This is a genomic window from Paenibacillus sp. FJAT-26967 (genome assembly GCF_001541095.1).
Taxonomy (GTDB): domain Bacteria; phylum Bacillota; class Bacilli; order Paenibacillales; family NBRC-103111; genus Paenibacillus_F.
The window spans coordinates 749,906-807,318 of record NZ_LMXH01000001.1 but is presented as its reverse complement, the minus strand read 5'-3'; the positions used below and the strand labels follow the sequence as shown (position 1 = coordinate 807,318).

The window sequence follows — 57,413 nt, the reverse complement described above, 5'->3', positions numbered from 1 at the left end:
TACGGATGGTTGTCCCGCTGACAACTGCACCTGCGAGACCGCCGATAACCGGAACGATATCCACGTAGGTAACGGCAGACATTTTGTCGCTGTAATAGAAAGCCAGTCCGATCATAAGCGCTATGAACGCATAGCTCGGAAACCAGGTCGTTTTCATCAGCATATTTAGAATAAACCCGAGTCCAAAAAACAGCACGAACATCAGGACAATGACGATAACAAACTGGATCAAACTCGTCCACTCCTTTTCTATCCACATTCTTACTCTCTATTGTAGACAAATTCCCCTGTCCGGTAAAGTGTCTACATCTTGAACAATCGCCTGGTGACACGGTTTGTTCATTTGCCTTTTGCATAGCGAGTCGATACAATGAGAGGGATATGGCAGTACGTGAATTCCTGTATAGAAAAGGAGTGTTTTCATTTCCTATGAGTGAAGCCATCGAAACATTAGAAGGCTGGTACGCCTTACATGATTTCCGCCGCATAGATTGGAATGCATGGAAAGAAGCATCCCAAGATGAGCGTAAGCGGGCAGAGGACGAGCTGCACGATTTTATCGGGGAGTGGCAGTCAATTGAGAATAATAAGCAAGGAAGCACTGCGATGTACAGCATCGTCGGTCAGAAAGCCGATATCCTGTTTATGCAGCTTCGTGAAACTTTGGAAGAACTGAATGATCTCGAAACGGCATTCAACAAATCGACGCTTGCCAAATTTACGATCCCGGTCTACTCGTATGTATCGGTCGTTGAACTGAGCAGCTATATGGCCAAGCCGGGCTCCGATCCGATGGAAAATCCGGAAGTTGTTGCCCGCCTCAAACCGACGCTGCCCAAGGCGAAGCATATCTGCTTCTATCCGATGAACAAGCGGCGTGACGGCAGCGACAACTGGTACATGCTGGACCTGGATTCCCGCAAAGCTATGATGCGCAGCCACGGAATGATTGGACGCAGCTATGCGGGCAAGGTCAAACAGATCATCACCGGTTCTGTCGGTTTCGATCTGTGGGAGTGGGGCGTCACTCTGTTTGCAGACGACGCACTGCAGTTCAAGAAGCTCGTTTACGAGATGCGTTTTGACGAAGTCAGCGCACGCTTCGGCGAATTCGGCGATTTCTATGTCGGCAACCTGCTCGACAACGACCGCCTGGCGCGCCTGCTGCACGTTTAATACACAACAAGCCCAAAGGACCCCGGTTCCAGGAACCGGGGTCTTTTGCTGTGTACAGATCATTAAACTACGCCTTGCCTCCGCAAGCCCTGCGTATTAACCAAATCCGACGGTTCTCCCAAAGGCAATGAGAACAACACGGCAATCTTCTTCCTGCCGTTCGCGACAGAATATACCACCGACCGTTTCTAGTCTTCCTCTTCCTCATCCTGGATGCGCTTCATTTCGGCTTCCATCTCCGCTTTCCGGCGCAGATATTCTTCCGTATCCCGGTCACGCTGCCGGCTTCTCTCCTTGAGCCGCTCGATAGCAGGGAGAATCAGCACATCTATTTCCTTTTGCACGACGGCTACCAGATCATACCGCTTCTGCTCTTCCAGATAATGCCCGACTTCTATAAGCGCGTTATAACGCTCCAGCTCGCTGCGCGTCAGTCTACCGCGCACTTGAACGCTGCAATGCCTCATGTAAAATACCCCCGTTTCCTGTAATGAATACAAAAGGCCGGCACCGGCTCTCCTCTTCGGACGTCTGCCAGTAGCCGGCCTGCTTGTTCAATTCATCCGTTTATCGGATTTTGCCCTTGCGCACAACCAGTGGAAGACCGCCGATGGTGTACAAGTAGCGCATATCGATGACTTTCTTCATCAGAGCCGCAGTGCTGCCCTTCATCTTCTTCGTCCCGACGATGCCGATTGCTTCGCCCCGGCCCAGCGACGCTACCGTTCCGCGATTCACGAAGCTGAATTCTTTGAGCGAGCTGCCCCGGATAGAGGCAACGAGATTGTAGGCGCAGTTGTCTCCCTGCTGCGTCGCGATTTGAGCAGTCGGCGGATAAGGCCGGCCCTCCGGATTCATGACGAGCGAGCAGTCGCCCGTAACGAAGATGTTATCGTGACCGGGCGCGCGCAGGAACTCGTCCACCTTGATCCGTCCGCGCATCGTATCGAACCCGGCATCCTCCAGCAGGTGGTTGCCGCGGATTCCGCCGGTCCATATAACGGTACCGGCTTTAATGAATTCGTCCCCGGCGATCAGCACGCCCTCCGGCGTGCATTCTTTGATCGCCGTGGCAATTCTAAACGTAACGCCTTTATCGGTCAGCAGCTGCATCGCGTACTCCACCAGTTCGGGATCAAAACCCGGCAGAGCTGTCGGGGCCGCTTCTATGTTATAAATATTCACGAGATTCGGTTCGACGTCGAACTCTTTGCACAGTTCCGGAATCCGGTCGGCCAGCTCGCCGATAAATTCGATTCCGGAGAAACCGGCACCGCCGACAACAAACGTCAACAGCTCTTTGCGGTCCGGCTCCTGCTTGAAACGGGCAAACTGATATTCGATATGTTCACGGATATAACGAACACTATTAATACTACGGATCGTCATGGCATATTCTTTGAGACCGGGGATTCCGAATGTCTCCGGCTCGCCCCCAAGGCCGATCACGAGATAATCATAGGATAAAGTCCCGTCTTCGAGAATTACTTTCTTCTCATTGGGACGGATTTGTACAACGGTAGACTTAACAAAATCCACTTTGAACTCATCAATTAGCGAAGAAATATTGACACGTGCATTTTCTGGATTATCCGTTCCGGCAGCAGGCATATGCAGATGCGTGGTGATGTAGTGATAATCATGTTTATTTACAAGCGTTACGTCCGCTTCGTTGTAATTCAGCATTTTTTGAAGACGTAAAGATGTCACAACACCACCGTAGCCCGCGCCTAAAATAACAATTCTTGGCACTCTACTCATTGGTTTCTCTCACTTCCATCTTTTTATAAGGCCTCTGTTGTGATTGATTCACACTCTCTCCAGGCTTAAAACATTCCGATAAAATGATGCGGATTGGAGCCGCTTATGCAGGCGCTTTTCTTGGTATATCACGCCTATCTGGCAACAATCTCATGCAATCATATAATGTGCCCTATTAAATAGCAAGGGACATTTTCCCTAAAAAAAACGGGCTTTTTTCGTGAATTCCGACAAATTAGAAAGCTCTTTTTCTCCCTTCTCCCGAACCTTTTAATTAAGAGCGTTTTCATAATTTTCATAAGAATGAATCCGGGTCTTTTTCCTCCGGGTCAAATGGTTTCTTTCCTGAATACGGACGTTTATAATGAACAAAGTAAGGATAGCGTATAAAAGTGGAGGTGTCGGATAAGTGAAAGAAGCAGCACATACGGAACCTAATGAAAATCTTCAGGAGCAGGTAAGGGATCTGACGATCATCGGCGGAGGTCCCGCGGGCATGTTCGCGGCGTTCTACGGCGGTATGAGGCAGGCCTCGGTTACATTAATCGAGAGTATGCCGCAGCTCGGCGGTCAGTTAGCCGCCTTGTATCCTGAGAAACATATATATGATGTAGCCGGCTTCCCCAAAGTAACGGCTCAAGAGCTGGTGGATAACCTGGCCGTACAAATGAACCACTTCCCTATCCGGGTCTTCCTGGAAGAGAAGGTACTGAACGTAATCAAGAAAGAAGAGCGCTTGTTCGAAGTACTCACCGACAAAGGCTCACACCTTAGCCGCGCCGTCATTATTACCGGAGGCGTCGGGGCTTTCGAGCCGCGCAGAATTGATCTTCCGAACGTGGACCGGTATGAGCGGAACAACCTCCACTATTTCGTTAAAGACCTGAATTCTTTCGCCGGTCAAAAAGTGCTGATTACAGGCGGAGGCGATTCCGCTGTTGACTGGGCGCTGATGCTGGAACCGATCGCAGAGCAGGTCACGCTCGTTCACCGCAGAGACAAATTCCGCGCTCACGAGCACAGCGTAGAGAAATTGAATAATTCGAAGGTTGATGTAATAACTCCAACAGAAATTACCGGATTTGACGGTGGCGATTCCATCGAGAAAGTTACACTCACTCATGTCAAAACCGGCGAAGAAACAATTGTAGACGTAGACGCAGTTATCGTTAATTTCGGATTCGTGTCCTCTCTCGGACCGATCTCCGAATGGGGGCTACAAATTGAAGGCGGCTCTATTGTCGTCGATTCACGCATGGAAACGAATGTCCCGGGTATTTTCGCCGCAGGCGATATCACGACGTATCCCGGCAAACTTAAGCTCATTGCCGTCGGATTCGGCGAGGCTCCTACTGCCGTCAATAATGCCAAGGTCTATATGGATCCAACCGCCAAGCTGTCCCCGGGGCACAGCAGCAATATGAAATTCTGATCCATCAATGAAAATAAACTTCAAAGGGCATTCTAACCTTGCTGCCGTTTTACCGGCAGATCACCCAAGGAGGAATGCCCTTTGTCATCTTACTGCCCTGTCTGTAACGGAATGGAAACCTTAACCGCTATATGCCCTGGCTGTTCCGGTCCTGCTGCTGATTTTGGAAGGTACAATGATTACCTCGGGCCCTATGCCCCGTATCGTGAGATTGAAGAAATCGGGCTTTCTAACGGATATCCTGACGTGCTCAGCAACCGTTGTATGCATATTGTAGGCTGTGAAGGCTGCGGTCAGAACCGGGTTGTAGCAATCGAAGAAATAGCAAGCGGGGAGAAGTTAATATAGACGGGAACAAAAAAAAGAAGCTACGCAAGGGCAGCTTCTTCGCCATTGTAAGTTTCCAGCACGATATGTCTGCGGTTGATCTCACCTAATAACAAATCGACAAAATCTGACTCGAGTTCAAGGTCCAGTGCTTTGAAATAAGATTCAACAAGCGTCTCATCACTAATCTGTCTCATGCCAACCACCTTTCCCGTACAACTTGTTATTATATTACCATGGTCATTTTTCTAGAACAAGCGTTCCGTTATCCACACTCTCTTGTGCATATCTTGTGGGTAATTTGTGAATACCCTCTAAAAATGGCGAGTTTTGTAGGTGGATAATGTGGACAAAGTTATACACACCCTCCTTTTACAAAGAGCCGATAAAAACAAATAATCAAATATCTTCCTTCAATTAACATAATTCATAACAGCGCATTCCATAGGCTGATCACACCTTTTTGATACCATTTCCAAAATAGGGGAATAATCCGACTCATTTCGCATATTCTTTTACATAGCTATCGTATGGAGCAAACAATTTCACACGATAGACGATCTTTTTTAACATGAATTTAATACGGACTCGTTATAATGGGTTCAGAAGCGAAAGGAGAAGTGAATCATGATCGTGTACGACATCGTCGTTAACGGAGAAGTGAAAGAAACCATCCGGCCTCAAAAAGTACGGCTCAAAGAACTCTATACTTATATGCTCGAACAATCCAAAGCGATGAAGCAGAAGTACGGAGAAAACACCCGTGTTCTTAAGCGTATCCTCTATTAAAATTTCATTGATTCCCTATTGCCCGATCTGCTAGACTAGGAGGGGTAAAAAGGGAGGATGTCAATAAATGGATACTGTCAAAAAGAACAAAATCTTATCTGAATTCAAAAAATTTATCATGCGCGGCAATGTCGTAGACCTCGCGGTCGGCGTCATTATAGGTGCTGCTTTTAATAAAATCGTGACCTCGCTGGTCAATGATGTGCTTATGCCTCCTATCGGGCTGATGCTGGGCAAAATGGATTTTAAAAATCTGCACTTTGATCTGGCGACAGACGTGCGGATTAATTACGGCGCTTTTATTAATACGGTGATCGATTTCCTGATCGTATCCGCCGTTATCTTCTTGATGATCCGGCAGATGAACAGGCTCCGCCGCAAAGAAGAGCCGGAGAAAGAAGAGCCGGCTCCCGATCCTACTAAAGAGTGCCCTTACTGCATTTCACAAATTCCGATCAAAGCATCCCGCTGTCCGCAGTGCACATCCGTGCTGGGCGGGGAAGCTGTGCCGCAGCCGCAGGCTTAATGCGTGTAATTGGATAAGAAAACCAAAACCCTTCTCTGCGCCTTGTGCGGAGAAGGGTTTTTCAATCTGAGATTGATTCAATATCCTTCATCGTAAAATGCAAACAATCCGGACGTCTTAGCCCGGACTCCGCAAAACCAGCTTCGACAATCAATTGTTTGAATGTAAACATTGTTTCCCCCATGCAATATATTGCTCTCATAATTATACTATGTTCAAACGTTACGCTTACATCCATTCAAATTTATATAAAAAAACCTCCCAGTCCCGTGTAGTTTTAATACACAAGTCTGGAAGGCTCGTTCTCTTCTCCAAAAAAGAGAAATCATTAGAATATGCAAGTAAATCATTCACTCACAAACATACGATAATCTGATAAAACCTTTAATCCTCACACTTCTCCGCTTTGCCCTCTTCGCCCTTCACTTTGAACGAAGCGCCGCAGCCGCAGGATGCTACTGCATTCGGGTTATCGATCGTGAAGCCGCCGCCCATGCCCGCGTCTTTGTAGTCGATCTCTACGCCGTACAGATACTTCGCGCTGTCGGAATCGACGACTACTTTCAAACCGCTGAAATCCAGAATAGTATCGTCAGCCTTCTGGTCATCATCGAGTCCCATGCCGTAAGAAAATCCGCTGCAGCCGCCTTCTTTGACGCCTACGCGCAGGAACAGGCTCGGGTTTTCTTCCGCTTCGAGCATTTCCTTGATCTTATCTGTAGCTTCATCGCTGATCTTCAGTAAACTCATATAGGTAACCTCCTTGTACGGAGCGGCCTTAACAAATAGACCCGCTTCCTTAAGCAGTCATTTTAGTAATCCACTTATCATCTTATAGTATACCCCTATTTCTGCTTCGCCTCAAGAGGGACCACTGCCTGCTCCAATTTATAAAATTGCAGAAGCAGCTTATCTAAATCCCTGCTGTCCTGTTGAACAGATGGATGCAGAAATCCATATTGCATACCCTTCTCTACCAATTGGAACCTCAGTTGCTCAATGTCCTCAATGAGCCTTCTCCCGATATCCCGATCTAACGGCTGCTGCATATTTCCCTACCATCCCATCCGGCAAAAAGATACTTTATTAAGTGTACAACATAAACGGTTGGTTAATAAAGCACCTTTTTCCAAATTTACACTAAAAATGTGAAAATATTTTCCAACAACTTTGTACAAAATCCGACATCATCCAGGTTATGTCTCCTCTGGTCAAGGTTTATCCTTATTGCCCCCTGACCATGACAGGTTTATAATAGGAAGGATGAAATAAACGTGATGAATGATATAGACCGGAGCTTGTGAACAAATACACATAGGCACAATAGCTCACCTGTTGAACGGAAGCTTCTCAGAATTAAGGTCGGTTATACCGATGCAATTAAAAAATTACAAAGAACGGGATTCAAAAGATCCTTCAGGGAGGGTATACTAATGAATGTCATGATCGAAAGTCCTGACCGCCGCATGGCTGAAATTGCAGAAAAAGTCGAGCACGGAGAGCGTCTGACCCGGGAAGACGGCCTTTATCTGTACCAATCGGACGATTTGTTGACCATTGGTCAATTAGCTAACAAAGCCAACCTTCGGAAAAACGGCAAGCACATTTATTTTGTACAAAACATGAGTTTATATTTCACAAATGTATGCGAAGAGCACTGCGCATTCTGCCATTTCCGCAGAGACGAAGGCGAAGAGGGCTCCTACACGCTGTCATCTTCCGAAATGCTGTCCTATATCTCGGACAATTTCCATCCGGATATCCGTGAATTTCATATCAGCCAGGGACATAACCCTCACGTACCTTTTGAGTACTACGTGGATTCGCTGCGCACATTGAAACAGCATTATCCCGGGGTAGCGCTCAAAGCCCACACAGCTGCCGAAATTGATTTTTTTGCGCGGATCAGCGGTCTAAGTTACAAAGAAGTACTGCGCACTCTGATGGATGCCGGTCTCGATACGCTTCCTGGGGGCGGTGCCGAAATTTTGACGGAACGCTACCGGAAAAAGATGAGAGTCGAGAAAGCGGATACTGATCAGTGGCTGGATGTTCACCGTGAAGCCCATCTGCTCGGAATGAAAACTCACGCCACGATGCTCTACGGTTCCATTGAGACGCTCGAAGAAAGAATTGAGCATATGGCACTGCTGCGGGAGCTTCAAGATGAAACGAACGGATTCCACGTATTCATCCCGAACTCGATCCAACCGGCCAGCTCCAAAGCCGGCATTCGCCGCCGGGTACCTGCTGTGGATGAACTCAAGACCATCGCGATCAGCCGGCTGATGCTCGACAATTTTCCGCACATCAAAGCCTACTTCATTAATATGGGCGTCAAAGTAACTCAGCTCGCGTTCCAATTCGGCGCATCCGATGCTCATGGCACGATCGTCAAAGAACGTATCTCGCACGCGGCTGGAGCCCAATCACCTGACGGAATAACGAAAGAAGACCTTGTTTGGCTGATTAAAGGAGCCGGCAGGATTCCCGTAGAACGTGATACATTCTACAACGTGGTTCAAACCTACAACTAATTGGGGTAAGAACGACTAAGAGAAACTTCCAATGAGAGACAAACAGTAAAGTTGTACGAACAAAGCTACCGCAGAAGGGATTCATGTACCATGAATAAGTTTGTTATTCTGGGAGGCGGTTATGGCGGTATGACCATAGCCACAGAGCTTCTGGAAAAAGAAATACCTGATGATTGGACCGTTACCCTTGTCGACCGGTCACCTTTTCAAGGACTCAAGACAGAATACTACGCCCTAGCCGCAGGTACGGCCTCTGATACGGAGCTTCGTGTTCACTATCCGAACGATCCCAGGCTCAACCTGAAGTACGGAGAAGTAACCGGAATCGATATCGAGACCAGACAGGTTCTTTTTGCAGGCAAAGATCCTCTGGATTATGACTACCTCGTAATCGGCCTGGGCTGCGTGGATAACTTCCACGGCATCCCGGGTGCCGTAGAGTTCGCCAACGGCATTCAGACCTTCTCGCAGACCCGTATCACTTACCAGCGCGTCAATGACGTTGTTCCTTACGGGCAAGTCACCATTGTCGGAGGCGGTCTAAGCGGCGTAGAGGTCGCTGCGGAGCTGCGCGAGAGCCGGCCGGACATCAACATCCGGATTCTTGACCGCGGAGCGAGCATTCTCTCTTCCTTCCCTACCAAGGCGAAGGAATTCGTACGAGACTGGATGCTGGCGCATGACATCGAAATGCGTTCTCATGTAACGCTCAGACGCCTGGACGGAGGCGACCTGTACAACGAAGAAGAAATCATCCGCACCGACACTACCATCTGGACAGCCGGCATCAAGCCGAGTCCTCTCGTGGAGCAGCTTCAGGTGGAGAAGGATTCATCAGGACGCGTAGTCCTGAATGAATACCATCAGATTCCCGCCCACCCGAATGTGTTTGTCGTAGGCGACTGTGCCAGTCTGCCCTTCTCACCAAGTGCACAGGCTGCCGAATCGCAAGGCAAGCAGATCGTGGAAGTCATGCAGGCGCTTTGGAAGAATGAAACACCGCGTCTTGGTCAAATCAAGCTCAAAGGTGTTCTTGGCTCACTCGGCAAGAAAACCGGATTCGGCTTGATGGGCAAGAACAGAGTCATGACAGGCATGGTTCCACGTGTCCTCAAGAACGGTGTCCTATGGATGTCCAAGAACCATTTCGGCTGATTCCTGCTGCTTAACGAGCTGAACGAAGCGAATTCATAAGAAAAGCCCGGTGTGCCATCACGGAAGTGATGTGCACACCGGGCTTTCTTATTTAATCATCGAAAAGATCAAGCATCGCTTCGACTTCTTTGATCTTACGGATAATCTCGTTATACAGCAGTTCAGTCGTCTCGGCCGCTACCATTTCTCCATTCACCATAGCAAACGGGAACAAGTAGCACTCGCCGCAGTTACCAAGGCAGCCGTACTCGATGACGTCATAATCGGGATTCTCCTCCAGCTTCTCAAGCAGGTCATCCGTAGCAGGATTGCTGGCGCAGAATTCTATAATAGGTCTCATCTTAATCTCCACCTGTATGAATAGAGGCTAATAGTACTGTACTCCCTCTATTGTAACACATACAGCGCTTTTTAAGCAGCAGAACGCTCCCTGACTGTTGCGAAACCGCAGCAATGCTGGGCAGGTGCTCTTATCTTCCTCGTGTATACTCCGGTTTGAAATAAAAGCTTCTCATGATGTCCGTGATGGAATCACTCGTGTCGAACGCATCCGCTGTCACACCGCTTCCGCTGCAGCGTGCGCACGCTTTACGGCCGCTCCCTCCGCAATCCAGGCAAATCCCGCGGTTCCCCAGGTTTCCTTCACCTGTACAACTCGCACATTCCATTTCCCCTTCTCCGTAGCAATGACAGCAATCCCTTTGTTCACTCATGTTCATCCATCCCTTCTCTGTGTGCTTTGGTGGAGGCATACATCCCAATGTTATAATACAGTTATGCGAATTAGTTAATTGTATTATATAACATAATCCTGATTCTGCAACCCCCTTTTTCTTAATAGGCCATAAAACACAAGAACGGAACATTTTACACCAACCGCCTCTTTCCTTCAGGGGGATATTTTTTTTCATGAAAATGTACTATAATAGATGGAGAAAGGAGTTGATTTACGTGACAGAAAATACTCAAAGTGCAACCATCTATGATGAAGTACTGGAAGTTCTAGATAAGCTTCGCCCGTTCCTGCAGCGTGACGGCGGTGACGTTGAACTCGTTGATGTGGAGGACGGCATCGTTAAATTAAAGCTGATGGGAGCTTGCGGCAGCTGCCCGAGTTCCACGATTACGCTTAAAGCTGGTATTGAGCGTGCATTGGTTGAGGAAGTTGAAGGCATCACTGAGGTTGTTCAAGTATTCTAATCCGGAGCCGGCCCTGTGCCGGCTTTCGTATGTTATAGAGCGGGGAAGAGCTCTTCCGATCCTTGTATATCCCTTATAGAAAAATTATAAAGCCCTGTCACCGAAGACCTTCAGGTCTTGTGTGACAGGGCTTTATTCTATGAATGAATATGTACAGGCTGAGCCGCTTGGAGGGCTTCTGAACCATGCTCCAGCCTCTTACAGAGGACATACGCTGACGACTGCGCATGTCCCAGACCTAGAACGGACCTACGTCCCTTCCAACAGCTGGAAAGCAGCCTTGCTCGCTTCAGATTTCAGGCTCCATCCGCTGCCGCTGTTCCGCCGGTCATTTGGACTGCTTCAGCATAGGCAGCGTCTGAATGGGGTCCAGCCCCCCGTTAATTTCCATGATGTTGCCGGTGAGAAAATCCGACCGCGGGTCGCACAAGAAGGATATCACCCGGGACACATCTTCCCCGGTGCCTGGACGCCCGCGCGGCGTTTCGTCATCGGTCTGTCCCTCGACATCCTCGATCCGCTTCTCTTTGTTGGCGCCGCGGATGTCTCCGGGACAGATCATGTTCACGGTGATCCCATGGGCGGCTTCCTCCTCCGCCAGTGTCTTCGTGAACGACACCAGCCCTACCTTGGCCGCCGCATATACCGCCCGGTGCGGCCAAGCTCTCGCTTCGGCAGCATGGCCGAAGCCGAAGTGAATGATGCGGCCCCAACGCTTCTGCCGCATCTGAGGCAGCAGGGCGTGATCGAGCTGGATCACGCCAAGCAAGTTGCCGCGGATGAGATAGTCGATCTCATCGCTCGTATAATCCGCGAATAACCGGCGTTCGCGGATGAAAGGGCCCGCGTTGTTCACCAGCACATCGATCCCTCCAACCGTCTCGACGACGGTTTCTGCGATGCGCTGTATATCTTCACTGCGGGATATGTCCCCTTGGATTGCGGCCGCCCGTACACCCAGATTTTGAATATGGCGGACGAGCTCATGTGCTTCTTTCTCACTATGTACGTAATTGATGACAATATCATATCCGAGACCCGCGAGCGCCAGAGCCGTTGTTTTGCCCAGACCTTTCGCGCTTCCTGTAATGAGTGCTGTCCTGCGCGTTTCCGCCATGTTTCCCCTCCCCGTGTTCACCCGCAGCTTTACGGGAAATATATTGAAAGACCAAATCCATCGTTTCGCAGACCATCCCGTACCCCTTGGCAAGTTCCGCGAGATTCGTACGAAAGTTCTCCACCCCGATGCGGTCGCCAAAATACGAATGGTTCTGCATCAAGTCATCAAGCATATCCACATTTACATAATGAATCTCCATATTGCGTTGATTCCGGAGAATCTCAAGCGGCTGCTTTGTTTTCACTTTCAATTCGAACAGCTTCTGCTGAAGGGCCGGATGAACACCCGTCTCTCTCATTCTACGCAATACGGTAAAAAAGGAAAAGTGCGTTTTAATTACTTCCGTCTTCAATTCGAACAGATCGTTCAAGAAATAACCTAATTTGTCCAGGATAGAAAACAACCGGATTAGTGCATTTTTATAAAAATAAACATACCGCCTGTAATGATCCAGCTCCTCCGCGTTCATTTCATCCAGATAGGATTTGGTTATGTGTTGCGAGAACCGCACGGCACAATACTGGCTCTGTTCCAGCTCATCCAGGGCATCCAGGAAGCTTTGCGTCCATACATACAGTCTATGCAGCTTCTTGGGCTCGTAAGTATGTTCTGTGCGGCGATCCTTCTGAAGCTTGTTCAAATAATGCTTGATGGAGGTAAACGCCTGCTCCAATTGTTTATCGCAGCGGTCTACACGTCTCTTTTCATCAAAAATCATTCTCAGCACTCTCTTTCCCCCCTTACTTCATTTCCCTCAGTATGAGCCCCCTGTCTCTGAACCATACGCTTATACGCAAGCCTCGTCATACAAGGGTGCCGGACACTCCCTTATCTTACTTAACCAGCCGGCTGATCTTTGTAAAGAAAATTTTCTTCTTATCCAGTTAAAAAAGAGCCCATTTCCATCCAACGGAAACTCCCAAGGAGTTCCGCCGGGGCTTCCCGAAGGAAGTGAAATGAGCCCTGTAGGGACCGTGCATATGGAGGAATAATAAAGCTTTGTTTGAACGCTCAAATTTCTATTTACCCGCTGTACTCTTCTCAATCGGTTTCCTTGCACTAAGCATAACGACGCACAAGTAACTGATAAAACCGAACAAGGCACAAATCAATACGGCATGGATCATCGCAGTAAACAAGAATAAAGTTTCGTGACCCAGCGACCAGGTTACGAGCGCTCCACTGAATACTTGGGCGACAAGTAAAACCAGCACCCATTTCGTTCCATTATATACATTCGTCAGATGCCTGTAGTTTTTGCGGGCCATTATGAAGAGGATAATCCCGCAGATCAGAATTCCTGCAGCCGCCAAGCGGTGAAAGAACACAATACCGGATGCCCCGCTAAGGGTCGGTACGACTTCGCCATTGCACAGCGGCCAGCCTGTACAGCCGCCTGAAGATTCGGTATGGCGTACGAATGCCCCGACATAAACGACAATGTAGCAGTACACTGCAATAAACCAGACAAACTTGCGGAATCCCGGAGCGACGGGCGCACTGCCCGGCTGAACCATGGATTCACCGTGCCTTGCTTCACGTGCTACCGATACCGTGTAATCGCCCCACTTCGTAAACGTTAGCCACAACAGAAGCGTCATCGCGAAGGCTAGCAGTGAAAGTCCAAAGTGAAGCGCCAAGACTGCTGAAGATTGCGGCCAAACCACTGCAAAAGCTCCCATGGCTGCCTGAATAACAGTAAAGAGGGCGGCTCCTCCTACAAAGTACTTCGCATCCTTGCGCTCCACCGACTTAAACACAAGGATAAAGGTAGCCAGCATCAAAAAGCCGACCAGCCCGGTCACGGCACGATGACTGTATTCAATCATCGAGGAAATCGTATATGCCGGGACGAACTTACCGTTGCACAGCGGCCACTCATAGCCGCATCCCAAACCGGAATCCGTCTTCGTAACGAGAGCTCCCATCATAATGATCAGGAACATCCCGATCATCGTTGCCAAGGAGAACCGTCTAGCTAAAGTATACATAAATGCACCTACTTCTCTATATTCCTGATGCCATTTTACGGTAGTAATTGTCGAATGACGGCAGTAAAGCCTTCTAATTTATTATAGCTAGTATGAAGGTCCAATTCCATTCGCAAATGTTACAAAGCCTTGAAACAAGCAGGAGGCAGAAAATGGGGCGCATTTTTTTAAGAAAATCGGATTAAGCAGCAAATAGTTTATGCTTTTATCATGCCCTCATAAATGACCCGACCGTTCCATAAATTTGCATCGTATCCCCTTGATCCGGACTTTCATTAGAAAAAGCCATCCCGGATGGAATGGCTTCAGCCTTGCGGACTCTAAAGGGTACTAATTACTCAGGCAGTGCATTTCCCACTTCGATAGCACGGTCCAGGAATTGCTCGATTTCTTCCCGCGTCTTGCGGAGCTTGCTTACGAATCTGACCAGCTCTTTGCCGTTGCGGAAAGCAATAAAGCTCGGGATGCCGAGAATGTTAAGTTCTTCGCACAGGTCCGGCACTTCATCACGGTCCAGTTCAATAAAACGGATCCGTCCCGCATAAGTTTGTTCAAGGTCCGGCATGAAAGGTTCAATATAATGGCAGTCTTTGCACCAGGTTGTTTTAAAAACAGCGATCGTAACTCCTGACTCTTCAACCACGGCGCGGAAATCTTGTTCATTATGGATTTTTTCCATGCTGTTCACCTCAGATATGGAATCTGCCGGGTCTGATTCCCGACCGGCATCATCGGATTACTTACTTGTCTATCTTATAGCATGCTCAAAAGGCGGTGTCAATAATTCCATAGCGATGGAATACGGATATGGTAACAAAATGGTTTCCTTAACCAATTTACAATCAATGTAAAAAGTGATATCATATAAATATCAAAACGATATAATGAATTTAATTATCAAATCGAAGGAGACTGGTGCCATGAAAGAACGCAATGTATGGAAACTGAACGGTTTTGTAGGGGTGCTGGCGATGCTGGCTTTACTCGCGGCGGGAGCTTATCTCTTAGTCGCGGAAATGATTATTCCTGCTGTTATTCTGCTTGTTCTCGCTCTCGTCCCGGTTAGCGGTTTCACCGTGGTGCAGCCGAATCAGGGAATGATCGTTAATTTTTTCGGCCGTTACAGCGGAACAATCCGTGATAGCGGCTTCTGGATTACGATTCCTTTTACCGAACGCAAGAAAATCTCACTGCGGGTACGCAACTTTAACAGCGTTAAACTGAAGGTCAATGATGTAGACGGCAATCCGATTGAAATTGCTTCAGTCGTAGTATTCCGTGTAGTCGATACGGCAAAAGCCATGTTCGAAGTCGACAATTATCAGACATTCGTTGAGATTCAGAGCGAGACCGGACTCCGTCATGTCGCTTCCAAGTATCCGTACGATTCCTACAATGGTGAGGCCTACTCACTGAGAGCCAATACCGAAGAAATCGCGGAAGAGCTGACTCATGAACTGGAGCGCAGGCTGCAAGTAGCGGGGGTAGAGGTGCTGGAGTCAAGATTAACTCACCTTGCTTACTCGACCGAAATAGCCAGCGCGATGCTTCAGCGTCAGCAGGCATCTGCGATTATATCTGCCCGCGAGAAAATTGTTGAAGGTGCTGTGAGTATGGTGCAAATGGCCATCTCCCGTCTTCAGGCAGAAGGTGTTGTCGAACTGGATGAAGAGCGCAAGGCAGCCATGATCAACAACCTGCTCGTTGCCGTTGTCTCCGACCGTTCCGCCCAACCTGTAATCAATTCCGGTTCGATCTACTAAGCGGCCTCATGGGTGCCAAGAAAAACTTTGCGCTGCGTCTCGATCCTAAGCTGTACGAAGCTTTGGAACGCTGGGCGGGCGACGAATTCCGCAGCGTTAACGGACATATCGAATTTCTTCTGCGGGAGGCGCTGCTGCGGTCGGGCAGGCTGCCGGGGAACAAGCCCCAACCGCCTTCCGACACGGAGAAAAGAACCGAGTAATTCTTCTTTAGCAAAAGGAGCACTTCTTACCCTAGCGGGCAGGAAGTGCTCCTTCTTATTTATCCGGTTCAGCCTGCAGCCGGATTAGATGAACTGCCTTGCTTATTGACGGGTGATGCGGACAGCTTGCTCCTCACCATCCCACTTCACTTCGCCTCCTAAGGATTCCACAAGGAATCTCAGCGGTACGAATGTGAAGTCACCTGTCAGTTCTGCGGACTGTTCCAGTGAAACGGTTTGACCGTCCACTACAGCTTGATCGGAACCGAGTGTGAACACCACGGTGCGACCGTTCAGATCGTCAATTACTGTAATTTGTTTCGTTTCACCATCCCACTTCACTTTCGCATCCAGTAATTCGGATACATAAGTAACAGGTGCCATAGATACGTCATTCTTGAGATAACCGGCAAAACCGTATTTACTCCATTCGTCATCCATCGAAACCAGCGCATTACGCTTGGTAACCTGCAGATCTTCTTTAATCAGCTTATAGAAGACAGAGTTTTTGTCGATCGAGCGCAGGAAGCTTCCCAGGGACGGGATTGCATCCGGATTGGATGCATCGAACAGGATTTTATCCCCATCCGCTTTAACAGGATCTATCGTTACAGGCTTGTTAATATTCCATCTCTCACTTGTGGAGCTTACTTTAATTCCTTTGAGACCTGTCTCTGCCTCGGGAAGCGGGACATTTATATCCGCGGTGCTCTTGCGGATCTGCAGGTCACTGTCCACATAAAGATCAACTTTGACGGAAGATCTGTCACTGAGGATATCTCGGAGCGGTTCTTGTCCGGGACTGTTCAGAAATTTATCCGTCTCGGCGTCGTACTGGCTAAGAATTTCTTTCAATCCGTTTTGTACAAATTCATAGATGGTTGCTACAGCCAAGGTTTTGTTATTGAGGTAAGAATCGATAAGTACATTGCTTTCTCCCGCTTCTTCCACGGTTTCTTTTACGATCGGAGCTAATACATCAAATAGTGTTCCGATAAATTCTTTTAAGCCTTCCTCATCCGCCGCGATGTTTTGCAGCAGTGTTTTGACCAGACCGAGCGCTTCGCCGCCTTTAACTTCAGCATGAAGCTTCTTGAGAGAGACCGATTCGTTATAGACCGTTTCCGTTACGGAAGTTACGCTGATCGTTTTAGGATTCGGCGCGTGACCGATAAAGAAGGATGCCAGCGACGGCATACTGTCCTGCAGCGCTTTAGTCATTTCTTCGATTTTCTCCTGATCCGGCATCATCATGCCGCCGGCAACCGGATTCATCTGAGCGTTACGGATATGTATCGGCTTGGAGACCCCTTCAATGCTGATAAACATATCCTGTTTGTCAAGAGATAAATGGAACGGGATACTGCCTTTGCCGTATACAAACTCGCCTTTGATGGATGCCTTCTCCTGGCTCTCCATCTTCTCTTCCGTAAACTTGATCGTTACATTCTTGAAAAGATCGAGCAATCTCTGGGCATCATCCGGCAATTTCTTCGTATCACCCGTAATAAGTTCCAGCTTCAGTGACTCCACCGCTTCTGCCGATTTGACCTCATACTGCTTAACAAGCGCCTTGTTAATATCCAGACCGTCTACAGACTGGCAGCCTGTCAATACGAGCATCAGCGCTCCGGTACCTCCACATAACCACTGCTTCCAACCAACTTTCTTCATTGCAAGACTCCTTTCCAATTCCATATAATGCTAACCTTAATTTATACGCGGGAATAAGCAAAAAGACTCATAAAAAAATTTGAAAATTAATAAAGGCACATACTGAAGGCCCAGGACTTTGAATAAGACAGTCCTAAGGAGAGGAGTCTAACTTACATAACGCCCCTGAAAGGCAGGTCTTATCCGTATGAGCCATGCCAAAGAGAACAGCATCTGGAGGACAATCGGAAGCTGGATCCGCTCTATTCCCAAGACACTGGCGCAGCTGATCTCATTCAAACGAACTTCCTGGAAATCCGCCCGCGAGTTGCAGACTGCAGGGCCCCGGAAGCTAGTCCCTAACCAAGCAAGCGTTCGGCGGCTGCAGCATACTTGCACAGCTCTGGCATCCGAATCTCTGAAAAGCCCCGGTCCGTCTGAGTCCCTATCCTTTACTTCGGAAGAAAACAGCTTCATAGAACAAATCCGACTAGCCACCGACCGCGGCAACCGCAACAACGTGACAAGGACACAAGCCTACTGGGAAATGTATATCAGGCATCCAGAGCTTCATTGGGCTTTGCTTGCGCATATGGTCTCCCGGAACGGCGGGTGGAGCATGACCGATCTGCATGGAGAATATCTGCCCTTTCTTCTAAGCCTCTCACAGCGGCAAGCTATTTTCTCCTTCCTGGAAAAAGCCAATTCCCTTATCTTCGGAGATGCTTATCCGCAGCTGCTTCTATATGAAGCGTCTTTGACAAGCAAACAGTCTCTTATGCACCTTCTGCCCGCGTTTGGTGTCTCGGCTTTTATGAAACCCGTGTGGGAAGAGTTCTGGAGAGCCCGAGACTCCGTCATGCTGACAACCGCTCTAATTATCAACGAGCAGCACTACATTGAAGGGAGGGTTGTTAAAGAGCCATTCTATGCCGAGCATGTACTGGGGTCCCTGGAATTTCAGATGCAGTCGCTGATGCAGCTCAATCAGATCGTTTTTCCATTTGCAAAAAGCAGCGAGGACGGGGTCTTGCAGGATCGCCCGATCAATCTTGCGGGAGCCATTCTCGAAGACTTCAGCGATCTGCGCGAACGAATCCAGTTCGGTAAAACACTCTATGGCATTTTATTCGGCATTCCCGCTGTTTATGAAGGAGTCTTACGGTTCGCGGGATATCCCCATACAGGCTCAAGATCAGATTATTGGCCGCATTTGTTTACGAACGCACAAGAAGAGCCTCCATCGATCGCCACGCGTTTGAATAAAATCTCCGGCTGTGAGTTGGTGCCCGGAGCTTCCCCGCTCTACAGCCCGAGGCTTTCGGGTGCTTGGGACGATGTGCCCCTGGCGCCGGTTGTGCCGGGTGACTGGTTCCATACCGCGGATGTTCTCCGCTTTATCAGTGATATTGCTGTCCCCGATTTGTTCGAAATGAGCGCAGAGAGCTGCTTCGGCCTCCACAAGGTACAGACAGCTGCGGTGGCTGCGCAGCAGTTGAAGGGATAAGGAAGCGTTCTGGCACAGCAAGGCAGAGTGATGATCGGCAAGCTGCAGGCATACACAACCAGAGACACTGCCGGTTAAGTTCATGATGGCTGTGCCTCTGGTAGTGACTTACATTAAGGCTGAATTAAGTTTTCATTGCTCTCAAGTTCAGGCAACTTTACATGTATATTTGAAAGCTGCGTCACCGCTTCGGCTGTTGAATTCACCGGACCGGTCAAGGTGTTCGTTCCAGGCGAGGCTGCTGGCCATAGAACACCGGTATAATCATAATTCCACTGAGGGTATTTGTTAGGCGCCCCTGTCTTATAAGTCAGCTTTACCCCATCGCCTTCGCGGAGGCCCGGAATGCTGTAACTGACCGGCTGATCTTTAACGACTTGAATGACACTTTGATTGTCGGGACCTTCGGATGTAACAACCGGCTCATAAACTTGTGACGCGCTGTACCAATTGAGCGAGGCCGTTTTGAGGCCGACATATGGCGACGTCGTTTCGTACCGGATGTTGTATTCGGTGCCCGCTACCAGCGGGACGCTTGCCGAGTATTTGCCGTAAGGTACGATGATTTGCTGATCGTTCAGCCATACGCTTCCTTTCTGATCGTAAGTCAATAGCTGGAACGTGTACGTCTCCGTATACTTCGGCTTGATTTTGCCCGTAATCCGTACCGAACCCGGCTTATCCTCAGGGAACAGGCCCCCTTTGTCGTTATAATCAAGGAGATCAATGTAGTCGATGGTAGGCGTTCCTTTCTGATGCTCAAGTTTGAAATACTCCCGTTTGAATTTACTCCCTGCCCTAGCCGGATATTTACCCCACGATACGTTGACTGCGCCCGTAAAGTTAGGAACAAAGCTGAGGAGTCCTCCGTTGTTTACTTTGTTCACGGTTACATTCTTGACCTGCGGTCCCGGTGCCGATTCCTCAATGATCAGAAAACGCGGGTAGTCCGAAGTCGTCAGCTTAACCTTGATCGAATCCGCCGTGGTGCCTGTAACCGTGACAGGAATGCTCGTATTGGTTACGGGATCGTACGCGGACACTTGAGGGGACACCGTGTTGATGTTCTTCAGCGTAACTTCGAAGGTTTGATCCGGGAAATCATACCGGGCCGGGTCCAGGGCACCCTTGGTGAGATCCCATGCTTGAGTGAGATTGCGAGAGGCGACATAATAGCCGATGGCGAATTTGTTCGGCTTCAGCTGAAACGGAGCGATCACCAGGTCTTCGCGGTTGTAATAATCCGGATGATTGGGAGTTCCGTCCCCTTTGAACACGAGCCGGGGTTTGTGCTCAATCACTTCCGCGACGTTCAGCTTTCGCAGGTTGTCGATTTTCTCGCCTCCTTTTAACAGGTTGACCGTATTCTTCACGGCTGTCAGCTGGGGGCCGATCTTCGCGCGTACAGTATCGTTCAGCACAAAATTGTTCTTGGCCAGTTCGTCGTAAAACGCGACAGGCAGTACGGCGGAGGTGACATCATGGTTTTCTCTGGCGACATAGGTGTATAGTCGCTCCAGTCCTTTATGGCTCTGGAATACATAATTGCGCAGAGTCGATTTTGTGGCGATTCTTTGGCGAATCGCGCCCAGAGCCGGAGCGTCCCCGGGAACTCCATTGGCGGCTGCCAGCTCGTTCGTGAAGCTTTGCGTCCCGAAATTCGTTTCGGTCTGCCACATTTCCACGTTTTTCCGGTTAAAGTTGGCGAAACGGTAGTGGTCCTTGTAATTGTTCGGGAACGGCTGGATATCCCGGCTTAAATGCTCGGTTACAAGAGCGGTGTAAGTATATTCGGGATTGGCCTGCATGAACGAAGGGACAAAGGTGCTGCCGAGATTCCCGAGCGCATCGGCGGTTTGGTTAGCGGTGCGATGCCACGTCGGCGGCTTGTAAGTGAATTTATTCTTGTCGTAGCCTGTATAATAGTGGCGGCTTATGCCGGCCTGACCGTCAAAGATCCAACGGAAGTTGTCTTTGGGACGCTGGTTAGAGAATCCGCTGATAACCTTCACACCCGGAGTCTGATTAACCGGATCGCTCACCACATCGGTCGTAACGGGGAGAAAAACCTCCTGTCCGGTTACGGCCTCCCCTTTGCGCGTTATATACGTAGGCGGCTGCGAGAACTGGAGATCCGGCTCGTAATAATACTTAATGTCCATAAAATGATGCCCGAATGTTTGCTCGTTCCAAACTTCGAAGTCGAAGCCGGCGTCTGCCTTTCCTTCGGTACCCAGTGCACGTTTCGCGAAGGCCGATACACTTTTTACATAAGTCTTCCAGCCTTCTATGGTTTCTTCGGAAGCGGGGTTCGGCGTTCCGTCCGCGAAAGTTTTGCCCGAAAGAGGCTGGTATTTCAGCTTATATAAGGAATATGCGCCGGCAGGTATAGTTGCTCCCTGAAGCGGCGAAGAGAGTTTGGCGATCCCCGTTGTCGGATTGAGCTCGGTAATAAGCGGGTTAAATCCTTGACTTAAAGCGTGTCCCTGATTGTTTATCTCCCTGACTCCCGTGTATTTAACGACAATCCCGGTTAATTGGGCAGGATCAAGCTTCAAGTATGTAGCCCCTGTAACGGCAGGTTCCAGCAGAGCCGTTTTGACTTCCTTGTAAGGAGCGGGGATTCCTGAGTTCGAGTTCAAGAGAATCAAGGGCCGGATTCCGTGCTTCTGCAAAGATTTCAGTGTATTGGCATACTCCTGTTCTTTGACAGGATAGGCCACCTTCGTTTCATCGTCATACTGCACGTTCCCCCAGCCCATTTCAAAACGGGCATGCTTGATGCCGACTTCCGCAAGCGCTTGGGCTGTAGCATCAATTTCTTTCTCCTTCACATTCATCACAACTCCGAGGGAATCGAGGAATTGGCTAGCTTCTTGGGTATCGACATACGAACGCCAAGGAAGCTTGTAGAAGGAACCCGCCCCAAAAGGTACATCGCTCTGCCCGGGATCTTCATAAGGCCCATTCAAAGGAGCTGTTTGCGTAATGCCATCCCATGACCCTGGTAAATTCGATTGGGGAACTGCCGCGGAAAGCATAGGGGCCGCAAGGGAAACTGTCAACAGTCCGCATGCCACACCCAGTATTAATTTTCTCATCATCTTACTCCCTCCTGCCAATAAGTATTGAATCATCTCTACCACAAAAAAACCTAAACTAGTTTACCTGCACAAAACCTCCTATATATTACCAAATTCAATAATGATTATATAACGTCTTGCGAGTTTTTGATACATATTGTATCTAAAAAATTGAATTACTTTCGTCTTAGCGTTTAGCTTTTATTTGCCAACGCAAAAACACCTTCAAGATTTGTTCCCTTGTCTTACGACATGGTTACTTTCTCTTGAAGGTGTTTTGATTGGCTGCGCATTGCCGTATGATTGCCGCAGAAAGCGCGAGAACCGATGCTCCTCTCCAGTAGAGGGGCTTTGCGCATCTTGCAGCTTGTCTGCGGCTTAAGACGCCGCGCAAGCGCCTTAACCGCGGCCCATTAAGCGGCCCGCTTTCGCAAGCACCTTCCGGAGCGGTGCCGGGAAGGATTTCACATCCTCACTGGTCACGACTTTCGTCACGAACAAGAGGATGACGTAGAGCAAGCAGGCTAAACCGCCTACAATAATGGCATTAAGCGTTGCATTGGCAACTCCCCACGGGAATAGCTCTAAATTAGTAAACAAGAAGCGCTCTGTGAAGAATCCGGCAAGGGCCACAATAACCGTTGTCGCGACGATACCGGTCCAGCGGCGGGCATTCATAATGCGGAATGAAACCACATTACGCATCACAGCCAGATTGAAAGCTGTCATGACAATAAAGCACAGCATGGTGGACAGCAGTATGCCATAGACACCCAGCCACGGTGACAGCACCAGGTTGCCGATCAGCTTGACCGCGATCCCGAAGACGACGCTTGAAACAAGCGCGCGCATTTTGCCCATGCCCATCATCACGGCACCCGACGTTTGCATAGTGATCTGGAACATGGCTCCCGCAGTCATCAGGGCGATCATGGGCGGCCCATATTCATACCCCGCCTGAGTACCGCCATAATCGAACATCCCCGACAAGGGACGGGCAGCTGTACAAATGGCAAGCACCATAGGCAGGCCGGATAGAATCGCAAGCTGCATAACACGAGCCGATTGATGACGCACCTGATCCAGCTCGCGGCGGGAATAAGCTGCTGAGATAATCGGGATAACCGATTGGCTGAGTGCAATAGCCAGTACAATCGGCAGTCCTGCCAGCGATTGGGCTTGTCCCCCCAAGATTCCGACGAGCTCTCTGCTCGTATCCGCTCCAATCTGCTCACGAAGCAGCGGAACAAGCGTCGAAGAATCTATCGCATAAATCAGTGTAACGGTGATGGAGAAAATAACGATAGGGATCGACAGACGCAGCATCTGCTTATAGATCTGACTATAAGGGAGCTTCGTCCCCGCTGCCGAGCGGTCACGATCTGACAGCTGCTTGGCATTCCCAGAAGCCAATCCCTCTTGTAGATCCTCCCTCCGGAATTTCCGGGCAAAATACATCAATACCAGCATCGCGGCAATCCCGCCGGTCACGCCGCCGAAAGATGCACCTGCCACGGCCCATTCCAAACCAAAACCAAGGAGCAGATAAGCCAGCCCCAGAGCCGTTATAAGACGGATAATCTGCTCAATAACCTGAGAGATCCCATTGGGCAGCATGTGCTGCCGTCCCTGGAAATACCCGCGCATAATGGCGATGACAGGAAAAATGAGCAGCGCCGGAGCTATCGCCATGGTCGGCAATGCGGCGCCGGGAACGCCTGACTTCTCCGCATACAGCGGCGAGAGCACAAACAACAGCACGCTGGCCACAAGTCCGGCTCCCGCAGCAAACAGCAGGGCAGCCCGGTAAATATGTTTGGCCTCGTCCATCTGGCCGAGCGCAGTTCGTTCAGACACCATTTTACTAAGGGCACTCGGAATACCTGCCGTAGCGACAACGAGTAGAATGCTGTAAATATTAAAGGCGACCGAGTAGCTCGCCATCCCTTCATTGCCCAGCATATAAACAAGCGGGAACCGCTGGAATACGCCGAGGAACCGGGCAATCAGAGCTGCCACGGTCAATATAAGCGTACCTTTGACGAGCGAATCTTTAGACAATGTCGTTCCTTCTCCCCTTACATAATAAGACCGGAAAAGGAGTCCTTTTCCGGATGGTGTAGCAGTGAGTTATTCTTTAGGATTGGCTGCCTTTAATGATCTCCAGCGGCTCCGATTTGCCATAAACCGGTCTCGTTGTATTCACAGGCGCCGCCCATTTAACTCCGTTGGAAATAACCTTCAGAACATCCTTGTTATAATAGGTCGGATATGTTTCGTGTCCCGGACGGAAGTAGAAAATACGACCTTGCCCACGGTGGAACGTACAGCCGCTGCGGAAGACTTCCCCTCCTTCAAACCAGCTGACGAACACCAGCTCGTCCGGCGCGGGAATATCGAAATGCTCACCGTACATTTCCTCATGCTCCAGTTCGATAAAGTGGCCGACCCCCTGGGCGATCGGATGAGCAGGATCAACAACCCACAGGCGTTCCTTCTCCCCGTCTTCTCTCCAGCGCAGATCGCACGAGGTGCCCATCAGCTTTTTGAAGATTTTGGAGAAATGCCCGGAGTGTAGAACAACCAGTCCCATGCCTTCCAGTACACGCTTCTGTACACGGTCTACAATAGCATCCGACACGTCGCCATGTGCCTTATGCCCCCACCAGATCAGAACATCGGTGCTGTCCAGCACCTCTTGAGTAAGACCATGCTCCGGCTGATCCAGCGTTGCCGTACGGATTTCAAAAGAATCCTCGGCAAGACCGGAGGCCAAGGCCCCATGAATGCCCTGAGGATACACTTCCGCGACTTTCGGGTTGTTTTTCTCATGTACATTTTCATTCCACACCGTAACATTAATCATCTGTCGTCTTCCTTCCGAGTAGGTTTTGTCAGCAGCGTCTTGATCAGATCCAGACAATAAAGAAAATAATCATCAGCACTTGAAGGACAATCTTAACGACAACGCTGGAGAAAAATCCAAGAACCGAGCCAACCCCGACCGTGGCAGCCTGTTTGAGACTCGAACCGTGATAAAGTTCTCCTATCAGGGCGCCGATAAAGGGTCCCAGAATCAGACCGAAGGCCGGAATCACAAAGGGACCAATGAGCAGTCCGATCGTGCTCCCCCAAACCGATGCTTTGGAGCCGCCGAATTTCTTGACACCCAATGCGCTGACGAGATAATCACCGATCGTAATCGCAATTACGATTACAGTCTGAATGAACCAGAACCAGAAACCAAACGGTTCAAAACTGAAGAAAAATCCATAGACAAAAAAAGCGGCGTAAATAGCGAGTGCCCCGGGAAGAATGGGATATACCGCTCCTACCATCCCGATGACAAACAGCAAAATAATAAGGGACCATCCCAAAATAACCATATGCGGCATCCTTCCTTAAACTAAGTCGTCCCGGTTCTTACAGCTTAGTCGAGGCAGACGGATTGAGTACGTATTCCTGGATGACTTTTGCAACCCCATCCTCTTCATTGGTCACAGTTATCAAATCGGCTATGCGTTTAACACCCTCTTGAGCATTCCCCATAGCGACACCCAGACCTGCAGCCCGAATCATGGCGATGTCATTCTCGCTATCTCCCATCGCGATGACTTCGGACATTTGAATGCCCAGCAATTTACAAACTTCTTCAATCCCGCTTGCTTTGCTGACCCCTTTGGGATTCAATTCGAGGTTATTCGGGTGAGAGTTAGTAATTTCAAGAACACCCCAACTGGCCAGTTCACCCCGGATGATTTCCAGGCTCTCATTGTTCTCAGTGTAAAAACCGAATTTCAACCATTCCGGTTTGGTGATGTCATCAGCCCATTTGTCCCGGTTATACATCCCCTCAACCGAATAAGCCCAGTACCAGGTATCGTGCTCGATAGCAAGATCATACATCCGCTGTACAAGATCCAAATCCAGCAGAGTGCGTTTCAACAGCTGATTAGGCGCCTTCCATACCTCACTGCCGTTCACGGATACAATCGGAGTTTGCAGCTCCAGCTCTACCGCGTAAGGAAGTGCAGTCTGTACCCCGCGCCCCGTCGAAAAAATAACCGTTACACCAGCATCAAGCGCAGCGTAGATCGCCTCTCTATTCGCATCGGAAACTGTTTTTTCCTCCGTAAGAAGCGTGCCATCCATGTCCAGCGCCACCAGTTTATATTGTCCCACCGAATTTCCTCCTCCAGGTTTTCTACAGGAAAACCACATCGTATGCATCGTCTTCAGGTGCTTCAAGAATGCGTAGCCGGATCATTTCAATGAATAATCTCCTGCCAGCAAATAATAAAGCTCCGCTGTCAGCTTCTGTCCGTAATGATCAGCTACTCTCTTGTCTCAACCATTATTATACGGCCGTGAACCAGATATAACCATAATTCTTATCATGTTAACGTACAGAGCTTAAGCGGAGCTGCTCTTATATTAGAATGCCGCGACTTTCTTCTGGGTTGTTTCTTCCATATAGGTGGCATGCCACAAAGCGAACATGTAGATCGTCCACAGTCTGCGGGCATAGTCTCCTTGTCCATCCTGGTGAAGCTTGGCCATTCTCTCGACAGCATCCAGACGAATGTAGTCTTCGATCCCGCTGGCTTTGATTTGCTCCACCATAGTCGTACCGGTCGGTCCTTTGAGCCAGTCACGCAGCGGAACAGGGAAGCCCAGCTTCGGCCGGTTCATGATGAAATCAGGTACAACGCCTTCCATCGCTTTGCGGAAGATATGCTTCGTTGTTCCTTCTGCAATGCGGTATTTGGCAGGAATCCTGCGGGCTACTTCGAACAATTCTTTGTCAAGGAAAGGCACGCGAAGCTCCAGTGAATGAGCCATGGTCATTTTATCGGCTTTCATCAGAATATCGCCCGGCATCCAGAGGTTCATGTCAATGTACTGCATCCGCGAAACAGGATCGAGATGCTTGGTCTTATCATAATACTGCGCAGCGATCTGGAACGGATTCTGATACCGCTTCAGCATGTCGTGATCAACGCGCAGAACCTCAGCCTTCATATCTTCGGTAAAAATCTTGGCGTTGCCGAGGAAACGTTCTTCCAGAGGCGTCGTGCCGCGCAGAATATAATTGCGGCCTTTCATTCCCTGCGGAAGCATCAGCGCCATACGGTGCATCAAGCGTCGCAGCGGCAGCGGCAGACCCTCCAGCGGAGCCAGTGACGTCGGTTCCCGGTAGATCCGGTATCCGCCGAACAGCTCGTCCGCCCCCTCGCCCGAGAGAGTGACCGTTACGTGCTCACGCGCGAGCTGAGCTACATGATAAAGGGCAATCGCCGAAGGATCGGCGACAGGCTCGTCCTGGTGCCAGACGGCCTTAGGCAGCGTATTGAAAAAATCCTCACGCGTAATAATTTTGGAATAATGCTCCGTGCCCAGCGCTTTTGCCGTTTCCTGCGCAATAATCGTCTCATTATTCGGCCCTTCGAAGCCGACCGAGAACGTACGGATCGGCTCGATTTGGCGCATCTGCGCCGCAATGGCCGTCGAGTCGATGCCGCTGGATAAGAAGCAGCCGCGTTCTACGTCACTAACCATGTGATGCACGACCGAATCTTTGAGCGTCTCCCTGATTTGTTCCACGTATTCGCCAAAAGGGCGCTCCTCAGGCTGGAACATCGGATCCCAGTAGCGGTGGATCGACATTGTTCCATCAAAGGTAACTTTGAGGTAATGAGCGGGAGGCAGCTTCTGGACTCCCTGGAACATTGTATTAGGCTCCGGAACATACTGGAACGTTAAGTAGTTCATAAGGCTCTCCGTACGGATCAGCGGACTGATGCTGCCGGAAGCCATAAGGCTCTTAATTTCAGAACCGAAGAGAAGCTGACGGTCATTCATTTGATAATAAAAAGGTTTGATGCCGAAATGGTCGCGAGCTGCGAACAGTTCTTTCTTGCGGCGGTCCCAGATAGCAAAGCCGAACATCCCGCGCAGGTGCTTGACACACTCTTCCCCGAACTCTTCGTACAGATGCACGATGACCTCGGTGTCACTGTTTGTACGGAATACATGGCCGCGATCGAGCAGCATGGACCGTAAAGCTTTATAATTGTAAATCTCTCCGTTAAAAATAATCCAGACGGATTCGTCTTCATTGCAAAGCGGCTGATGGCCTTCGGCCAAATCAATAATGGAAAGCCTGCGGAAACCAAGCCCGATTCTATTCTCCGTCCAGAAGCCCGAGTCATTCGGACCGCGGTGATGAATGACGTCCGTCATATTCTGAAGCATGGACAAGGATGGCTCTCTATCTTCAAAGTACATAACACCGGTGATACCACACACGAGTGATCCACACCTCCATAAAAACTACAACACATGTTGTTATTCGATACATTAGTATAGCACAACCTGTCCCCTTTCTGAAAATGGAAACTCGCAATCCTTGCAGGGGCTCCCCTGAATGAAGAAATGAAAACCCTTCCCGCTGCCAGACGTTTACAACTGCGAATCACCCGGGCTCGCAACCCGGGTGATCTTTTACTTATAAGAAGATGACCGTCCATATGAGACGCTTAACGGAGGACATGAGCTTGCGCTTCTTCATAGCCGACCCCTCTTTCCTTTGGGCATTTTTGTTGGCAACAAGCAACTTTCGGACCGTAAATAACCGGGTTTCCTACCCTATACTATGTCCCCTCCTGAATGGAGGTTCCATGTTTAGGCGAAAAACCCGGTTGGCATCTTCCGGTCCGACTAAGAACCCGGGCCGGCCGTCTCGCTCTGAACATCTAAGCCGCTCTAACATGCGTTTATCCGCAGAACAGAGCTTACTTCTTCTTATCCGTGTTCCCTGTTGCAGGCCCGCGAGGCGTGCCGGACAACCCGATGTACTCATCGTAGGCATCGAAGATTTCCCGGGCGATCGGAGCCGCACTCCAGGAGCCGTATCCGCCCTCTGGAATGACAACCGCTACAGCCAGTTTAGGCTTGTCAGCCGGTGCAAAGGCGATAAATACGCCGTTATCGACCATTTTGGTACCGATCTGCTGTGTCGAGGTTCCCGTCTTGGATGCGAAGGTGTAATTCACGTTATCGAAGCCCTGTGATTTAACCCGTTTCATCCCGGCAAAAATCGTATCCCAGTATTCCTGCTTGAAGGACTTTTCCTCGCTCAGTATCTCAGGTCCGAATTTCTTAACGATTTCACCGTCATAAGTCGTGATTTTATCGACGAACTGAGGCTTCAATCTCTTCCCCTGTGTCGCGAGCATAGCCGTGTGCTGGGCCAGCTGCAAAGTCGTTGCTTTCTCGTTCTGTCCCCACGAAGCATAAATAAGGGCAGATTGAGCGCTGTTCAAAGCGGCATTGGCAATCGATTCGTTCGATCCGGCATATTCATTAGGCAGACCGCTCTGCGTAGAGGTGGTCAGCCCGAATCTCTTCAAATAATCGTCCCAAAGCTGCAGTCCGTTCTTACGCTCGAAATACAGCTTGCTGCCGATCCACGCCGACATATACGTATTCGATGAGTGCTCCAGCGCCTGGGCCGCATTAATCGGGCCCCATGCTTTACGTCCTGAATTCCAGATTGTACTTTGCGAACCCTGCTTACCGAACGAGTATGAGCCTGTGTCGTTGTATCTGTCCTGAGGTTTGAAAAAGCCTTCCTTAAGACCGACAAGAACAGTCAGCGGCTTAATGGTCGAACCCATGTAAACCATGGAGTTGGCATGCTTCCTCAGTTCTTTCTCCGGATAATCCGGATAGGCCGTCGTAATGGTTCCGTTGTTCACGAAAGGCTGGATTTTGACATAATCCGTCGTCTTGATCCCGCCGGTCCACAGATTCGGATCGTAATCCGGCATACTCGCCATCGTAATGACCCGCCCCGTATCCACTTCCATGGCTACCGCATAACCGGAGCGCGCATTCGGCGAATAGCCGTAGCTGCCTGATTTAGGCTGGCGCAAATAGGTTAGTTGATCCATGATTTTCTGTTCCGTACGGGTCTGAATATCCTTGTGAATCGTCAGATGCAGGTTGTTCCCCTTCTCTGGCTTGGTAATCGTCACATTGCCTATAATTTTCTGGGACGAGTTAACCGGGTACGTTTTGTAGCCGTTCTTACCCCGCAGTTCTTCCTGGTACATCAGCTCAAGACCGTCATAGCCTACATCCTCGGTATCGAGATATTCTTCGGTCTTGGTCTTGTCTTTATAGAAGGACAGTCCGTACTTAGACTCGCGCGCTGTAGAAAACTGCCTCATATAGCCAGTCAATTGCACGGCGATTTTGTCCTCATCATAGGTGCGGATGCTTTCCTCCATCACTTCAACCCATTTGAATTCATCGCGGTGCTCAAGCAGGTAAGCAACTTCTTCTTTGGACAAATCCGCTTTGATCCGCCTAGGGATGGAATAATAGCTGGGCTCTTTCGTCTTATTCTTGTCGATATCATAGCCGACGTCCATAAGTTCCACGATGGCTGCCGCCGTCAGAGGCGTCTGCTTCGATTTAGCGGAGCCGTACTGCTGGAAAATATCGGCAAGCTTATGAGCGAATGCTATGACCTCATCCTTATCTTTCTGCCCGGATTCGATCCGGAAAAACACAGATTGAACCGGTATCGTATATGCGATCGGGTAGCTGTTGGAATCATAGATATTCCCCCGGATCGGGGCAATTGGCGTTTCCCGGTTGGTAGCCGAGTGTTCTTCCTCCGCAAGCTTCTCTCCTTCAACAAATTGAAGAATAGCAAGCTTCACAATCAAGACGGAAAACAGCAAAAATGTGGCGAAAAAGAATAAATTAATCCGGATCGAAAAGTGCCGTTTACCAGAATCTTTCTTTTGAATATCTTCGTTGTCCATCGTGCTTCCTTCCTTAGTAACGTTGGTTCTGACGCGGACTTTAACTTTCCTGTCCCCATCCACCCTAGTTTACCATACATGTACCTCTGTGAAAAATGTCGCAGGATGACAGTTATGCCCACCCGTTTGTTCCTCACGATCCGCTCTGTTCAGAACAAAACCGCTCCTTAGGTCAGGAGCGGTTGTTCTAAGCATCACGGATGTGCGTCTCATCGAAATTCGGCGGATTGAACCAGTTGCTGCCGCTCGATACCCAGGTGGCATCTAGCGGTACCCACTGCTTCTTCTCAGTTAAATACACTTCATTCCAGGCATGGGGACCGTAGCCCCCACGGCCGTCCGAGCCAAGCCCCGTTACGACTTTGACGTCCAGTCCGATGGAACGGGCCATTACCGCGTACAGCCGGGAGTAGTCGATACAAACGCCCGTACGGCTTGCGAACGTGTCTTCCGGCGTCTGTTCCTTCCAGATCCGCTGCTGTTCATATAGATCGACCTTGCCGTAGTCATAAGCAACCCGGCTGCCCACCCACTTGTACAGCAGCTCCGCTTTCTCCTCATCCGTGCCGCCATTCTTGGTCACTTCTTTGGCTGCAGCGGATATATCGTCCGGGATATTGGCATCCACCACTTCATATTTCCGCTGGAGGATCTGATTGAATTCCTGCTCAACCGCCCGGGTAAAGACCGGCAGCTGACTCTGTAGAAAGTCCCCCGTAAACGGCTGAATAACTTCCCGGGCGCCTTTCTGATACAGATTCGAAGCTCCGATATAACTAGCCGGCTTCGTTTGAGGAAAGAGCGTGACATAGACGAACAGCACGGCTACCACCAGCATCGCCCGCCAGGCGCCTGTCACGGAACCGATCAGGCCCCCGGTTGCGGCGCTGGCAACCGAGGGTTTGTCCTCCCGGTCCCAGCGGCTGTGTGCCCATCGCAGCAGGATTGGATCAACAAACCAGTACAGAATTTGTCTAATCACCAGATAGGTGAGCAAGAAGAGCACACCGAACCGGAACAGTTCAAAATCCCGTATAGCTGTTACTGCGGTATAATACGTCTGTTTCCAGACGGGCATCTCTGCCGCGGGAATTTGTATGGAAAGGCTCTTCAGCCAGTTCTGTAATGGAACTGACAGCAGTTTGGACGCCTGCCAAGCCAAATAAATGGTCGCCACGGTTACGAACGTCTCGCAAATCATCCGCAGCAAATGTTTAGCTGAACCGGAGGTTCCGCGTACAATGCCTTGAATCGCTGAGCCGACCACGACCAAGATGAGGATGACAGAGATGATATTCATGGACTCCCAACTAAAGATTGAATCGGACATAGCACCGGACCTCCCAGCTTTTGTAAGTTATTGTTACTGCTGTCCCGTATTCTTTTTGGCCTGATCGATAAAAGCCTGAATAGCACTGTCTGCTTTGACGTTGAAAGTACGGTTCATGAATGTAATGGCCACGTCCGCCGATCCGTCTTTGCCTTCGATTTTGACACTTTTGGTTCCGACGGTATACGTTCCATCCGGATTTTTGGTGTATTTGGCATCCTTTGCTTCGTCCTGGATCGTTTTGATCGCCTGGCTGCTGATTTCAGTCAAAGCAGCCCCGCTTACACTTTGCAGCGTATCCTTATAATTCGCTCCGTAAACCAGTAGAGCACCGACTATCACAATAACCAATACCCATTTAATGATCGTTTTAACAAGACTAATCACCACGAGGAGTACTATGATCGCCGCCGCGATCAGCAGCCAGCGCTCCTGAATAAACGCAATCCATGCTTCCAACTCAAATCCCCCTTAATTTTTCTGGTAAAATGGCTTACTCTCTATGTTTATACGACGAATCGTTTATTCTTCCTCTCTTTTCTTACGCAACATTTCCAAATCATGGCGGATATGGTCGCCGCGGTCAATTTGTTTTTGTACGCTGCGCTTCGTTTTGGCCAGACGAATGACAGCAATAGCAAGAAGCACGCCAATGGCAATAATAAAAATCGGATCCATCGCTCCTACCTCTCTTTCTTTGCGGCGGCAAGCCTGTCTAATTTCAGATAGCATAAGTACGGGACAAGGGGCGTACATCTTATAAAGACGAGTTGGTGAGACAAGTAGTTCCGCAGCAAAATAGATGAGGCGGTGTGTTCCGATATGAAAACGGCAATATGGCTTTATTTCTTTATGTTCGTGGCTTTTTTCGATCTTCATGCCCAATATCCGATCTTGACTCCGTTCGCATTGTCTCTTGGAGCTGCGCCATCCTTTATCGGGCTCATTATGGGGATGTATTCCATTACCCACTTACCCGGCAATTTGATAGCAGGCTTTGGCGTAGATAAATACGGAAGCAAGCTCTTTATCGTATTCAGCCTGATTGTAGCAGGTATCGTACTCATTTTCCAATCGCGGGTAGAGGATCCCTGGCAGCTTCTTATGATCCGTTCCATCAGCGGATTCGTGCTGGCATTCCTGTCACCCGCCTGCCTGGCCATGCTCGCCAAAATCGCGACGGATAGTGTTCATCAGAGCAAGCTTATGGCAGGTAACGGTCTGATTCACACTCTTGCTTCCGTCATCTCGCCCGCGGCAGGCGCCTATCTCGTTGCACAGTTCGGGTTCACTGCTTCCTTTACTCTGCTGGGCTGGGTGCTTATCATTACGGGACTGATATCTATCCCTTGGCTGAAAGAGCCGCGCAAGACTACCGCAGCGGATACGGGCAGACATACAGCCGAAGAACTGCTGCCCTCTACATTCAAGAGCGCAGACAGCAAGCAGGAAATGACACCTCCGCTTATTCCTGATGCGGCTTCGCCATCCATTCCTTGGCTGTTCTACGCCGTCCCTCTGGCATTGTCCTGCTCCCAGGGTATCCTCTTCTTTGAACTGCCGCTCATGAAAACAGCCCAGAACTCCCTGCTGACATCCGGTTTGTTCTTCTCCTTGATCAGCCTTGGAGCATTAGTGTCCCTCAGCATGTTCTTCCTGAACCGGATCCCGCCTATTCAGCGGACGGTTGCAGGGTCCCTGATCCTCTCTGTCCTGTTCTTCGGACTGGCCATCCAGTGGCCCCTGCCTCTCCATGTCACACTGTTCCTGATCGGGATGGCCAAAGGCATTATCTTCCCGTCTCTTGCGACCCTGCTTGCCGCGATTACGAGCAGCAACCGTTACGGCCGGGTCTTCTCTCTCCTGTCCATCGCCTATTCCATTGGCGCCTTTATCGGCCCGATGGTTGCGGGACAGTGGAGAAACTTCGTGTCCCCCTATTTCATAGCCTTTTTTATTCTGATGTGTGCACTTACACTGCTTCCCTTCCGTTTGCTCAGGCCTGCTTCCGTTTAGAAGATCCAATCACGTACCTGTTAGGAACACTTGGAAGCTAATTTCCATATCTCTTTGATCTTCCGTCCATTCCTTTCATTAAAAAAGAATCCGGAGAACAGCGGCTTGTGAATCCAAGCCGTTTTTCAGGTTTTCGACATTTCCCAGGAAATGCTTGTCGTCATGCGTTTTCCTTCTATTTGAAGCGGCGAATTTTGTCCATTATAATAATACCGACACTTGGCAGCATACTGTGCTCGCAGAAAGAAGTGTCCAGACGAAGGAGTGGACGGGAATGCCCATCGCCATTATCGTGGAAGGCAAAAATGACCGGAGCAAACTGCGCCGGCTTCTGAGCAGCGATGTCGAAATATATTGTACATACGGTACACCGGGAACAGAGGCACTTGAAAAGCTGCAGAGAAAGGTCCGCTTTCAGGAAGTTTACGTATTCACGGATAACGACTCTTCCGGCAAAAAGATACGCGGCAAACTCAGGGACGTATTCCCTGACGGAGAGCAGATTTACACACGCCGCGGCTATGCCGGTGTAGAGGGGACTCCCGACGAGTATCTCATTCAGCAATTAGAAAAGGCAGGGCTGGAGGAATACATTCTGTATCCGCCTGCGCCTGCCTTATAGGAACCAAAGCTTATCTTTCTTTGATTAATACTTTCATGTCTTTTACAATTTCCGTCTGATCCAGATCCGGGTTATTCGCATTGTAATACGTCCGAATCTCTCCTTTTTTATCGAGAAGAAGAATAACATTGTTGTGGGTGAAATTGCCGTTCTTGTCCTTCGTTACCCCCACCTGGAACTTTTTGGCCAAAGCCGCCATTTCCTTCTCGTCCGTCCCCGTCAGGAATTTCCATCCGGTGAAATCAGCACGGTTTCTAAGTGCATACTCTTTTAACGCATCCGGGGTGTCTCTGGCAGGATCAAATGAAATAGATACGATGTTCGCTTTATTCTCAAACACCTTCTCCTTTTTCATCTCATCTTGTACCTTGGACAAAAAATTGGTCGTAATCGGACAAACGTCCGGACAGCTGGCAAAGAAAAAATAAACCAGTTTAACTTTACCGTCGTAGTCTGCAGATGCAGCCTGGTTGCCCTCTGCATCCGTCAGCTGATAGCTTGGAGAGGGTCCCATTGATTTGTCTTTGTCCAAATAATCTCTGCCCTGGTCCTGCGTACTCAATTTAAATGCGAACGAAGCGATTACTGCAATCAGGACAACTGAAATGCTTACTTTAAACCAGTTCTTCGACCAAAATCCATCTGCCATGCGTCATTGTCTCCCCTTTAAAAACATCCCATGTCGCCATGGGATGTTTGTTTTGAAAATGAATCCTATTGTTAATAGATTATAGATTCATAATTGTGGAATCCACAACCATGATCAGGAAAAGCAGGGTCAGATAGTTCACCGAGTAGACGAACATGCCTTTCGCCCATTTGTCGTCATCTTTTGTCTTGAAGCCTTTGTAGCACATGAACGCCCAGATCAATCCCATGATCGTTGCCGCGAAGAAGTATAGCGGACCGACTCTGACATCTCCACCGTACAGGAAGAGAAGCTGGGAAACCGGAACGAGCAGTACGATGTAACGCATCATGCTTACTTTGGTCACATAATTGCCTTTGACTACCGGCAGCAGCGGATAACCGGCTGCACGATACTCTTCCTTGCGGCGTATGCCGAGCGCCCAGAAGTGAGGCGGCTGCCACAGGAATAAAATCAGATACAGGATAAGAGCAGTCATATCAAGTGAACCTGTGACGGCAACATAACCCATTACCGGCGGAACAGCTCCTGAGAAGCTTCCGGCGAACGTTCCCCATACCGACGTTCTTTTGAATATGACCGTATAGATCCAGACGTATAAGAACATACCGGTTATTCCGAGCAGTGCGGTTAACGGATTCACCAGCAGATAGAGCAGGGAAAGTCCGACTACGCCAAGTATAATACCAAATGCAAGAACAACGGAAGGCTTAATCGTACCTTTCACGGTAGCGCGCTTCTTCGTTCGCTCCATCTTCGCATCCATGTCACGGTCCAAATAGTTGTTCAGAACCGTGCCGGACGCCAGCACAAGAGCCGTACCGACCATCGCATAAATCAGCAGCAGAAACCAGTCCAAGTTGAACGTCCCTGCCGATGCAATCCAGAACCCGCCGAAAGCGGTAATAAGATTTGAAAATATAATACCCGGCTTGGTGAGAACGAGAAAATCTCTCCAAGTAGCCGGAGCTGAAGGAACGTCAGCCTGCGCTGCTGATTGGACTCCCGCTGTCTCAGCAGCGTGCAGCACCGTATCCGCGGTAGCTTTGTATCCTAATTGTTTATCCAAGGATCTCAACCTCCAAATTGTTACATATAAACAACTGAATCTAACAACAACCTGACGACCATTGCTTACTTCCAATTCATCATAACAAGCAGGACATCGTTTGACAATGTAATGACAGGAGTTGTCATGATATTGTCGAATTCCAAATTTCCAATTTTGAAAGGAATCTGTGGTAGACGTCACAAAATGGATTTAGTATAGTTAAAATAAATGGTTTTAGGAAAATTCAAGAAAGTTGTTAAGAAACCATGAAGAATCACAACATTTTCTTAACAACTATCAGATTCCTCAAGCAGGGAGGGTCCACCTTAATGTCCAATATATTGATCATTGAGGACGATAACAGCATTGGGGATATGATGTCGATTTACTTGGCCGAAGACGCTTATATAGTAAAACGCGCTTCAGACGGGCAAACGGGTCTAAGGCTATTCAAGGAGTTTATGCCTGATCTAGTCGTTCTCGACATTATGCTTCCGGATTATGACGGCATGAAGCTGTGCGCGGATATCCGGAGTATGTCGCCTTTGCCCATCCTTATGGTATCCGCAAAGAATGAAGTGTCCGACCGGGTCAAAGCTCTGCTGATTGGTGCAGATGATTACTTATGCAAGCCATTCAGCATGCGCGAGCTCTCCGCGAGAATTAAAGCGCTGCTGCGCAGGTCCCATTTGTCTCACGTACAATCCGATGCACCCGCACGGGACACCCCCCCATCCATTCACGTGGATACGGACAAACGATGCTTATATGTCAATCATAACGCCGTCGAAACAACATTTTCCGAATTCGAAATCATCAAACTGTTATGGCTTCATGAGGGGAAAGTATTCAGTCGCGAAGAACTGCTTAATCGTATCCGGGGTATTGATTCATTCGTAACGGAAAGAGCTATCGACGTACATATTGCTAATTTGCGAAAAAAAATCGAAAAAGATCCTAAAGATCCCAAGTACATCAAAACTGTCTGGGGAGTCGGCTATAAATTTATGCTTGCTGCCGAATAGGATCGGCGAATAACCTTGCACGGGGTCATGGACCTTTGCAAGGTTTTTTTTATTGTCACCAAAGGAACGCCTACTCCATATGATGGTTATGGATAAACGCCCACCCGGCAAAGCCGGAACATAACACCTGATGTGGGTCATATAAGGAGGATGTAAGACTTATGACGATCAGCGCAAACCCAGGTATCAAACAGAATGTCGGTACACCGCAAGGCTACATGAACTACCCTGCTCAAACGGCAGTGCCCGGTTACACGGCTTATCCCGGTTATATGCAAGGATATCCTTCATACCCTTCCTTCCCCCAGCAGCAGCAAGTTCCTCCGCCAGTACCAAGCGGCATCGGCATCACCCCGGGAGGTCAAGTCAATGCACTGCCGCTGGAAGAGTCTTATGTAGAGAATATTCTGCGCCTTAATCTCGGTAAAGTCGGAACCTTCTACATGACTTACGAAAACAACAGCGAATGGAACGCCAAAATTTTTCGCGGTGTTGTTGAAGCGGCGGGCCGGGATCATATTATCATCAGCGATCCCAAAACCGGCATGCGTTACCTGCTGCTCATGGTTAATCTTGATTATGCTACCTTTGATGAGCCGCTCAACTACTTCAACACACCGATACAGCCCCGCTAACCGGAATCAAACGGCCTCGGCATCAGCCGAGGCTTTTGTTGCGCCCTGTCGGCTGTAGCAGTTTTTAAGCGGAATCCGGTTCTAATTGCCGCTTAACGGGTTATAAATCTCATGGAAATGCCAAATGTTAAGCTTGGCGCTTCCACCTTTGACCCAGCTGTGCATGTCGCTCCATACGGGGTTATCCCCGCTTTGTCGGTTCGCACGCATGGAAACGTACTCTTCGTGGGATACTGGTTCCCAGGTTTCAACGAACAGTCCCGGCTGGTCTGTCCCTTCATAGACACACAATCGTTTGTCCAGCGCCTGACGTTCAAGTATAAAAGCCAGATACGCGTGACGGAATTCAGGAAGAATAGCATATTCAACAAAAACTTTGCCCATATTCCCTCCGTTTGATTTAAATTTAACCTGATCATGGTAAACTATAATATACAGGCAAAGACATTTCCAGCTTAGGAGGAGAGCCAGTGGATACGGGAACTCATTTAGTCATCGGCTTTGGCCTCGCAGGCCTGTCCACGGTAGACCCGGTCGTTGCTTCCAATTCAACGGCCATGACAGCCGTCTTTATCGGAACCGTTCTTGGCTCACAAGCTCCGGACTTCGACACACTGCTTCGTTTCCGGAATAATGCTGTCTATATCCGCAATCATCGCGGCATTTCGCACTCGCTGCCGTTTGTTGCCTTATGGACACTGCTGATTACGGGACTCCTAGCTCTTATCTTCAAAGGCGTTCCGGTTCTGCATTTAGGCTTGTGGGTATTTATCGCAGTCGCCTTTCATGTCTTTACGGATTTGTTCAACACGTATGGAACACAAGCTTTCCGGCCGTTTACGGACAAATGGATCTCATGGAACATTATCCATATTTTTGATCCGTTTATTTTTACAGGCCACCTTATCGCTATATTCCTATGGGCCGTTCATCTCGCAGAACCGTCCTTCATATTCCCTTTGCTTTACGGGCTGATCGCTCTCTATTATGTGTGGCGGACAACGGCTCATTACCTGGTGGAGAAGAAACTCCCGCTTAAAGACCCGGATTATAGAGCCGGTGATAAGTACATGGCTATTCCCACCTACAATCTGTATGCCTGGAATGTGGTCAAACAAAATGAGGACGGGCTGTATACGCTAGGAGATCTTCGCAGCGGCAAGCTCCGCTGGATCGATCAAGTCAAATGTGATATCCACCCTGCCGCCGATGCTTCTAAGAACCATAAGGATATCCAAGCCTTTCTTTATTTCTCGGGCCACGCTTGTGCCCAGGTTATAGAAAAACCATGGGGATACGAGGTCAGATGGAGCGATGTACGCTACCGTCACCGGAAGCAATATCCTTTCGTAGCCGTCCTGCTGATGGATCACGATTATAATCCCCTTGATTCTTACATCGGCTGGCTCAGTGATGACCGGCTGCAGAAAAGGCTTCGTGTGGACAGTTACTGACAACTGCTTATTTTTAACGATTTTCTTTTGGAGGCCTGTCTGGTAAAGTGAGAACAGGCGTGTTAGAACCGGCTCCGATCTATTCGGACACTAAATTAAAAACCGCGCCTCTTGGCGCGGTTTTCTTTGTCCGGTTCGCCGCCTGATAGACGTACACCCGATATGGAAATGATTGCTCTGTCAGGCCGCGGCAATCCGCTGCCCAAAGACAAAGCTCAAGGGGACAAGTCCCCTTGAGCTCATATGAAGATTGCCTCTTGCAATTTCAGGTGAGAATTAGCGGCTTTGACCAGCCAGCTGCTGCTCAGCGATTTGGACCAGGCGGCGGGTGATATGACCACCGATAGCACCTGTGTCGCGAGTTGCCATGTAACCGTAGTAGCCATCTTGAGGAATTTGAATGCCCAGTTCTTGAGCTACCTCATACTTCAATTGATCAAGTGCTTGAGTTGCTTGCGGTACTACCAGTGCATTGCTGTTACGAGATTGTCCAGTTCCCATTGGGATCAGACTCCTTTCAGTCAGCTAAGTTTCGTGATGTATTTGCAAGCTTGCAAGAATAGTATGTGACGGTTACAAATTTCTATACGCATCTATAACAAAAAACTTTGAAAGCAGGTGAATTTTCAATGAGTCGCGGATTTGGACTTCTGTTTGCCGTCATCGGCACGATCCTGTTGGCAGGAATCAGCTTCGCTATTTCTACACGCGAACCGCTGCTTGTCGTTTTATTTATCGTGTTGTCGATAGGATTTATGGGCTTTGGCTTTGTCACCAAAGCCAAAATGCGCCGCAAGCGGGAAACTCCGGGAAAATAATTTCCTGGAGCGCCCGTGCGGCGCTTTTTTTATACCGGTATAGTTAAGAATAAACAGCTTCTACGGCTGAACAATTCCCATCTTCTCTTTCACTTCGCGTACCGTCGCAGATGCAAGCTCGGTTGCTTCCTGCGCCCCTTTGCGAAGCACCTCGTACAACTCTCCCGATTCACGGATTTCGCGGTACCGGGTCTGGATAGGCTCAAGCTGAGCGACGACGACTTCAGCCAGGTCCTTCTTGAACGTTCCATAGCCTTGTCCGCCTTCATATTTGGCCTCCACCTGCGCCACGGTAAGTTCCGAACACTGGGTATAGATGCTGATGAGATTGCTGATTTCAGGCTTGTTCTGCGGGTCATACTTCACCTCTCGGCCGGAGTCCGTGACCGCGCGGCTGAACTTCTTGCGGATCACATCCGGCTCATCGAGCATCGCGATAAAACTGCCTGGATTCGGGCTGCTCTTGCTCATTTTCTTGGAAGCATCGTCAAGGCCCATAATGCGGGCGCCTACTTCCGGAATATACGGCTGCGGAATCGTGAACGTATCGCCGAACCGTTTGTTGAAGCGCAGCGCGAGATCGCGGGTCAGCTCCAGATGCTGCTTCTGGTCATCCCCTACCGGAATCAGATCGGCATTATACAGAAGAATATCGGCCGCCATCAGAGACGGATAAGTAAACAGACCGACACCGATCGAATCCTTTCCTGCGGACTTGTCTTTGAACTGGGTCATACGCTCCAGCTCACCCATATAGGTCAGAGTCGTCAGCAACCATCCCAGCTCAGCATGTTCTTTGACAGAGGATTGGAGAAAAATACTTGCTTTGGACGGATCAATACCTGCAGCCAGATACAGCGCGGCAACCGATTCGGTCTGCTCTCTGAGAGCGGCAGGCTCCTGAGGGACTGTGAGAGCATGAAGATTCGCCACCATAAAATAACACTTATGCTCATTCTGGAGCTTCACATAATTACGCAGCGCACCGATATAGTTACCCAGTGTTAATCTGCCGCTCGACTGCATGCCGGAAAGTACTCTTTTCATCAATAAACCCTCCTTGAATGATGTAAAATTGAACGAATTGAACGCAAAAAAGGCCTCTCGTCGAAGGGACGAAAGACCGCGGTGCCACCCTTATTTGCCTAAATCCGCAGAATTCACGCACAGCGCGCTGCAGAACTAAGCCTTCAGCTCCGATAACGGGGAGCGGCCGTTCCATATACCGGGAAGTGCCGCGGCTCATCTGATCCGCTGATGGACTGTGAAAGTCCCGCTTCCGTTCCACTTCAAGCTCGGGGATCCATTCGGGTCTGCCTTGTCCCACCGGTTCGCACCATCCACCGGCTCTCTGGAAGAACAGCTGCAGCCTACTTGTTCCCGTCTTCGCCTTTACTAAAAGTACCTGTTAATTTTAGTTTATTATACCCCGTTTGAGCGGGAAGTCAATGCCGACTTCTTAGGCTGCGCCTCCGCTTGATCAACGTGCACAGCCTGCCTCCGGCAAAAAAAGCCCGGCCGTTAAAGGCCGGACTTCTTCTTGGCTCACGCGGACAAGATTAGCAAAGGAATGCGCGGCTGATAATAACAAGCAGAATGAACAAAACTAGAATAGCGCCTACCCCTGTACCTGCACCATAACCTGGAGTAACGCAACACGCATTATTGACCCCGCCTGGATATCCTCCAACATAACCCATCGTGCATTTCCCCTTCCGATGAAAGTTTTGTCTTTCGGTATACTATATGTCCCTATTCACAATCGGTCTGGATGAATGTCACGGAGTAACGCCTGTCTTGCATAAAAGGGCTGGAGAAACAAGCTTACTTTTCACCAGCTTGGAAGAAAGCGGGAGTATGCCACAGCAGTTTACGAAGAGAATTCCCGTCCCTTTGTATGACAAGCATCCCTATTCTTATTCCGGAGATGATACCAGGTCGGCGCTTTATCCGCCAAACGTAAACCCGGCAACGATGGGACAGTGATCCGAGACTTGCGTATGAAGAACTTCTGCGCTTATCTTGACTAAAGAACCGCGGTACCAGATGTAATCGATGCGGTCGGCAGGCTGATCCGAGGGAAACGTGTTGGCTTCATACCTAAGTCCCTCGAAAACATCGGCAAGCCCCGCATCCGCAAGTACCGCAAGCTCCGGACTGCCCGGGCAAGCATTGAAATCGCCAGTCAGAATGACTGTATGTGCCCTCTTTTGACTGAGGATCGTCTCCGCAACTTCCGAACTTTGTTGAACCCGCTGCCCGGTACTTAGACCCAAATGAGTATTATAGAAAAAAATCTCCCGGGCGCCAATTTGGATTTGTGCCTCCAGAAGACCACGCTGCTCATCTCCGAAACTGGACAGATGATGATTATGAGAGCCAATGACCGGGAACCGGCTTAGAATTGCCGTTCCGTAACGCCGCCGCGGCATACCGCTTTGAAGCGGGTCTTGATCCAGATTGGGCCCGTATACTCCGTTCATTCCCAAGTAATCCGCTAACCATTCCAGTTGATCTGCGAAATCGCTGCGCTCAGAGTAATGAGAATCTACTTCCTGAAGACCGACTAAATCAGGCTTCTCTTGCATAATCACACTTGCAATGGCCTGCAAATTAAGCTGCCCGGCCAAGTTAACTCCGGAATGAATATTAAAAGACATGACTTTTAGAGGAATAGGTTGCATACGGGACATCCTTTTATCTCCCCCTGCTTTAATTAGCTTAATTGTTACTCAGGCTGCTTGATCGCCATAATGCGGTAAATTTCAGGATAGGTTTGTTTTTTGACGTGTGCAAAAAGCCCGATCCGTCCGGGTGAACTGAACAGGCCCGGGAACAGGCTCTCAACGGATCGGACAGGCAGCTTAACTGCCGCTTGAAAGCGTAAGGACAGTAAGCTCCGGGCGGCACCAGAACCGGACAGGATGAAGCGTCATCCCGATACCGCGGTTCGTGTATACATGCAGTTTGCCCCCGCCGAGCTTGTAGAGACCGTCGACATATTTTTTGCCGTGCATCGGAGTTGTCAGCGCGCCGTAGAATGGCAGCCTGACCTGGCCGCCGTGGCTGTGGCCGGATAATTGAAGATCGACAGGCCCCTCCAGAGCGATATCGGCAAAATCAGGCGCGTGAGACAGAAGCAGCACGAATTCCTGACCTGTTGTGCCTTTCAAAGCACGGTCAAGATCCGGCCGGCCTTCCCACATATCATCAACTCCCGCAACGCGGATCTGGGATTTCTCCCGCTTGACCGGCACGGAACGGTTCGTAAGAAGCTCGAACCCGGTGGACTGGAATACGTTCTCCGTCTCACGGGGTGACTCGTAATAATCATGATTCCCAAGTACCGCGAACTTGCCCAGCGGGGCTTTCAAGCCGGCGAGAGCCGCTGTGACCCGGGCTTTATCGTACACACGGTAATCGTATAAATCACCGGTAAAACAGATGAGGTCGGGATTCAAACTTTGAATCCGCTCCATCAGCTGAGGCAGCTCTTCCGGCGACAAGTAAGGGCCGATATGAACGTCGCTGAAATGAACAATTCTCATCCCGTCGAATGCTTTTGGCAGGCGGCTCATTCTCAGCGGGACATGCGTCGTGCGTATCCATCTCGGCTCGGCAAATCTGGCGTAGCCATAAGAAGCAAAGGGCGCCGCGAGAAAAGCGCCGATTACTATTTTGCCTTTGCCCAGAAAAGCTCTTCGCGTCATCTTCAGATTAGGATCCATCGGTTCACTCTCTCCACCACTCTATTTTCTCCTGATTTTAACATGCGGGTACTTTAGAAAACAAAAGTAGAACGATCCACGTAATCGTAAATTTGGAAAAAAGAGGTTGACACCAAGCGTCCATTTCCAATATTGTACTAAGTGTACTACATCATATAATACAATATTAAAGATCCGCGCAATGCATGATTTAATCCGCCGCCCTAAAACTAAAACTGCTGTGTAGGGGATAAACAAGCTTTTCTATCTCGCTTACCAAGAGGTGCTGCCTGCTATGCTGAAAATTATTGAACGAAGCGAAACTCCTATCTACGAGCAAATCGTTCAGGGAATGAAAGAACTCATTCTCAAGGGAGCTCTCCGGCCTGGCGACAAACTGCCTTCGGTCAGGGAGATGTCCGCTACCCTGCTCGTTAATCCCAACACCGTCGCCAAAGCTTATCAGGAACTTGAGCGCTATGGTATTATTCAAACTTCACGCGGCAAAGGCACTTTCGTTGCCGAATCATCCGCTCCGGGAATGGAGAAGGAGCGTCTTGAAAAGCTTCGCTCTTCCTTTCATCAGCTGCTCGTAGAGGCCGGTTTCCTGGGAGTTGGACCCGAGCAGATCCAGGCATGGATGGACGAATTTCACAAAGGAATAAAGGAGTGAGGAAATGCTGAGCGTTAACTCGATTAGTAAAAGAATTGACGGGGAACCTGTGCTTCGCAACATTTCATTCGATTTGGGGCCCGGTCATATCGCCGCTTTGATCGGCCGCAACGGTGCCGGTAAAACAACCCTGCTGAGAACCCTGATCGGAATCCTCGATCCCGATCAGGGTGAGATCACTTGGAACGGATTGTCGGTGCAAGCCTTCCCGGAAACCAGGCAAGAAATCGTGTATGTGCCGGATTCGTTATCCATGTTCAACAGCTATACCGCATCGGAATGCGCCAAGCTTTACCGGCTATCCTATCCTGGATTCGACGAGGCACATTTCAGAACACAGCTGAGGAGGTTTAATCTGCCCGAGAGCAAGAAAATCCGTTCATTCTCCAAGGGCATGAAAGTTTTAATCGGTATCCTGCTCGCTTTCTCTACACGCGCCAAACTTATTCTCCTCGATGAACCTACCAATGGACTCGATCCGATTATCCGTAAAAAAGTATTATCTTATATTGTTGAAGAAGTATCAGAAGCCGGAGTTTCTCTTCTGATCTCATCCCACCAGCTTCATGAGCTGGAACGTATCTCCGATACCGTTATCATGATACGGGAGGGAGAACTTGCATCCATTTCTTCACTGGATGGAGCCAAGCAAACACTTTACAAGCTGCAGATTGTGTTTAGCGGAGATACCCCAGCAGATTTGCTCAATCTGCCTCAGATCCGCATCGTCCACCATATCGGACGAGTCTACACCCTTCTATTACAAGACGACACTCAGGAAATCCTGCGCTTGCTGGAAGAGCAGAAGCCCCTTCTGCTGGAGCGGATAAACATAGGATTGGATGACGTATTTGATTACCGCCTGGGGGGAGATGACGAGTATGTTTCCTAAAGCATTATGGTACAAAGAATACAGGCAGGCCAAAGTGCTTCTGTGGCTTATGCCAATAGCCGGAATACTGTGTTTGGCACTCTCTCGTTATATAGATATTTACTCCATGTCGGCTGAACAAATAGAGAATTACCGGCTCGAAATGCTTAAACAGAATTTTACCTATTGGCTGTTCTATAATCCGTATGAAGATTTCGTTGCGTACCGGGTCGTGCTATCCGTCCTTGCTCTTGGCACTGGCGTGATGCTAATTGGCATGGAGCGATGGAGTGGACAGCAAGATTTATCGTTTTCTCTCCCGTTCAGAAGATCACAAATTTTCTGGGTTAAGTGGTCGATCGGCATTCTATTCCTCACAGGCTCTGTGATTTTATCCACAGCAGCCGATGTTGGTGTCATATTCCTTTCACCGCTGCGCGAATGTCTCATCCCGGAAATTCATTTCATTGAGATGTTTCAGGCAATCTTGGCTGTATGCGCTTGGTACACACTGGTACTTCTGATAGGAACGATAACAGGAGGAGTCCTTTCCCAACTTGGGTTGTCCTTACTTTCCAGCATTTTCCCAATGTCTCTATCGATGTTATGGAGCTTTGTCCCGGCCGCTCCTATTTTTGATTTCTCATTCATCGAAAAATATGAGGACTTCTTGGCAATCCTAAATCCGGCCTTATTACTGCTCTCCCCTTATGATCAAGATCCGGGTTCCATGATTTATCTATCCATCCCTGCGGTATATCTGCTATTGTTCGCGAGCATTGCTTCATATACTTACCGGCACAGTAAATCCGAATATGACGGACGAGCCCTTGTTTTCCCGAGACTTCGTCCTGTATTTAGCTGGGGCATCATCATTTGCGCCGCCTTAATCTCAGGCGCCTTAATAAGAGTTTATAATTGGGAGAGCTACCAAGCGTCTCTTCAGTCAGGAACTCTGTTCTACTCTTATTACTTTGCTTTCCTTGCCGGAGGAACACTGGCTTATCTCATGACCCGCTTACTCAGTACTAAAAAGATCAAGATCATCTGATAGTGAACGGTCTAAAATCAGGCCCATACAACCAGCCAAGGTTGCAGTCTCAAAGACCGCTATAAGGAGGAGAAGCCCGGCAGCGGGATCGCTGCCGGGCTTCTATTGTTGTTCTTGCGTAGCACTACAAGCGGTACGAAGACAAAGCTACTACTGCTTGTATGTATCCTGTTTTCCTTTAACGGACCTATCACTTGCTGATAACCTGCGTTAAAGAATATCCCATTGCCGTTTCTATATAGAAAAATGAAGACGTATGTTTAAATTCGTGTTGATATGTCCTATAGAAGGCGTTCAGAAACGGCCTTATTTACTAGTTCCTGTTGATCATGAATAATCGATGACCAATCTAGTGTTCTCCTAAAACAATGAAAGCCCTACCTCTCTTTCATCCTTGCGGCTCCGATGACCGCGCCAGTGTGAATCAAGTAACACGGTTTTACAAATTCTTAGGGTTAGTTGGAATTTGAATAGGTGGAGGAGTATTATTCATAAAAGAGGAACTAAAATGGGGTAATCAAGTACAAGATATCATTATATCATAACTGCTTGTAATTTTTCAAGTTTAAATTTTCGACAGGGCGCTTCATCCGGTTCAGCACCCGATTTAAACGAATACGGTTGTAGCGCTGGGCAAGTATACAAGGAAGATTCACTGCTGCTGCATACAGAAGCATAATCCCCCCGACCCAAGGTTCGTTCCATACAAAAAATAACGGAGCGGGCAGCATGACTCCGTAATGTGTCAACTCAGCACGCCGGGATTCTGCAACAAAAACCTGCAAATATGCCGAGTCCTTGGCAGCCAGATGTTTTTTGGCGAAGCCGCCAGTGAAGACATCACCGCCATCCGGCAGCAAACCCTTCCAAGATTTGATACGGAATACTTTCTCATAGAAACGTCCACCTTGTTCCCAACTCCGCTCGGTATACAGGGCGCTGCCCTGCTGAAAATATTCCAAAGGGACGCGGAAAGCCGCATAAGAAATACTAAGATGAAAAAACAACCAGACGAATATGTTGACTACAACCGTCCACATAGGCGACATCCCGATAAGCACTATTCCGCACCCCCATTCTTGGAAACTGTAATTTCCCTACCCTTCCAAAAAACCTTACGCCGCCCAAATGTCTGGACAGCCGACCAGCTGAACAAGATGAAGAAGAAAGCTAGAGGAATGGGATACAGCAGCGCCGTAAGGGAATGAAAGCTGCCCGTTCGTCTCAGCAAGATCCAGAGTTGTCCGGCAAACGCGGAATAAACGGCTGCGGTAAACAAGAGCACTCCCCGTGACAGCGCTGACGTAGAACCCCCACCCGCCGGATTGTGAGAATAACTTTCAGTTCCTATCCAGAACGGCAATACGGAAGCTGCTGCCTCAAGCAACACAGTTGCGGCTGACGCGCAGCCGCTCAGCCACAGGACGACGCCGATCAGAACCGGCAGCGAAGTGGTTCGGGCGCCTTTGGCGAAGCTCTTGCTCCAGCCTTCGGCGAGAGCACGCAGCCCTTCCGGATACATCCGGAAGGAGAGAGTTCCTCTGCCTGTCCGACACACGATCGGCAGGCCCAGCCGACGGAACCGGCGTCCGAGCGCCAGGTTCTCCAGCACTTCACCGCGCACGGCTTCATGGCCCCCGGCCGCGGTATAATCGTCCCTGCTGCATACGATGCAGGGACCGAAGGACGCCTGGGGCGCTATACGATCGCCCCAGGGGGTGAACGCGGCGGTCGACGCCGGTACAATGAGGTTGAAGAAGGCCGACAACTGTTCATACGGCCGCTTCACCTCATGATAAGGCTGCACCGCCAGCAGCCCGCCGCAGAGCGCCTGCTCGGCAAGCAGGCGCTCCACGCCGTCCGGCTCGAGGCGCGTATCCGCATCGAGGAAGATGAGCACGGAGCCGCCTGACGCTTGGGCGCCGCGGTGACAAGCCCACGGCTTGCCCAGCCAGCCGGGTGGCAGAGCACCCGGGCTGACGACGGCTGCGCCGCTCTCGCGCGCAAGCCGGGCGGTGCCGTCGGTCGAGCTGTCATCGACTACGATGACCTCGTCCGGCGGCAGTGTCTGTGCCCGCAGGGAGGCGAGGAGCGGACCGATCCGCCGCTCCTCGTTGCGTGCGGGCACGATCACGGACACGCGCGGCGGGCCGTACGTGTGAGCGGGCAAGCATGCAGCCGCCGGTTCAACACGCGGCCCTTCCCCATGCGGACTCACGCCCTCTAAGCCCCACGCTGCTGTCGGCGTATCGAGAGAAGGGTCTCCGCCCCCATTATTTGCACAGTAGCTCTCTAGGCCTGCTGCTCCACAGCGGTCTTCCTTCCGGCACTCCCCGCTTCTGGCCGACAGAAACCAGCCTGACAACCAGCCTGTCAGAAGTATCACCCACGATAAGAATGACAAAGTCTGCCCCTTCTTTCCGATTCAGCCATTTTTCTCTGGTGTATGTATAGGTAAGGATAATTTTTGACAAACCTTATACAAACAACTTACAATCCAAGAGAAACAATGTCAATCTCCTTTTTGTTGCGACCCTAATACAGGGTATATACTCATGCTAAAACCATTCTGACAGGAGGTTTTCTACACATGAAACAGGAAGTCGTAGTTATTGGAGGCGGACTGGGCGGGTTATCGGCAGCAATTCGGTTAGCCGCGGACGGACATCAGGTTATGGTCCTGGAGAAAAGTGAAAGAGTGGGCGGCAAGCTGAATCAGCGCAGCGGCCAAGGTTATACATTCGACACTGGCCCGTCTATTCTGACAATGCCATGGGTGCTGGAGCAGCTTTTCGCAAGCGCAGGCCGCAGCGTCCATGATTACATGAAGTTTGTTCGTGTCGAACCCCAGTGGCGTACTTTTTTCGAAGATGGTGAACAGCTGGATATTTCAAGCGACCTGCCCGCCCTGTTAAGCGAAATTCAGCGTATTTCACCGGCAGACGCCTCCTCTTTCCTCACTTATGTAAGTTACTGTCAGGAAATGTATGAGCTTACTCAGAAAAGCTTCTACAAGCGCAGTCTGTCGGGTCTCGGCGATATGCGCAGCCTGCACACCTTGAAAGACTTGCTCGCTATGAATCCTCTCAAATCCATGGATCAAATCACAGGCAAATTTCTTAAAAACAAGCATTTGCAGCAGTTGTTCAACTTTTTCATTATGTACATAGGCTCTTCTCCCTATCAGGCGCCTGCTATCCTTCACCAGCTTGTATACGTGCAGCTCGGATTAGGTATCTATTATGTAGAAGGCGGCATGTACAACATCGCCGAAGGAATGCGGAAGCTGTGCGGAGAGCTTGGCGTTAAGATCAGAACTCAGGCCGCTGTCCGGCAGATCGTGACGGAAGGAAATCGTGCAACTGGCGTACTCCTGGAGAATGGGGAGAGCATCCCTGCGGACCTTATTGTTTCCAATCTGGAAGCGATCCCCACCCATCGAACGCTGTTGAATGAACAGTCCTATGCGCAAACCGCTGCCGACAAACTGCAAGAAAAATACGTGCCTACCGTTTCGGGCCTTGTTCTCTTGCTTGGTGTCAATAAGAAGTATGACCACCTCACCCACCACAACTTCTTTTTCTCGGAAGATCCGGCCCAAGAGTTCCGACAAATCTTTGAAGAAGGCATCCCTGCGGAAGATCCGACGATCTATATCGGCATTTCATCCAAATCAGACCCGACACAAGCGCCCGAAGGGAAAGAAAATTTGTTCGTCCTGACACATGTACCTCCTCTGAAGGAAGGCGAGTCATGGGCTCAGCATAAAGACGCGTATAGAGATCTTGTCCTTGCCAAGCTTGAGAGGATGGGGGTTACCGGACTCCGTGAAAGCATTGAATTTGAATATACCTTTACCCCCGATGATATCCGCCGCTTATACGGTTCCAATGGAGGGTCCATATACGGGGTCGCTACTGACCGCAAGTTGAATGGCGGGTTCAAAATCCCGAGCCGCAGTGATCAGCTGAGCAACCTCTATTTCGTGGGCGGATCTACCCACCCCGGTGGCGGTGTCCCTATGGTGACCTTATCCGGCCAATTAACAGCTGATTTAATCGCTGAGGATCTGGAGCGGTCTTCGGTTCAAACGGGATAAGCGGATGCAAGGCTGCGGCAAGTTAAGGTAAAGGCCAAAATCAAAAGAGCCAGTATCCTCATAGGAACTGGCTCTTCTTGTATATTACACGGTTTAAAACCAGACAAGCGGAACAATCACACCACTGGTTTTGTTTTTACTTGGGTATCATTATCATTATCACGTGTAACAGCCGTTACATCGAGCAGGAACATGAAAATCGGGATACCGATAATTAGCCCCCACACTCCCATAAAGTGCTCCGAGAAAATCAGCACGATAAACGTGTAAAATACAGGGAGATTTGTTTTAGCCGACATAAGTTTAGGATTCAGCATATAGCTCTCAAGCGCATGAAGCACGGCAATCATGATGAGCACATACACGACCATCATAATCCCGCCGATGCTGTACGCGATCGTACACAGCGGAATAAGAGAAATCAGGACACCCGCTACGGGAATCAGGCCCAGCAGGAAGATCATGATTCCGAGTCCGATTAACTGCGGGAAACCCATGATCCACAGAGCGATCACGGACAAAATGCCATTGACGAGAGCAATAATAAACTGGGCTTCCAGCACCTTACCGAACGATTGAACAAAACGGCTTCCGAAAAAGGCAACCTCTTCGTAAAAAGGAGCAATCTTGCTTTGTTTAAAACGTGCCGTGAACCGGATAATTCTCGGTTTCTCCAGCAGGAAGAACAAGCTGAGCATCAGTGCGATAAATAACTGCATGAGCACTTTGCCGATATCCGTCACCGATTTGAATACGAAACCGAATCCTTGATTCATGTACTTGGATATCTCGGACTGTTCCACATAAGGCTTCACAAGATTCACGATGTAGCTGAGCACTTCATTATCTTGCGGCTGTGTATAAAATTCATAAAGCTGGCTGACAACTTGCGATACCTGATTAGCAACAACCGGAAAATAGCGATACACGGCTACAACTAGAACAGATAGAAACACCACATACGAGACTACAACAATCCACCTTCGGTCCACTCTTACAAAACGATTAAGCCGCGAGGACACGAAGGTCTGCAGACGATCCATCAGAAATGCGAAAATGAACGTCAATAGAATAAGATTGATCATACTCCGCATCAAATAAAGAATGACCGCGAGCAGGGCAAAAATCAAAATTCTTCTGAAACCTTTGCTTTGAAAGAAGTCTTTTGTAAACATATACCGGGGTGCTCTCCTATCTTCACAAACTCATGGGTCTGACAGCCCATATCTATTCACCTTTACTATATAGTATAACGAATAGTTTCGGATATAGTTCCGTTTATTTTATCATCTTTTTCTGTAGAACTGCAAAATTTTCCAACGACACAGCAGCGCCTCACCTATTATGGTAAACATAGAATAGAGGAGGACCGTGCTCATGCAGAACTGGCTTACATCGCTCCGTAAACTGCTGCAGAACGGTTGGATTTGCGTTTCCATAACGGCAGGCGCTTTCGCAGGCAGTATCGCCTGGTTGTTCTACATGCGTTTTTAATAGCTTAGGGCATCAGACTGCAATCCATACCTGCGCAGGTCATACAAAGCAAAAAAGGCATACCTGGAAGCAGCCAAATCGGTGCTAAGGGTAGGCCTTTTCAAATTTCTTTATTTCTTAGCAAAGACGCTTACATCGGATTTTTAAAGCGCAGCTTGCCGTTTGTGGAATTCTCCGCCTGGAAAGTAAAGTACAGATAGTTGACTCCCGCCTGGTATCCGAGCATATATTCCTCATACCCGCCTTCACTCATCCCGTCATAATCTGCTTTCCCCATCACTGACCTTACCTGCGCAGGAGCAAGATCCAGCTTAACATCTATAACACGAACCACATCATCGGCAGAGAAATACAGCGTCACATTGCCGTACCGGTAAAATTCACTATGCACCTCGCCAATTTCATCAGGTACGCCCCATTTCTTCAGTAGCTCTCTTTTTGGGGTATTCAGTTCTATCTCGATTCCCTTAAGCTTCCCCTTGCTTGCCTGCGCGATAAAATCTTGATCGAGAACAGGTGGATGTATACGCTCAGGATCCTTTCCCCGGCTCGGAGTATCTAGAGTGGTCTCGGTATCCTCCACCTTCGCCCCCTCCTCATAACCTACTTTCACACCCAGCTTTTCGCCTACAAAACGCAGCGGCACATACGCCTGGTTGTTGTAATTCAACACACCGGAGCTAGGAGGCATATTCTGCGCCTGCCCGTTAATCACCAGCTTCACCGGGTAAAGGTACGCTTTGACAAAATCCGCCGCAAACACAGCTGTCGTACTCGTCAGGGCAATACCTACCGTTAAGCCCAGAGCAAACATTCTTTTCCTCACGTTCAATCCGTCCTCTCATGAAAGCCTCTGAATCGGCAATCGGCAGGCTTCATCTCTTTCAAGTCTATGGTTCTCTTCCTATAACGTTCTTTTCCCGGCTTTTGTTCCATCGCCAACGGTTACATTTTTCCATCATTTTGTAACTTCTTAATCCCTGCCGATCGACCTTTGAATCCGGAATTCTCGAGTATGCAAAAAGGCATACGCAAAGCGGAAATCCGCTTCATGTATGCCCCCGCTCTTAATACGTATGGAAGTATCCGGTTATCCGGAACTGCCGGAACTTCATTCATCCGTACTGCACCTGGTCAGGCTTTGCGGCGATTCAAATGAACGAATGTAACCGCAAGAGCCAGCACAAGCACCCCGCCCTTAATAATGTCAAAAGAGAAATAAGGAACGTTCAGCATTGTCAGTCCGTTAAGGAGAATTCCGATGAGCACCGCACCGAAGAACGTACCAATTACATTTGGTTTGCCCGCGCCAAGCACGGAATAGCCTACAAACACAGCGGCTACCGACTCCATCAGCAGCGGTACTCCCGCATCAATTTGACCCGAACCAATACGGGCCGCGAACAGTATGCCTCCTACAGCGGCAAAGAGCCCCGACAGCACGTAGGCCGCCGTACGCACACGGTTCACCGGAATCCCGGACAGTCTGGCCGCTTCGCGGTTGCCGCCCGTTATATAGAGCTGACGGCCCCAGCGTGTATAAGTCAGGAAGATGTGTACGGCAACAACGGCCACGATCATCAGAATAACGGGAACCGGCAAGCCCAGCACCTTGCCTTGTCCCAGCCATTTGAAGCTCTCCGACACGACGCCTGGGGCCGTCGATCCATCCGGCATGGGCATATTATTGTAGACGGAGAACCCTTGGGTGTAAGTCTTGTGTACACCTGCAATGGTGTACATCACAGTCAGCGTTGCAAGCAAATCGGGAATACGCACCTTCACAATCAGGAAAGCATTCAGCAGACCGATCGCTATACCGATCGCGAGCGGCACGGTCAGGACCACGATAAGAGGCTGCTCATACCAGACCATCAAGGAAGCGGCAACTACAGTTGTCAGTGAAACGGTGGAGCCTACTGACAAATCAAATCCATCCACAATCTGAGACAACGTAACTCCGATTGCAACGAAAGTAACGATAGAAATGGAACGCAAAATATCAAAAATATTATCATACGACAAGAAATTCGGATTAATGATTGAAAAGAATATAAAAACAACCGCGATGACAACTAGTGTCCCGTATCGGAACGAAATGTCAAGTAGCTTATCCTTCAACTCGTTCGGCCTCCCCTGCGCTAGCATATGTTAGAATGGCTTCCGCCGTGGCTTCTTCCCGGCTGAGCTCTCCCGTTATACGGCCGTAGCTCATGACCAGAATACGGTCGGCGATGCCGAGAATTTCAGATATTTCGCAGGAAAGGTAAATGACGCCCTTGCCCTCCTGCGCCAGCTGGCCGATCAGCCGGAAGATATCGCTCTTCGCTCCGACATCCACGCCCTTCGTCGGCTCATCGAACATGTATACGGCCGCATCGGTCGGCAGCCATTTGCCGACGGCTACCTTCTGCTGGTTGCCTCCGCTCAGATGCTTGACCGCGCGGCCGGGCAGCGCGGGCTTCACGCCGAGCTGGCCGATCAGCCGCTCCGCATGGCTGCGTTCTTCCCGCCTGCGGATGAAACCCGCAGCGCTCAGGCGCCGGAGAATCGGCAGCGACAAGTTGTGCTGAACCGATTCATCGACGAGCACGCCCTGCTTGCGCCGCTCCTCAGGCACAAGCACGATCCCTGCGCGTACGGCGTCCTCCGGCTCTGAGAGCCTCAGACGCTTGCCGCGCAGGACGACTTCGCCGCCATCAGCGCGGTCGGCTCCGAACAACAGCCGGCTGAGCTCGGTTTTGCCGGCTCCGACGAGCCCGACGATGCCGAGGATTTCGCCCTCGCGAAGTGACAGGTCCACGCCGCGAACCTTCGTTCCCCGGTGCAGGCCGGTCACTTCAAGCACCGTTCCGCCGAGCTTCGCCGGAAGCTTAGGGAATTCCTCGGCGAAGGTTTTGCCGAGCATAGTCTCGATGATCTCTGCGTGGTCCGCATCCTTGGCAGATCTCGTCAAGACATGGCTCCCGTCACGCATCACTGTGATCCGGTCGCAGATACGGGTCACTTCGGCAAGCCGGTGCGATATGAAGACGCACCCGACTCCCCCTGCCTTCAGACGCTCCATGATCGCGAAAAGCTGCTCCGACTCCTCCAGACTTAAGGGCGCGGTCGGCTCGTCAAAAATAATGTACCGTGCTTCATGTGCAATTGCACGCGCGAGCAGGACAAGCTGCTTCTGGGCAATGGTAAGCTGGGATACTTTCAGACGAACCGGGATGTCCGATCCGATCATCGTAAGGATCTTCGCGGCCTCCCGGTTCAATGCTCCCCAGCGCAGCCAGGTGCGCCCGTTCGCGATTCTGTCCAGCAGTACATTCTCCGCAACTGTCAGCTCCGGCACGAGAGCCGTGTCTACTTCCTGATACACACAGTAAATTCCGTGCCGCATCGCATCCTTGGGGGAAGAAATCTGTACCGGCTTACCTTCTACCGTGATTGCCCCCTCGTCGGCAAGATAAGCACCCGACAGCACCTTCATCAAGGTGCTTTTCCCCGCTCCGTTGGCTCCCAGAAGACCGTGTACTTCGCCGCCTCTTAGCTCAAAGTCGACAGCTGATAATGCCCGTACGCCAGGGAATGATTTAGTGATGCCCTTCATATGCAGCAAGGATTGTGAAGTCGTCGCCATGTTGAACCGCTCTCCTCCTTGAACGCCGTAGTCCCATCGTCAATAACCCGATGGGACTGCACGTATTGCTTTTTTATTTAACGGATTGCTTCTCCAGTTCTTTCATCCAGTCCGTGTAACCTTGCTGGCTGTTCCCCCAGCCCTTCACATATTCGCTGAGCTGATCAGTCGTCAGCTTCTTATCCTTGGGGAGCTGATCACGCGATACGTAAACCGGCTCCAGTACGACTTTCTCCGGCGTCTTATCGCCGTTAAGCTTCTGATACAAGTAACGAACCTGAATACGGCCGATATCTTTCGGATCCACTGCGGCCGATGCAACCCAAGGGCTGTTCGGATCTTGGATCATTTGCAGATCCTCGTCACTCATATCAATTCCGTATACTTTAATTTCATTGCGTCCAGCCTGCTGAATCGCACGTGCGGCACCTTTGGCGAACTCGTCCCAGGCAGCCCATACGGCGGTGATGTCACCCTTGTTCGGATACTTCTTCAACAAAGCTTCCATTTGAGCCTGCGTATCAAGAGCAGGGTTTTGCGCGTTACCGAACTTCCCGATCTCTTTAATTTCTTTGTTGGAATTCATAAATGCTTTGTAGGCGATCTCACGGCTCTCCATAGGAGGGAAGCCTGCTACCCATACCTTTACGATATTGCCTTTGTTGCCTGCATCCTTACCGAGCTGACCCAGAGTAAGCTCCGCCATCTTCTGGTCATTCTGCTCCAGAGCTACAATGCCTTCTCCCTTGATGTTGGAATCGAAGGCGATAATCGGAATCTTCTTCTCGACCGCCTTCTGAACACCGGCCTGCAAAGCCTCAGCCGTGCCGTGATCGAGCAGAATGCCGTCGAACTTCTGGTTAATAGCGGCATCCAGATTAGAGGACATCTTAGCTAAGTCTCCGTCCGCAGGGATAACCGTTACTTTTCCGCCGAGCTTAGCGGCTTGTTCCTTAACGCCTTCTACATATTGAGCCGAGAATGTGCCGAGATTCTGACGCATAATCAGCGCTATTTTTTTATCAGCAAGCGCGCCTTTATTGTCTTTTGTGCTTTCTTGGGTTTTTCCTGCATTAGCAGTTGTTTCGGCAGCTGGTTTGCCGCATGCCGCGAGCAGTCCGATGATGAGGATCATCACAGTTGCCGTATGTACTAATTTACGTATTCCTTTCATTGGTAACCTCTCCCCCGTTAGTCTCATTTTCTGTAAGTTTTCATCCCTTTAAT

The 57,413-nt window shown here is 49.7% G+C and carries 58 protein-coding genes and 1 pseudogene (1 of these 59 cut by a window edge); 21 read left to right on the top strand and 38 right to left on the bottom strand.

Going from position 1 to position 57,413, the window contains the following annotated elements; translation table 11 throughout:
• On the bottom strand, positions 1–232 hold the 5' portion of the coding sequence (locus tag AR333_RS03530) for a YuiB family protein (protein WP_068773938.1). The gene continues 32 nt to the left of window position 1, outside the view; the window shows 232 of its 264 coding nt (coding positions 1–232); the start codon lies at positions 230–232; its stop codon lies off the left edge, out of view.
• Between the two features lie 197 nt (positions 233–429).
• Here AR333_RS03530 and hemQ point away from each other — a divergent pair, with 197 nt between their 5' ends.
• Entirely contained in the window at positions 430–1,176 is a 747-nt protein-coding gene (gene hemQ, locus AR333_RS03525; protein WP_068773937.1) for a hydrogen peroxide-dependent heme synthase, read from the top strand.
• Between the two features lie 188 nt (positions 1,177–1,364).
• Here hemQ and AR333_RS03520 read toward each other — a convergent pair whose 3' ends face one another.
• Both AR333_RS03520 and AR333_RS03515 read right to left on the bottom strand, forming a co-directional pair.
• The gene (locus AR333_RS03520; protein WP_068773936.1) at positions 1,365–1,643 is read right to left on the bottom strand and encodes a hypothetical protein; all 279 of its coding nucleotides are present in this window, start codon (positions 1,641–1,643) and stop codon (positions 1,365–1,367) included.
• Positions 1,644–1,743: 100 nt separating this feature from the next.
• A complete protein-coding gene (locus tag AR333_RS03515; RefSeq protein ID WP_068773935.1) occupies positions 1,744–2,937 on the bottom strand; it encodes an NAD(P)/FAD-dependent oxidoreductase in 1,194 nt (397 codons plus the stop codon).
• Positions 2,938–3,346: 409 nt separating this feature from the next.
• On the opposite strand from AR333_RS03515, the gene AR333_RS03510 reads away from it, so the two are divergent.
• Together AR333_RS03510 and AR333_RS03505 are read left to right on the top strand one after the other, a co-directional pair.
• On the top strand, positions 3,347–4,369 hold the full coding sequence (locus tag AR333_RS03510) for an NAD(P)/FAD-dependent oxidoreductase (protein WP_068773934.1): 1,023 nt from the start codon (positions 3,347–3,349) through the stop codon (positions 4,367–4,369).
• 81 nt (positions 4,370–4,450) lie between these two features.
• Positions 4,451–4,717, top strand: coding sequence for a hypothetical protein (locus AR333_RS03505; protein ID WP_068773933.1), 267 nt, complete (start codon positions 4,451–4,453; stop codon positions 4,715–4,717).
• Between the two features lie 20 nt (positions 4,718–4,737).
• On the opposite strand, the gene sda is transcribed toward AR333_RS03505, so the two are convergent.
• On the bottom strand, positions 4,738–4,893 hold the full coding sequence (gene sda, locus AR333_RS03500; RefSeq protein ID WP_068773932.1) for a sporulation histidine kinase inhibitor Sda: 156 nt from the start codon (positions 4,891–4,893) through the stop codon (positions 4,738–4,740).
• A gap of 430 nt (positions 4,894–5,323) precedes the next feature.
• Here sda and AR333_RS03495 point away from each other — a divergent pair, with 430 nt between their 5' ends.
• Together AR333_RS03495 and mscL are read left to right on the top strand one after the other, a co-directional pair.
• Positions 5,324–5,485 (top strand): mechanosensitive ion channel protein MscL, encoded by a 162-nt coding sequence (locus AR333_RS03495; protein ID WP_068773931.1) that lies wholly within the window; start codon positions 5,324–5,326, stop codon positions 5,483–5,485.
• Positions 5,486–5,576: 91 nt separating this feature from the next.
• Entirely contained in the window at positions 5,577–6,011 is a 435-nt protein-coding gene (gene mscL / locus AR333_RS03490) for a large-conductance mechanosensitive channel protein MscL (protein ID WP_172798820.1), read from the top strand.
• A 384-nt stretch (positions 6,012–6,395) separates the two neighbouring features.
• On the opposite strand, the gene erpA is transcribed toward mscL, so the two are convergent.
• Both erpA and AR333_RS03480 read right to left on the bottom strand, forming a co-directional pair.
• Entirely contained in the window at positions 6,396–6,761 is a 366-nt protein-coding gene (gene erpA / locus AR333_RS03485; protein ID WP_068773929.1) for an iron-sulfur cluster insertion protein ErpA, read from the bottom strand.
• 95 nt (positions 6,762–6,856) lie between these two features.
• Positions 6,857–7,060, bottom strand: a complete 204-nt coding sequence (locus AR333_RS03480; protein ID WP_068773928.1) for an aspartyl-phosphate phosphatase Spo0E family protein — start codon at positions 7,058–7,060, stop codon at positions 6,857–6,859.
• Between the two features lie 384 nt (positions 7,061–7,444).
• Between AR333_RS03480 and mqnE the strand changes: the two genes are divergently transcribed.
• Entirely contained in the window at positions 7,445–8,548 is a 1,104-nt protein-coding gene (mqnE, locus tag AR333_RS03475; protein ID WP_068773927.1) for an aminofutalosine synthase MqnE, read from the top strand.
• Positions 8,549–8,638: 90 nt separating this feature from the next.
• Complete coding sequence (locus tag AR333_RS03470; protein WP_068773926.1) at positions 8,639–9,703, top strand: NAD(P)/FAD-dependent oxidoreductase; 1,065 nt, start codon at positions 8,639–8,641, stop codon at positions 9,701–9,703.
• 91 nt (positions 9,704–9,794) lie between these two features.
• On the opposite strand, the gene AR333_RS03465 is transcribed toward AR333_RS03470, so the two are convergent.
• Positions 9,795–10,043, bottom strand: coding sequence for a YuzB family protein (locus tag AR333_RS03465; protein WP_068773925.1), 249 nt, complete (start codon positions 10,041–10,043; stop codon positions 9,795–9,797).
• A gap of 216 nt (positions 10,044–10,259) precedes the next feature.
• The gene (locus AR333_RS24890) at positions 10,260–10,412 is read right to left on the bottom strand and encodes a hypothetical protein (protein ID WP_172798795.1); all 153 of its coding nucleotides are present in this window, start codon (positions 10,410–10,412) and stop codon (positions 10,260–10,262) included.
• Between the two features lie 242 nt (positions 10,413–10,654).
• Between AR333_RS24890 and AR333_RS03460 the strand changes: the two genes are divergently transcribed.
• Complete coding sequence (locus AR333_RS03460; protein WP_068775104.1) at positions 10,655–10,903, top strand: NifU family protein; 249 nt, start codon at positions 10,655–10,657, stop codon at positions 10,901–10,903.
• A 328-nt stretch (positions 10,904–11,231) separates the two neighbouring features.
• Here AR333_RS03460 and AR333_RS03455 read toward each other — a convergent pair whose 3' ends face one another.
• The 4 genes from AR333_RS03455 to AR333_RS03440 form a co-directional block, all read right to left on the bottom strand.
• Positions 11,232–12,020 (bottom strand): SDR family oxidoreductase, encoded by a 789-nt coding sequence (locus tag AR333_RS03455; RefSeq protein ID WP_068773924.1) that lies wholly within the window; start codon positions 12,018–12,020, stop codon positions 11,232–11,234.
• Entirely contained in the window at positions 11,929–12,741 is an 813-nt protein-coding gene (locus tag AR333_RS03450; RefSeq protein ID WP_253735780.1) for a Cthe_2314 family HEPN domain-containing protein, read from the bottom strand. The genes AR333_RS03455 and AR333_RS03450 overlap by 92 nt, the downstream gene beginning before the upstream one ends.
• Positions 12,742–13,042: 301 nt before the next feature.
• Complete coding sequence (locus tag AR333_RS03445) at positions 13,043–14,014, bottom strand: heme A synthase (protein WP_068773922.1); 972 nt, start codon at positions 14,012–14,014, stop codon at positions 13,043–13,045.
• A gap of 334 nt (positions 14,015–14,348) precedes the next feature.
• Positions 14,349–14,693 carry a thioredoxin family protein gene (locus AR333_RS03440; protein WP_068773921.1) on the bottom strand — a complete coding sequence of 115 codons (345 nt, stop codon included), beginning with the start codon at positions 14,691–14,693 and terminating at the stop codon, positions 14,349–14,351.
• A gap of 241 nt (positions 14,694–14,934) precedes the next feature.
• Between AR333_RS03440 and AR333_RS03435 the strand changes: the two genes are divergently transcribed.
• Together AR333_RS03435 and AR333_RS03430 are read left to right on the top strand one after the other, a co-directional pair.
• Positions 14,935–15,777 carry an SPFH domain-containing protein gene (locus AR333_RS03435; protein WP_068773920.1) on the top strand — a complete coding sequence of 281 codons (843 nt, stop codon included), beginning with the start codon at positions 14,935–14,937 and terminating at the stop codon, positions 15,775–15,777.
• Positions 15,778–15,785: 8 nt separating this feature from the next.
• The gene (locus AR333_RS03430; RefSeq protein ID WP_068773919.1) at positions 15,786–15,980 is read left to right on the top strand and encodes a hypothetical protein; all 195 of its coding nucleotides are present in this window, start codon (positions 15,786–15,788) and stop codon (positions 15,978–15,980) included.
• A gap of 102 nt (positions 15,981–16,082) precedes the next feature.
• Here the strand turns inward: AR333_RS03430 and AR333_RS03425 are convergent, their stop codons facing one another.
• The gene (locus tag AR333_RS03425; RefSeq protein WP_068773918.1) at positions 16,083–17,654 is read right to left on the bottom strand and encodes a copper amine oxidase N-terminal domain-containing protein; all 1,572 of its coding nucleotides are present in this window, start codon (positions 17,652–17,654) and stop codon (positions 16,083–16,085) included.
• Between the two features lie 187 nt (positions 17,655–17,841).
• On the opposite strand from AR333_RS03425, the gene AR333_RS03420 reads away from it, so the two are divergent.
• Complete coding sequence (locus AR333_RS03420) at positions 17,842–19,140, top strand: DUF2515 family protein (protein ID WP_068773917.1); 1,299 nt, start codon at positions 17,842–17,844, stop codon at positions 19,138–19,140.
• 113 nt (positions 19,141–19,253) lie between these two features.
• On the opposite strand, the gene AR333_RS03415 is transcribed toward AR333_RS03420, so the two are convergent.
• The 10 genes from AR333_RS03415 to AR333_RS24885 form a co-directional block, all read right to left on the bottom strand.
• Positions 19,254–22,244 carry a PA14 domain-containing protein gene (locus AR333_RS03415; RefSeq protein WP_068773916.1) on the bottom strand — a complete coding sequence of 997 codons (2,991 nt, stop codon included), beginning with the start codon at positions 22,242–22,244 and terminating at the stop codon, positions 19,254–19,256.
• Between the two features lie 378 nt (positions 22,245–22,622).
• On the bottom strand, positions 22,623–24,284 hold the full coding sequence (locus tag AR333_RS03410) for a polysaccharide biosynthesis protein (RefSeq protein ID WP_068773915.1): 1,662 nt from the start codon (positions 24,282–24,284) through the stop codon (positions 22,623–22,625).
• A gap of 76 nt (positions 24,285–24,360) precedes the next feature.
• Positions 24,361–25,089: a ThuA domain-containing protein gene (locus AR333_RS03405; protein ID WP_068773914.1), complete on the bottom strand. Its 729-nt coding sequence runs from the start codon at positions 25,087–25,089 to the stop codon at positions 24,361–24,363.
• 43 nt (positions 25,090–25,132) lie between these two features.
• Positions 25,133–25,609: a DUF456 domain-containing protein gene (locus tag AR333_RS03400; protein ID WP_068773913.1), complete on the bottom strand. Its 477-nt coding sequence runs from the start codon at positions 25,607–25,609 to the stop codon at positions 25,133–25,135.
• Between the two features lie 37 nt (positions 25,610–25,646).
• A complete protein-coding gene (locus tag AR333_RS03395; protein ID WP_084783484.1) occupies positions 25,647–26,405 on the bottom strand; it encodes a Cof-type HAD-IIB family hydrolase in 759 nt (252 codons plus the stop codon).
• 252 nt (positions 26,406–26,657) lie between these two features.
• Positions 26,658–28,532, bottom strand: coding sequence for an asparagine synthase (glutamine-hydrolyzing) (gene asnB, locus AR333_RS03390; protein ID WP_068773912.1), 1,875 nt, complete (start codon positions 28,530–28,532; stop codon positions 26,658–26,660).
• 485 nt (positions 28,533–29,017) lie between these two features.
• Positions 29,018–31,060, bottom strand: coding sequence for a penicillin-binding protein 2 (locus AR333_RS03385; RefSeq protein WP_068773911.1), 2,043 nt, complete (start codon positions 31,058–31,060; stop codon positions 29,018–29,020).
• Positions 31,061–31,247: 187 nt separating this feature from the next.
• Positions 31,248–32,390, bottom strand: coding sequence for a transglutaminase domain-containing protein (locus AR333_RS03380; protein ID WP_068773910.1), 1,143 nt, complete (start codon positions 32,388–32,390; stop codon positions 31,248–31,250).
• A 33-nt stretch (positions 32,391–32,423) separates the two neighbouring features.
• Positions 32,424–32,849: a hypothetical protein gene (locus AR333_RS03375; protein ID WP_068773909.1), complete on the bottom strand. Its 426-nt coding sequence runs from the start codon at positions 32,847–32,849 to the stop codon at positions 32,424–32,426.
• Between the two features lie 63 nt (positions 32,850–32,912).
• The gene (locus AR333_RS24885) at positions 32,913–33,068 is read right to left on the bottom strand and encodes a hypothetical protein (RefSeq protein ID WP_166542099.1); all 156 of its coding nucleotides are present in this window, start codon (positions 33,066–33,068) and stop codon (positions 32,913–32,915) included.
• Positions 33,069–33,212: 144 nt separating this feature from the next.
• On the opposite strand from AR333_RS24885, the gene AR333_RS03370 reads away from it, so the two are divergent.
• Positions 33,213–34,406 (top strand): MFS transporter, encoded by a 1,194-nt coding sequence (locus tag AR333_RS03370; RefSeq protein WP_068773908.1) that lies wholly within the window; start codon positions 33,213–33,215, stop codon positions 34,404–34,406.
• A 274-nt stretch (positions 34,407–34,680) separates the two neighbouring features.
• Positions 34,681–35,028, top strand: a complete 348-nt coding sequence (locus tag AR333_RS03365) for a toprim domain-containing protein (protein WP_068773907.1) — start codon at positions 34,681–34,683, stop codon at positions 35,026–35,028.
• A gap of 10 nt (positions 35,029–35,038) precedes the next feature.
• On the opposite strand, the gene AR333_RS03360 is transcribed toward AR333_RS03365, so the two are convergent.
• Both AR333_RS03360 and cyoE read right to left on the bottom strand, forming a co-directional pair.
• Positions 35,039–35,677, bottom strand: a complete 639-nt coding sequence (locus AR333_RS03360) for an SCO family protein (RefSeq protein WP_068773906.1) — start codon at positions 35,675–35,677, stop codon at positions 35,039–35,041.
• 79 nt (positions 35,678–35,756) lie between these two features.
• A complete protein-coding gene (gene cyoE, locus AR333_RS03355) occupies positions 35,757–36,746 on the bottom strand; it encodes a heme o synthase (RefSeq protein WP_068773905.1) in 990 nt (329 codons plus the stop codon).
• 311 nt (positions 36,747–37,057) lie between these two features.
• Between cyoE and AR333_RS03350 the strand changes: the two genes are divergently transcribed.
• A complete protein-coding gene (locus tag AR333_RS03350) occupies positions 37,058–37,753 on the top strand; it encodes a response regulator transcription factor (protein ID WP_068773904.1) in 696 nt (231 codons plus the stop codon).
• Between the two features lie 272 nt (positions 37,754–38,025).
• The gene (gene gerQ / locus AR333_RS03345; protein ID WP_253735779.1) at positions 38,026–38,388 is read left to right on the top strand and encodes a spore coat protein GerQ; all 363 of its coding nucleotides are present in this window, start codon (positions 38,026–38,028) and stop codon (positions 38,386–38,388) included.
• Positions 38,389–38,469: 81 nt separating this feature from the next.
• On the opposite strand, the gene AR333_RS03340 is transcribed toward gerQ, so the two are convergent.
• Positions 38,470–38,772 carry a hypothetical protein gene (locus tag AR333_RS03340; protein ID WP_068773902.1) on the bottom strand — a complete coding sequence of 101 codons (303 nt, stop codon included), beginning with the start codon at positions 38,770–38,772 and terminating at the stop codon, positions 38,470–38,472.
• 86 nt (positions 38,773–38,858) lie between these two features.
• Between AR333_RS03340 and AR333_RS03335 the strand changes: the two genes are divergently transcribed.
• A complete protein-coding gene (locus AR333_RS03335) occupies positions 38,859–39,842 on the top strand; it encodes a metal-dependent hydrolase (protein ID WP_068773901.1) in 984 nt (327 codons plus the stop codon).
• 276 nt (positions 39,843–40,118) lie between these two features.
• Here AR333_RS03335 and AR333_RS03330 read toward each other — a convergent pair whose 3' ends face one another.
• On the bottom strand, positions 40,119–40,343 hold the full coding sequence (locus AR333_RS03330; protein ID WP_068773900.1) for an alpha/beta-type small acid-soluble spore protein: 225 nt from the start codon (positions 40,341–40,343) through the stop codon (positions 40,119–40,121).
• Positions 40,344–40,471: 128 nt separating this feature from the next.
• Between AR333_RS03330 and AR333_RS03325 the strand changes: the two genes are divergently transcribed.
• Positions 40,472–40,660: a DUF5325 family protein gene (locus tag AR333_RS03325; protein ID WP_068773899.1), complete on the top strand. Its 189-nt coding sequence runs from the start codon at positions 40,472–40,474 to the stop codon at positions 40,658–40,660.
• A 60-nt stretch (positions 40,661–40,720) separates the two neighbouring features.
• Here the strand turns inward: AR333_RS03325 and trpS are convergent, their stop codons facing one another.
• The 4 genes and pseudogenes from trpS to AR333_RS03310 form a co-directional block, all read right to left on the bottom strand.
• A complete protein-coding gene (gene trpS, locus AR333_RS03320; protein ID WP_068773898.1) occupies positions 40,721–41,707 on the bottom strand; it encodes a tryptophan--tRNA ligase in 987 nt (328 codons plus the stop codon).
• Between the two features lie 512 nt (positions 41,708–42,219).
• A pseudogene (locus AR333_RS25265) lies at positions 42,220–42,303 on the bottom strand (YjcZ family sporulation protein); the annotation flags it as partial.
• 303 nt (positions 42,304–42,606) lie between these two features.
• Positions 42,607–43,353, bottom strand: a complete 747-nt coding sequence (locus tag AR333_RS03315) for an endonuclease/exonuclease/phosphatase family protein (protein WP_068773897.1) — start codon at positions 43,351–43,353, stop codon at positions 42,607–42,609.
• Between the two features lie 171 nt (positions 43,354–43,524).
• Complete coding sequence (locus AR333_RS03310; protein WP_068773896.1) at positions 43,525–44,388, bottom strand: metallophosphoesterase; 864 nt, start codon at positions 44,386–44,388, stop codon at positions 43,525–43,527.
• A gap of 274 nt (positions 44,389–44,662) precedes the next feature.
• On the opposite strand from AR333_RS03310, the gene AR333_RS03305 reads away from it, so the two are divergent.
• Genes AR333_RS03305 through AR333_RS03295 form a run of 3 tightly spaced genes read left to right on the top strand, consistent with a single transcriptional unit; the run spans position 44,663 to position 46,962 of the window.
• Positions 44,663–45,040 carry a GntR family transcriptional regulator gene (locus AR333_RS03305; RefSeq protein ID WP_068773895.1) on the top strand — a complete coding sequence of 126 codons (378 nt, stop codon included), beginning with the start codon at positions 44,663–44,665 and terminating at the stop codon, positions 45,038–45,040.
• Positions 45,041–45,044: 4 nt separating this feature from the next.
• The gene (locus tag AR333_RS03300; RefSeq protein ID WP_068773894.1) at positions 45,045–45,932 is read left to right on the top strand and encodes an ABC transporter ATP-binding protein; all 888 of its coding nucleotides are present in this window, start codon (positions 45,045–45,047) and stop codon (positions 45,930–45,932) included.
• A gap of 49 nt (positions 45,933–45,981) precedes the next feature.
• Complete coding sequence (locus AR333_RS03295; protein ID WP_172798794.1) at positions 45,982–46,962, top strand: hypothetical protein; 981 nt, start codon at positions 45,982–45,984, stop codon at positions 46,960–46,962.
• Between the two features lie 539 nt (positions 46,963–47,501).
• Here the strand turns inward: AR333_RS03295 and AR333_RS03290 are convergent.
• Positions 47,502–48,023, bottom strand: a complete 522-nt coding sequence (locus tag AR333_RS03290) for a hypothetical protein (protein ID WP_068773892.1) — start codon at positions 48,021–48,023, stop codon at positions 47,502–47,504.
• Positions 48,023–49,366 carry a glycosyltransferase family 2 protein gene (locus AR333_RS03285; RefSeq protein WP_068773891.1) on the bottom strand — a complete coding sequence of 448 codons (1,344 nt, stop codon included), beginning with the start codon at positions 49,364–49,366 and terminating at the stop codon, positions 48,023–48,025. Before AR333_RS03285 ends, AR333_RS03290 begins: the two co-directional genes overlap by 1 nt.
• 186 nt (positions 49,367–49,552) lie before the next feature.
• Here AR333_RS03285 and AR333_RS03280 point away from each other — a divergent pair, with 186 nt between their 5' ends.
• On the top strand, positions 49,553–51,061 hold the full coding sequence (locus AR333_RS03280; protein ID WP_068773890.1) for an NAD(P)/FAD-dependent oxidoreductase: 1,509 nt from the start codon (positions 49,553–49,555) through the stop codon (positions 51,059–51,061).
• Positions 51,062–51,177: 116 nt separating this feature from the next.
• Here AR333_RS03280 and AR333_RS03275 read toward each other — a convergent pair whose 3' ends face one another.
• The 5 genes from AR333_RS03275 to AR333_RS03255 form a co-directional block, all read right to left on the bottom strand.
• Complete coding sequence (locus AR333_RS03275; protein ID WP_068773889.1) at positions 51,178–52,236, bottom strand: AI-2E family transporter; 1,059 nt, start codon at positions 52,234–52,236, stop codon at positions 51,178–51,180.
• Between the two features lie 449 nt (positions 52,237–52,685).
• On the bottom strand, positions 52,686–53,381 hold the full coding sequence (locus AR333_RS03270; RefSeq protein WP_156430818.1) for a DUF4309 domain-containing protein: 696 nt from the start codon (positions 53,379–53,381) through the stop codon (positions 52,686–52,688).
• Positions 53,382–53,689: 308 nt separating this feature from the next.
• Positions 53,690–54,676 carry an ABC transporter permease gene (locus AR333_RS03265; protein ID WP_068773887.1) on the bottom strand — a complete coding sequence of 329 codons (987 nt, stop codon included), beginning with the start codon at positions 54,674–54,676 and terminating at the stop codon, positions 53,690–53,692.
• Entirely contained in the window at positions 54,666–56,186 is a 1,521-nt protein-coding gene (locus AR333_RS03260; RefSeq protein WP_068773886.1) for a sugar ABC transporter ATP-binding protein, read from the bottom strand. Before AR333_RS03260 ends, AR333_RS03265 begins: the two co-directional genes overlap by 11 nt.
• Before the next feature lie 73 nt (positions 56,187–56,259).
• The gene (locus AR333_RS03255) at positions 56,260–57,360 is read right to left on the bottom strand and encodes a sugar ABC transporter substrate-binding protein (protein WP_068773885.1); all 1,101 of its coding nucleotides are present in this window, start codon (positions 57,358–57,360) and stop codon (positions 56,260–56,262) included.
• Positions 57,361–57,413: the final 53 nt, after the last annotated feature.

What these genes read in the sequence shown, in the direction of transcription:
- hemQ (WP_068773937.1), top strand. Translation starts at nt 430, where the DNA reads ATGAGTGAAGCCATCGAAACATTAGAAGGCTGGTACGCCTTACATGAT.
- AR333_RS03520 (WP_068773936.1), bottom strand. Translation starts at nt 1,643, where the DNA reads ATGAGGCATTGCAGCGTTCAAGTGCGCGGTAGACTGACGCGCAGCGAG.
- AR333_RS03515 (WP_068773935.1), bottom strand. Translation starts at nt 2,937, where the DNA reads ATGAGTAGAGTGCCAAGAATTGTTATTTTAGGCGCGGGCTACGGTGGT.
- sda (WP_068773932.1), bottom strand. Translation starts at nt 4,893, where the DNA reads ATGAGACAGATTAGTGATGAGACGCTTGTTGAATCTTATTTCAAAGCA.
- AR333_RS03495 (WP_068773931.1), top strand. Translation starts at nt 5,324, where the DNA reads ATGATCGTGTACGACATCGTCGTTAACGGAGAAGTGAAAGAAACCATC.
- erpA (WP_068773929.1), bottom strand. Translation starts at nt 6,761, where the DNA reads ATGAGTTTACTGAAGATCAGCGATGAAGCTACAGATAAGATCAAGGAA.
- AR333_RS03480 (WP_068773928.1), bottom strand. Translation starts at nt 7,060, where the DNA reads ATGCAGCAGCCGTTAGATCGGGATATCGGGAGAAGGCTCATTGAGGAC.
- mqnE (WP_068773927.1), top strand. Translation starts at nt 7,445, where the DNA reads ATGAATGTCATGATCGAAAGTCCTGACCGCCGCATGGCTGAAATTGCA.
- AR333_RS03470 (WP_068773926.1), top strand. Translation starts at nt 8,639, where the DNA reads ATGAATAAGTTTGTTATTCTGGGAGGCGGTTATGGCGGTATGACCATA.
- AR333_RS03465 (WP_068773925.1), bottom strand. Translation starts at nt 10,043, where the DNA reads ATGAGACCTATTATAGAATTCTGCGCCAGCAATCCTGCTACGGATGAC.
- AR333_RS03455 (WP_068773924.1), bottom strand. Translation starts at nt 12,020, where the DNA reads ATGGCGGAAACGCGCAGGACAGCACTCATTACAGGAAGCGCGAAAGGT.
- AR333_RS03450 (WP_253735780.1), bottom strand. Translation starts at nt 12,741, where the DNA reads ATGATTTTTGATGAAAAGAGACGTGTAGACCGCTGCGATAAACAATTG.
- AR333_RS03445 (WP_068773922.1), bottom strand. Translation starts at nt 14,014, where the DNA reads ATGTATACTTTAGCTAGACGGTTCTCCTTGGCAACGATGATCGGGATG.
- AR333_RS03440 (WP_068773921.1), bottom strand. Translation starts at nt 14,693, where the DNA reads ATGGAAAAAATCCATAATGAACAAGATTTCCGCGCCGTGGTTGAAGAG.
- AR333_RS03435 (WP_068773920.1), top strand. Translation starts at nt 14,935, where the DNA reads ATGAAAGAACGCAATGTATGGAAACTGAACGGTTTTGTAGGGGTGCTG.
- AR333_RS03430 (WP_068773919.1), top strand. Translation starts at nt 15,786, where the DNA reads ATGGGTGCCAAGAAAAACTTTGCGCTGCGTCTCGATCCTAAGCTGTAC.
- AR333_RS03425 (WP_068773918.1), bottom strand. Translation starts at nt 17,654, where the DNA reads ATGAAGAAAGTTGGTTGGAAGCAGTGGTTATGTGGAGGTACCGGAGCG.
- AR333_RS03420 (WP_068773917.1), top strand. Translation starts at nt 17,842, where the DNA reads ATGAGCCATGCCAAAGAGAACAGCATCTGGAGGACAATCGGAAGCTGG.
- AR333_RS03415 (WP_068773916.1), bottom strand. Translation starts at nt 22,244, where the DNA reads ATGATGAGAAAATTAATACTGGGTGTGGCATGCGGACTGTTGACAGTT.
- AR333_RS03405 (WP_068773914.1), bottom strand. Translation starts at nt 25,089, where the DNA reads ATGATTAATGTTACGGTGTGGAATGAAAATGTACATGAGAAAAACAAC.
- AR333_RS03400 (WP_068773913.1), bottom strand. Translation starts at nt 25,609, where the DNA reads ATGGTTATTTTGGGATGGTCCCTTATTATTTTGCTGTTTGTCATCGGG.
- AR333_RS03385 (WP_068773911.1), bottom strand. Translation starts at nt 31,060, where the DNA reads ATGGACAACGAAGATATTCAAAAGAAAGATTCTGGTAAACGGCACTTT.
- AR333_RS03380 (WP_068773910.1), bottom strand. Translation starts at nt 32,390, where the DNA reads ATGTCCGATTCAATCTTTAGTTGGGAGTCCATGAATATCATCTCTGTC.
- AR333_RS24885 (WP_166542099.1), bottom strand. Translation starts at nt 33,068, where the DNA reads ATGGATCCGATTTTTATTATTGCCATTGGCGTGCTTCTTGCTATTGCT.
- AR333_RS03370 (WP_068773908.1), top strand. Translation starts at nt 33,213, where the DNA reads ATGAAAACGGCAATATGGCTTTATTTCTTTATGTTCGTGGCTTTTTTC.
- AR333_RS03365 (WP_068773907.1), top strand. Translation starts at nt 34,681, where the DNA reads ATGCCCATCGCCATTATCGTGGAAGGCAAAAATGACCGGAGCAAACTG.
- AR333_RS03360 (WP_068773906.1), bottom strand. Translation starts at nt 35,677, where the DNA reads ATGGCAGATGGATTTTGGTCGAAGAACTGGTTTAAAGTAAGCATTTCA.
- AR333_RS03350 (WP_068773904.1), top strand. Translation starts at nt 37,058, where the DNA reads ATGTCCAATATATTGATCATTGAGGACGATAACAGCATTGGGGATATG.
- gerQ (WP_253735779.1), top strand. Translation starts at nt 38,026, where the DNA reads ATGCAAGGATATCCTTCATACCCTTCCTTCCCCCAGCAGCAGCAAGTT.
- AR333_RS03340 (WP_068773902.1), bottom strand. Translation starts at nt 38,772, where the DNA reads ATGGGCAAAGTTTTTGTTGAATATGCTATTCTTCCTGAATTCCGTCAC.
- AR333_RS03330 (WP_068773900.1), bottom strand. Translation starts at nt 40,343, where the DNA reads ATGGGAACTGGACAATCTCGTAACAGCAATGCACTGGTAGTACCGCAA.
- AR333_RS03325 (WP_068773899.1), top strand. Translation starts at nt 40,472, where the DNA reads ATGAGTCGCGGATTTGGACTTCTGTTTGCCGTCATCGGCACGATCCTG.
- trpS (WP_068773898.1), bottom strand. Translation starts at nt 41,707, where the DNA reads ATGAAAAGAGTACTTTCCGGCATGCAGTCGAGCGGCAGATTAACACTG.
- AR333_RS03315 (WP_068773897.1), bottom strand. Translation starts at nt 43,353, where the DNA reads ATGTCCCGTATGCAACCTATTCCTCTAAAAGTCATGTCTTTTAATATT.
- AR333_RS03310 (WP_068773896.1), bottom strand. Translation starts at nt 44,388, where the DNA reads ATGGATCCTAATCTGAAGATGACGCGAAGAGCTTTTCTGGGCAAAGGC.
- AR333_RS03305 (WP_068773895.1), top strand. Translation starts at nt 44,663, where the DNA reads ATGCTGAAAATTATTGAACGAAGCGAAACTCCTATCTACGAGCAAATC.
- AR333_RS03300 (WP_068773894.1), top strand. Translation starts at nt 45,045, where the DNA reads ATGCTGAGCGTTAACTCGATTAGTAAAAGAATTGACGGGGAACCTGTG.
- AR333_RS03295 (WP_172798794.1), top strand. Translation starts at nt 45,982, where the DNA reads ATGCCAATAGCCGGAATACTGTGTTTGGCACTCTCTCGTTATATAGAT.
- AR333_RS03280 (WP_068773890.1), top strand. Translation starts at nt 49,553, where the DNA reads ATGAAACAGGAAGTCGTAGTTATTGGAGGCGGACTGGGCGGGTTATCG.
- AR333_RS03275 (WP_068773889.1), bottom strand. Translation starts at nt 52,236, where the DNA reads ATGTTTACAAAAGACTTCTTTCAAAGCAAAGGTTTCAGAAGAATTTTG.
- AR333_RS03260 (WP_068773886.1), bottom strand. Translation starts at nt 56,186, where the DNA reads ATGGCGACGACTTCACAATCCTTGCTGCATATGAAGGGCATCACTAAA.
- AR333_RS03255 (WP_068773885.1), bottom strand. Translation starts at nt 57,360, where the DNA reads ATGAAAGGAATACGTAAATTAGTACATACGGCAACTGTGATGATCCTC.